The 57,671-nt window shown below is 43.7% G+C and carries 61 protein-coding genes (1 of these 61 running past the window's edge); 8 read left to right on the top strand and 53 right to left on the bottom strand.

What is annotated here, in order from left to right; genetic code table 11:
- From AB5706_RS17105 to AB5706_RS16975, 27 genes are all read right to left on the bottom strand, one after another.
- Positions 1-1,681, bottom strand: the 5' portion of a protein-coding gene (locus AB5706_RS17105) for a glycosyl hydrolase family 18 protein (RefSeq protein WP_416390010.1). The gene continues 812 nt to the left of window position 1, outside the view; 1,681 of the gene's 2,493 nt are visible here — the first part of the coding sequence; it begins with the start codon at positions 1,679-1,681; its stop codon lies off the left edge, out of view.
- Positions 1,654-2,235, bottom strand: coding sequence for a hypothetical protein (locus AB5706_RS17100; protein ID WP_155176896.1), 582 nt, complete (start codon positions 2,233-2,235; stop codon positions 1,654-1,656). The genes AB5706_RS17105 and AB5706_RS17100 overlap by 28 nt, the downstream gene beginning before the upstream one ends.
- Positions 2,236-2,237: 2 nt before the next feature.
- Positions 2,238-2,438: a hypothetical protein gene (locus AB5706_RS17095; RefSeq protein WP_135990351.1), complete on the bottom strand. Its 201-nt coding sequence runs from the start codon at positions 2,436-2,438 to the stop codon at positions 2,238-2,240.
- Between the two features lie 12 nt (positions 2,439-2,450).
- The gene (locus AB5706_RS17090) at positions 2,451-4,994 is read right to left on the bottom strand and encodes a phage tail spike protein (RefSeq protein ID WP_158420909.1); all 2,544 of its coding nucleotides are present in this window, start codon (positions 4,992-4,994) and stop codon (positions 2,451-2,453) included.
- Positions 4,994-5,767, bottom strand: coding sequence for a distal tail protein Dit (locus AB5706_RS17085; RefSeq protein WP_155176894.1), 774 nt, complete (start codon positions 5,765-5,767; stop codon positions 4,994-4,996). Before AB5706_RS17085 ends, AB5706_RS17090 begins: the two co-directional genes overlap by 1 nt.
- Before the next feature lie 14 nt (positions 5,768-5,781).
- Positions 5,782-8,409, bottom strand: coding sequence for a phage tail tape measure protein (locus tag AB5706_RS17080; RefSeq protein WP_173727941.1), 2,628 nt, complete (start codon positions 8,407-8,409; stop codon positions 5,782-5,784).
- 188 nt (positions 8,410-8,597) lie between these two features.
- A complete protein-coding gene (locus AB5706_RS17075; protein WP_021869604.1) occupies positions 8,598-9,011 on the bottom strand; it encodes a hypothetical protein in 414 nt (137 codons plus the stop codon).
- A 35-nt stretch (positions 9,012-9,046) separates the two neighbouring features.
- Positions 9,047-9,661, bottom strand: coding sequence for a major tail protein (locus AB5706_RS17070; protein ID WP_173727939.1), 615 nt, complete (start codon positions 9,659-9,661; stop codon positions 9,047-9,049).
- Positions 9,662-9,677: 16 nt separating this feature from the next.
- Positions 9,678-10,031, bottom strand: coding sequence for a hypothetical protein (locus AB5706_RS17065; protein WP_021869606.1), 354 nt, complete (start codon positions 10,029-10,031; stop codon positions 9,678-9,680).
- Positions 10,028-10,459: a hK97 gp10 family phage protein gene (locus AB5706_RS17060; RefSeq protein ID WP_021869607.1), complete on the bottom strand. Its 432-nt coding sequence runs from the start codon at positions 10,457-10,459 to the stop codon at positions 10,028-10,030. The genes AB5706_RS17065 and AB5706_RS17060 overlap by 4 nt, the downstream gene beginning before the upstream one ends.
- Positions 10,447-10,773, bottom strand: a complete 327-nt coding sequence (locus tag AB5706_RS17055; protein ID WP_021869608.1) for a phage head closure protein — start codon at positions 10,771-10,773, stop codon at positions 10,447-10,449. The genes AB5706_RS17060 and AB5706_RS17055 overlap by 13 nt, the downstream gene beginning before the upstream one ends.
- Positions 10,773-11,048 (bottom strand): head-tail connector protein, encoded by a 276-nt coding sequence (locus tag AB5706_RS17050; RefSeq protein WP_368366206.1) that lies wholly within the window; start codon positions 11,046-11,048, stop codon positions 10,773-10,775. The genes AB5706_RS17055 and AB5706_RS17050 overlap by 1 nt, the downstream gene beginning before the upstream one ends.
- 17 nt (positions 11,049-11,065) lie before the next feature.
- The gene (locus AB5706_RS17045) at positions 11,066-12,262 is read right to left on the bottom strand and encodes a phage major capsid protein (protein WP_021869610.1); all 1,197 of its coding nucleotides are present in this window, start codon (positions 12,260-12,262) and stop codon (positions 11,066-11,068) included.
- A 14-nt stretch (positions 12,263-12,276) separates the two neighbouring features.
- Positions 12,277-12,993, bottom strand: a complete 717-nt coding sequence (locus tag AB5706_RS17040; protein ID WP_155176890.1) for a head maturation protease, ClpP-related — start codon at positions 12,991-12,993, stop codon at positions 12,277-12,279.
- Positions 12,990-14,300: a phage portal protein gene (locus AB5706_RS17035; RefSeq protein ID WP_021869612.1), complete on the bottom strand. Its 1,311-nt coding sequence runs from the start codon at positions 14,298-14,300 to the stop codon at positions 12,990-12,992. Before AB5706_RS17035 ends, AB5706_RS17040 begins: the two co-directional genes overlap by 4 nt.
- Before the next feature lie 81 nt (positions 14,301-14,381).
- Entirely contained in the window at positions 14,382-15,929 is a 1,548-nt protein-coding gene (locus AB5706_RS17030) for a terminase large subunit (RefSeq protein WP_021869613.1), read from the bottom strand.
- Positions 15,929-16,408: a phage terminase small subunit P27 family gene (locus AB5706_RS17025; RefSeq protein ID WP_021869614.1), complete on the bottom strand. Its 480-nt coding sequence runs from the start codon at positions 16,406-16,408 to the stop codon at positions 15,929-15,931. Before AB5706_RS17025 ends, AB5706_RS17030 begins: the two co-directional genes overlap by 1 nt.
- Positions 16,409-16,481: 73 nt before the next feature.
- The gene (locus AB5706_RS17020) at positions 16,482-16,658 is read right to left on the bottom strand and encodes a DUF5049 domain-containing protein (protein WP_021869615.1); all 177 of its coding nucleotides are present in this window, start codon (positions 16,656-16,658) and stop codon (positions 16,482-16,484) included.
- The gene (locus tag AB5706_RS17015; protein WP_021869616.1) at positions 16,658-16,837 is read right to left on the bottom strand and encodes a hypothetical protein; all 180 of its coding nucleotides are present in this window, start codon (positions 16,835-16,837) and stop codon (positions 16,658-16,660) included. Before AB5706_RS17015 ends, AB5706_RS17020 begins: the two co-directional genes overlap by 1 nt.
- Positions 16,838-16,878: 41 nt before the next feature.
- Complete coding sequence (locus AB5706_RS17010) at positions 16,879-17,073, bottom strand: DUF4314 domain-containing protein (RefSeq protein ID WP_330603116.1); 195 nt, start codon at positions 17,071-17,073, stop codon at positions 16,879-16,881.
- Complete coding sequence (locus AB5706_RS17005; protein WP_173727935.1) at positions 17,066-17,569, bottom strand: gamma-glutamylcyclotransferase family protein; 504 nt, start codon at positions 17,567-17,569, stop codon at positions 17,066-17,068. The genes AB5706_RS17010 and AB5706_RS17005 overlap by 8 nt, the downstream gene beginning before the upstream one ends.
- 83 nt (positions 17,570-17,652) lie before the next feature.
- Complete coding sequence (locus AB5706_RS17000; protein WP_009320868.1) at positions 17,653-18,594, bottom strand: amidoligase family protein; 942 nt, start codon at positions 18,592-18,594, stop codon at positions 17,653-17,655.
- Positions 18,595-18,756: 162 nt separating this feature from the next.
- Positions 18,757-19,515, bottom strand: coding sequence for a phage terminase small subunit P27 family (locus AB5706_RS16995; RefSeq protein ID WP_173727933.1), 759 nt, complete (start codon positions 19,513-19,515; stop codon positions 18,757-18,759).
- Between the two features lie 72 nt (positions 19,516-19,587).
- Positions 19,588-20,982, bottom strand: coding sequence for a DNA cytosine methyltransferase (gene dcm, locus AB5706_RS16990; RefSeq protein ID WP_021869619.1), 1,395 nt, complete (start codon positions 20,980-20,982; stop codon positions 19,588-19,590).
- The gene (locus AB5706_RS16985; protein WP_173727931.1) at positions 20,960-22,225 is read right to left on the bottom strand and encodes a site-specific DNA-methyltransferase; all 1,266 of its coding nucleotides are present in this window, start codon (positions 22,223-22,225) and stop codon (positions 20,960-20,962) included. Before AB5706_RS16985 ends, dcm begins: the two co-directional genes overlap by 23 nt.
- A complete protein-coding gene (locus AB5706_RS16980; RefSeq protein ID WP_021869621.1) occupies positions 22,191-22,652 on the bottom strand; it encodes a helix-turn-helix domain-containing protein in 462 nt (153 codons plus the stop codon). The genes AB5706_RS16985 and AB5706_RS16980 overlap by 35 nt, the downstream gene beginning before the upstream one ends.
- 279 nt (positions 22,653-22,931) lie before the next feature.
- Positions 22,932-23,285, bottom strand: coding sequence for an HNH endonuclease (locus AB5706_RS16975; RefSeq protein WP_021869622.1), 354 nt, complete (start codon positions 23,283-23,285; stop codon positions 22,932-22,934).
- 308 nt (positions 23,286-23,593) lie between these two features.
- Here AB5706_RS16975 and AB5706_RS16970 point away from each other — a divergent pair, with 308 nt between their 5' ends.
- Positions 23,594-23,893 (top strand): hypothetical protein, encoded by a 300-nt coding sequence (locus AB5706_RS16970; RefSeq protein ID WP_021869623.1) that lies wholly within the window; start codon positions 23,594-23,596, stop codon positions 23,891-23,893.
- Positions 23,894-23,945: 52 nt separating this feature from the next.
- On the opposite strand, the gene AB5706_RS16965 is transcribed toward AB5706_RS16970, so the two are convergent.
- From AB5706_RS16965 to AB5706_RS16905, 13 genes are all read right to left on the bottom strand, one after another.
- Positions 23,946-24,308 carry a type II toxin-antitoxin system PemK/MazF family toxin gene (locus tag AB5706_RS16965; protein ID WP_021869624.1) on the bottom strand — a complete coding sequence of 121 codons (363 nt, stop codon included), beginning with the start codon at positions 24,306-24,308 and terminating at the stop codon, positions 23,946-23,948.
- Between the two features lie 4 nt (positions 24,309-24,312).
- The gene (locus AB5706_RS16960) at positions 24,313-24,783 is read right to left on the bottom strand and encodes a hypothetical protein (RefSeq protein ID WP_044929751.1); all 471 of its coding nucleotides are present in this window, start codon (positions 24,781-24,783) and stop codon (positions 24,313-24,315) included.
- Positions 24,776-26,137: an SNF2-related protein gene (locus AB5706_RS16955; RefSeq protein ID WP_021869626.1), complete on the bottom strand. Its 1,362-nt coding sequence runs from the start codon at positions 26,135-26,137 to the stop codon at positions 24,776-24,778. Before AB5706_RS16955 ends, AB5706_RS16960 begins: the two co-directional genes overlap by 8 nt.
- Complete coding sequence (locus AB5706_RS16950) at positions 26,118-26,399, bottom strand: VRR-NUC domain-containing protein (protein WP_155176913.1); 282 nt, start codon at positions 26,397-26,399, stop codon at positions 26,118-26,120. The genes AB5706_RS16955 and AB5706_RS16950 overlap by 20 nt, the downstream gene beginning before the upstream one ends.
- Positions 26,400-26,621: 222 nt before the next feature.
- A complete protein-coding gene (locus AB5706_RS16945; protein ID WP_021869628.1) occupies positions 26,622-29,015 on the bottom strand; it encodes a virulence-associated E family protein in 2,394 nt (797 codons plus the stop codon).
- 13 nt (positions 29,016-29,028) lie between these two features.
- Entirely contained in the window at positions 29,029-30,981 is a 1,953-nt protein-coding gene (locus AB5706_RS16940) for a DNA polymerase (RefSeq protein ID WP_173727929.1), read from the bottom strand.
- Positions 30,969-31,232 (bottom strand): NUMOD4 domain-containing protein, encoded by a 264-nt coding sequence (locus AB5706_RS16935; RefSeq protein WP_155176882.1) that lies wholly within the window; start codon positions 31,230-31,232, stop codon positions 30,969-30,971. Before AB5706_RS16935 ends, AB5706_RS16940 begins: the two co-directional genes overlap by 13 nt.
- A 45-nt stretch (positions 31,233-31,277) precedes the next feature.
- Positions 31,278-31,820, bottom strand: a complete 543-nt coding sequence (locus AB5706_RS16930; protein WP_021869631.1) for a DUF2815 family protein — start codon at positions 31,818-31,820, stop codon at positions 31,278-31,280.
- On the bottom strand, positions 31,821-32,951 hold the full coding sequence (locus AB5706_RS16925) for a DUF2800 domain-containing protein (protein ID WP_021869632.1): 1,131 nt from the start codon (positions 32,949-32,951) through the stop codon (positions 31,821-31,823). It lies immediately after the preceding gene.
- Positions 32,951-33,283: a hypothetical protein gene (locus tag AB5706_RS16920; protein ID WP_021869633.1), complete on the bottom strand. Its 333-nt coding sequence runs from the start codon at positions 33,281-33,283 to the stop codon at positions 32,951-32,953. Before AB5706_RS16920 ends, AB5706_RS16925 begins: the two co-directional genes overlap by 1 nt.
- Entirely contained in the window at positions 33,280-33,609 is a 330-nt protein-coding gene (locus AB5706_RS16915) for a DUF7768 domain-containing protein (RefSeq protein WP_262582695.1), read from the bottom strand. Before AB5706_RS16915 ends, AB5706_RS16920 begins: the two co-directional genes overlap by 4 nt.
- A 39-nt stretch (positions 33,610-33,648) precedes the next feature.
- A complete protein-coding gene (locus AB5706_RS16910; RefSeq protein ID WP_330382883.1) occupies positions 33,649-33,987 on the bottom strand; it encodes an HTH domain-containing protein in 339 nt (112 codons plus the stop codon).
- 212 nt (positions 33,988-34,199) lie between these two features.
- Entirely contained in the window at positions 34,200-35,081 is an 882-nt protein-coding gene (locus AB5706_RS16905; protein ID WP_244092970.1) for a DUF3825 domain-containing protein, read from the bottom strand.
- A gap of 261 nt (positions 35,082-35,342) precedes the next feature.
- On the opposite strand from AB5706_RS16905, the gene AB5706_RS16900 reads away from it, so the two are divergent.
- The 3 genes from AB5706_RS16900 to AB5706_RS16890 all read left to right on the top strand — a co-directional run bounded on the left by AB5706_RS16900 (position 35,343) and on the right by AB5706_RS16890 (position 38,066).
- Positions 35,343-35,690 carry a helix-turn-helix transcriptional regulator gene (locus AB5706_RS16900; RefSeq protein ID WP_004059104.1) on the top strand — a complete coding sequence of 116 codons (348 nt, stop codon included), beginning with the start codon at positions 35,343-35,345 and terminating at the stop codon, positions 35,688-35,690.
- A gap of 191 nt (positions 35,691-35,881) precedes the next feature.
- Positions 35,882-36,268: a BlaI/MecI/CopY family transcriptional regulator gene (locus AB5706_RS16895; RefSeq protein ID WP_155176880.1), complete on the top strand. Its 387-nt coding sequence runs from the start codon at positions 35,882-35,884 to the stop codon at positions 36,266-36,268.
- Position 36,269: 1 nt separating this feature from the next.
- Positions 36,270-38,066, top strand: coding sequence for a BlaR1 family beta-lactam sensor/signal transducer (locus tag AB5706_RS16890; protein ID WP_158420907.1), 1,797 nt, complete (start codon positions 36,270-36,272; stop codon positions 38,064-38,066).
- A gap of 43 nt (positions 38,067-38,109) precedes the next feature.
- Here the strand turns inward: AB5706_RS16890 and AB5706_RS16885 are convergent, their stop codons facing one another.
- The 10 genes from AB5706_RS16885 to AB5706_RS16840 form a co-directional block, all read right to left on the bottom strand.
- On the bottom strand, positions 38,110-39,621 hold the full coding sequence (locus AB5706_RS16885; RefSeq protein WP_117514080.1) for a WD40/YVTN/BNR-like repeat-containing protein: 1,512 nt from the start codon (positions 39,619-39,621) through the stop codon (positions 38,110-38,112).
- Positions 39,622-39,677: 56 nt separating this feature from the next.
- Positions 39,678-40,943, bottom strand: coding sequence for a DUF6070 family protein (locus AB5706_RS16880; RefSeq protein ID WP_117762062.1), 1,266 nt, complete (start codon positions 40,941-40,943; stop codon positions 39,678-39,680).
- 4 nt (positions 40,944-40,947) lie between these two features.
- The gene (locus tag AB5706_RS16875; protein ID WP_117514077.1) at positions 40,948-42,222 is read right to left on the bottom strand and encodes a DUF6070 family protein; all 1,275 of its coding nucleotides are present in this window, start codon (positions 42,220-42,222) and stop codon (positions 40,948-40,950) included.
- Entirely contained in the window at positions 42,222-43,463 is a 1,242-nt protein-coding gene (locus AB5706_RS16870; RefSeq protein WP_009320924.1) for a DUF6070 family protein, read from the bottom strand. Before AB5706_RS16870 ends, AB5706_RS16875 begins: the two co-directional genes overlap by 1 nt.
- A complete protein-coding gene (locus AB5706_RS16865; protein WP_155176876.1) occupies positions 43,411-45,534 on the bottom strand; it encodes a penicillin-binding transpeptidase domain-containing protein in 2,124 nt (707 codons plus the stop codon). Before AB5706_RS16865 ends, AB5706_RS16870 begins: the two co-directional genes overlap by 53 nt.
- Positions 45,535-46,096: 562 nt before the next feature.
- Complete coding sequence (locus AB5706_RS16860; RefSeq protein ID WP_049889967.1) at positions 46,097-46,606, bottom strand: hypothetical protein; 510 nt, start codon at positions 46,604-46,606, stop codon at positions 46,097-46,099.
- A gap of 119 nt (positions 46,607-46,725) precedes the next feature.
- Positions 46,726-48,096: a 23S rRNA (uracil(1939)-C(5))-methyltransferase RlmD gene (gene rlmD, locus AB5706_RS16855; RefSeq protein WP_368366204.1), complete on the bottom strand. Its 1,371-nt coding sequence runs from the start codon at positions 48,094-48,096 to the stop codon at positions 46,726-46,728.
- A 389-nt stretch (positions 48,097-48,485) separates the two neighbouring features.
- On the bottom strand, positions 48,486-48,716 hold the full coding sequence (locus AB5706_RS16850; RefSeq protein WP_173716615.1) for a hypothetical protein: 231 nt from the start codon (positions 48,714-48,716) through the stop codon (positions 48,486-48,488).
- 115 nt (positions 48,717-48,831) lie between these two features.
- A complete protein-coding gene (gene pcrA / locus AB5706_RS16845; protein ID WP_118578217.1) occupies positions 48,832-51,063 on the bottom strand; it encodes a DNA helicase PcrA in 2,232 nt (743 codons plus the stop codon).
- Positions 51,064-51,252: a DUF6783 domain-containing protein gene (locus AB5706_RS16840; RefSeq protein ID WP_118578216.1), complete on the bottom strand. Its 189-nt coding sequence runs from the start codon at positions 51,250-51,252 to the stop codon at positions 51,064-51,066.
- 204 nt (positions 51,253-51,456) lie between these two features.
- On the opposite strand from AB5706_RS16840, the gene AB5706_RS16835 reads away from it, so the two are divergent.
- Entirely contained in the window at positions 51,457-52,083 is a 627-nt protein-coding gene (locus tag AB5706_RS16835) for a DUF1836 domain-containing protein (protein ID WP_118578215.1), read from the top strand.
- A 92-nt stretch (positions 52,084-52,175) separates the two neighbouring features.
- Here AB5706_RS16835 and AB5706_RS16830 read toward each other — a convergent pair whose 3' ends face one another.
- Positions 52,176-52,502, bottom strand: a complete 327-nt coding sequence (locus AB5706_RS16830; RefSeq protein ID WP_118578214.1) for a YerC/YecD family TrpR-related protein — start codon at positions 52,500-52,502, stop codon at positions 52,176-52,178.
- Between the two features lie 227 nt (positions 52,503-52,729).
- Here AB5706_RS16830 and AB5706_RS16825 point away from each other — a divergent pair, with 227 nt between their 5' ends.
- From AB5706_RS16825 to AB5706_RS16815, 3 genes are all read left to right on the top strand, one after another.
- On the top strand, positions 52,730-53,425 hold the full coding sequence (locus tag AB5706_RS16825; protein WP_118578213.1) for a YesL family protein: 696 nt from the start codon (positions 52,730-52,732) through the stop codon (positions 53,423-53,425).
- Entirely contained in the window at positions 53,422-54,354 is a 933-nt protein-coding gene (gene mnmL / locus AB5706_RS16820) for a tRNA modification radical SAM protein MnmL/YtqA (RefSeq protein WP_330382818.1), read from the top strand. The genes AB5706_RS16825 and mnmL overlap by 4 nt, the downstream gene beginning before the upstream one ends.
- A 113-nt stretch (positions 54,355-54,467) precedes the next feature.
- Positions 54,468-54,980 (top strand): DUF4364 family protein, encoded by a 513-nt coding sequence (locus AB5706_RS16815; RefSeq protein WP_195991856.1) that lies wholly within the window; start codon positions 54,468-54,470, stop codon positions 54,978-54,980.
- A gap of 127 nt (positions 54,981-55,107) precedes the next feature.
- Here the strand turns inward: AB5706_RS16815 and AB5706_RS16810 are convergent, their stop codons facing one another.
- Together AB5706_RS16810 and AB5706_RS16805 are read right to left on the bottom strand one after the other, a co-directional pair.
- On the bottom strand, positions 55,108-56,430 hold the full coding sequence (locus AB5706_RS16810) for a replication-associated recombination protein A (protein WP_148461143.1): 1,323 nt from the start codon (positions 56,428-56,430) through the stop codon (positions 55,108-55,110).
- Between the two features lie 285 nt (positions 56,431-56,715).
- The gene (locus tag AB5706_RS16805; RefSeq protein WP_368366203.1) at positions 56,716-57,516 is read right to left on the bottom strand and encodes a polysaccharide deacetylase family protein; all 801 of its coding nucleotides are present in this window, start codon (positions 57,514-57,516) and stop codon (positions 56,716-56,718) included.
- Positions 57,517-57,671: the final 155 nt, after the last annotated feature.

Here is a 57,671-nt window from a genome sequence, read left to right as displayed (position 1 = left end):
CCAGTGCTAGTTTTCCACTGCCTTCCAGCTGCGAATACTTACGGACACGGTCAGAACTTTCATCCTTCCAAATCTTCCACGAACCGTCAAGCACTGTAAAATAGTTGGTAGGGATTTCTGAATAATCACAGAAATCTTCATACCATACAAGCGCACTTTCCGGCTTTCTGCGAAGTACCTCTGCAGTAACCTTAAATGCCCTATCGGGTTGTACCATTTCTCCGTTCACATCCATGAATTTTCTTGGCTTCAATCCATAGTACACTTCCCCGGCAGTCGCTTTCTGTGAAAAATCCGAACATACCCGAAAGCCATAAAAAACCACCCCAGGCACTCCACCGGACACAGTAATGGTGTGCTTTCCTGCTGACAAGCTGACTCCACTTTTTAATATCCTCCAGAATTTTTTTCTCCAATATAAGAAATACATCCTTGATTCCGACAGCATCTGACTGTCCCCATCAAGACTGATTCCGATGCTATTCTTATCCCATCTTGGATAGACTATCTCAACTGCCACATCATATGTTCCGGCTGTTGGTACTTCAAATGTGTATTTCAGCACCGCTTCTTCATCCAAAACAGACGCATATCCTTCCCCAATGACTGCATTGCCAGAATAAGAATCCGGCACACCATCTCTGTCAACGCTGATTGTTCCAAAGGATACCTCCTGCTGTTTCAGATAGGTTGTAAGATATTTTCTGCCACTATAGGTTTCTTGCTTTGTCGGCTCTGCTATTTCCCTGCTCGTATCCCATCCTTCCATGAAGTCATACACCTGAAGCAGTCCCCAAGGGACCATATCCGTCCAATCCCAATAAGAAAAGAACGGTATAAATGGTTGCGGTGGGGCATCCCCTGTATGATTATATAAGCCCTCCATCCAATATTTCGCAGCATAATAGGTAAGGCTTGTTCCCCTATAAGTCGTGCCAAGATTCTCCGTAGTATCGTATATCTGCCATCTCCATCCATATCCAGGAAGTCCCATCATGATTTTGTCCGGGTTCATTGCATTGGCAGCATAACTGTAGATGCCTTCAAGCCAGCTTCTCGGAGATACCGGTCCCGGTGCTGAACCCGCCCAACTCATACCATAACTCATGATTGCTGCTGTGTCGCAGTATGCATCCAAATCGGCATACACGCACCAATTCTCGCCGCCAACCGAACCGCCAACACTGGTCATACCCGGAAGGCAGATATTTACATGAAGGTTTGCTCCCTTTGCTTTTACAGTAGAGTAAATCCGTGAGAACAGCGCATTTGCCTTTGTTCGGTTCGCCAACTCCCCTCCACGTTCCAAATCAATATCTATCCCGGAACACCACGGATATTTGTCAATAATTCTCACGATTTCTGAAAGGAACGTATCCTGTGCGCCATTCGTATTCTCTCTGAGTGCTGTAAAAATAGATGCAGTACCATGATTCATAATGGTCAGAAGCCATTTAATATGTGGCCACTTCTTCACATAAGGAAGGATGGTACTGACCGCAGTTCCCGTCTCGCTGATTGTTCCATCTGCTGAAACCTCAAAGGTAAAAACACCAACATGAGACAGCTTATTTCCTTTTTCTCTTAACACCTGATGCATTCTCGTATTTCCCATGAATGTCCATGCCATGACATTTCGGTTACTTGCCCTTCTCACATCCGTTTTCCTCCAATCCCGTATGCCATCTCCTGAAAAGACATGCGTACAAGTGCTGACTTCCTGTCCTTTACTTTAATCTGATGTTTACTATCCCCTGCTGCCGAATAAGAATAAAATCCATCAGCCCTAATCCTGCTTCCATTCCTTGTTGCCACCCTTGCATCAGCATTAATTTCAACAACATCATCTTCCAAAAAACCACTCTGCAGAGTCAGCTTGTGACTTCCGTAATTATGAGCCACACTCATGTCTCCTGCTGCCATCGTATCTTTTGGAATGATGTGATAATTCAGCCCGGCTGATACTTCTCCGTCATTGGTAATCACTGCTGTAACACCGGAACGGACAATCCCATTAAAAAAGCGGACAGGTGTTATCTCCCCATCCACACGTTTTTTCTGCAAAAGTTCCAGATTATTTACCACATACCCGGTCAGCCATTTACCTTCCTGAAACATGATATCTGTTATATAAAAGGTTCCGGTACAATTCTCTAAAATTACATTTACGGTAGCCTTTGCCACCTTCTTTTCTTCATGTGTATTGATTGTTCCGGCAAATCGAATAAACTCCATCCTCACACCTCCTGTGCATCAAAGGTGTACCTCTGTTCTGACACATGGGAAACCCATGCGGTTGCTACCGAACCGCCCTGCAGCATAACATCCGTAAAACGCACGGTTCCTGTACAGTCCTGCACCACTACCCTTACCGTCAGTTTTTTCACTTTTTCTATTCCGGTAACACTGACCGCTCCTGCCGACCTCGTAAAATACATGGTGCATTCCTCCTAATACAACTCTACAAATCTTGTTTCTTCCGAACCATCCTCATATTCAATGATAAGTTCAATGCCAACCCTTCCATTCGCTCCCTTTTTCAGATTTTCAGTTACTATGCTTGCCGATACTGTGTAGCTGCTTCTGGTAGCCGGATATACTTCCTGTGACAGTGTTTTTGTGGTATTCAACGCTCCCACACACTTAAAACTTGCATTGCCGGAAGCACCGTTTTCTCCATCCACCTCAAAACCTGAATTCTGCCAATAGCTGAATCCATCATCTGCTCTGGAATTCAGCAGATGGTTGTTTACCACCAAATCCTTCATCTCCTGTCTGTCCAGCAAATCCGATGAGGAAAGAGTATCTGCTGCCTTCTCCCACGAAGCAGATGAATCACCCAGTTCTTTTAACTTGGTGGAAAGCTCAATGACTGTCTTCCACGGCTCTTGCACGTTATAATCCATACGAATAATTCTCGTGCTGATTCGGATTCCCAAATCCTTATCATCCACGGTTACCACATCTCCGATACCGAAACTCTCATGCTCCCACCCAGTCAGTACAGACAGATCCATTACCTGTATGACATAAGAAATACTCGGCTTAGAATAATCTGCCAGTCGCATTTCGGTATATTCAAGCATCTGATATGGATTGGTAAAAGAGGAACAATCAAGCGTTGATACCCTGATTTCTGAAGAATACTCCGTATTCTCCACATATTCCTTTCCATTATTGATACTTGCAAAGGTCATACCATCTGCACCATAAGCATAGAGTCTTGTCACAAGACTTCTGGTATCCACCACCCGCTGTATGGATTTCATATTTTTACGATAGGCAAACACAGCACCACTGTTACTTCCAGATTGTGTCAGAAGGCTGACCTGTTTATTTACATTGTCAAACTCCAAATCACCACCATAAATGGACTGAATGGTACGAAGCATGGAAAGGGCATTTTTATCCGTGGACTGCCAGGAACGTTTCGTTGATACCGTTATTTTTCCAACACTCCATCCGGTTCCCTGCAGTGCATAAGCCATCGGCTTTTCTGCGGTTTCCGCTTCATATGTCTGTTCACTTTTCTTTTCAGAATATGCAAGGTCATAAAACGCAGCTTCCGCATAAATGCTCGTTACCGTCTTTCCGTCCTCACCCTTATCATCCGTGACTGTTCGGATACGGTAAATATCCTTAGTAATCTGCAGTTTCTTTTCATTATCGAGATATGATCGCTTCCCATCTTTGAATGGAATAGAAAATTCCAAATAGTCAGAACCGTTCAATTCACTCGTAACAATAATGTCATAGGCATTTTCTAATACTGCTTCCCTGATTCCACCATCACTTAACACCACCGGCCTTGCATATCCCAATTTAGAATAGGGGGCCTTTGGTGTCTCGTATATCTGAATTGCACTCAGTTCCGGTGTCATAGACGTATCTGTTGTAGAAAGCGTCATCTGTATCTGAATGTATCTTAAATTTGGAGATTGTATCACTCCATCCGTTCCAACCGCTTCCCAATCTGAAAAAGATACATCTTCCAAAGAGTCAGATGTTCTTGTTTTGACTTCCGAAATGGATGTAATCCCTGCATCCACCGTACCGACAAGCTGTATCTTTCCCTCTCCGGCAAGACCACCTTCCCCAAGGTCTAAAATCCTTGTATAAAGGACACCGCTTTCTGCATATACACCGTCCGTCTGCTTTAAGGTCACACTGCCCGGATTTGATATGGCATCCACAGACGAGTCCACATCTGCACCATTTGCTAACAGACCGGAAAGAAAGTGTGCTTCCAAATCATCAATTGTCAGATTAGAATCCGTTTCATAAAACCAATCATCAAATCCTCCGGCAAAGTAGTAACTGTCTGCATACATTCCCATGACGATATCTGCAGTACAGGAAGGATTCAGTTCCCCGGTAAAAGAACGAATTGCTGTCTTAAACACATCCCCTGTGCTTCTGTCACAAACAAGGCTTTGTACAGTCTTTGCCTCCAAATCAATGACCGTTCCAATAAAATACGCACCATTGTTTTGCAGCACCACCCCCATCGGGTCTGGCTCGATAACGTCATAAATCAGCGTACCAGAAGCATCATAAAGCATATTTCGCAATCTTCCTGAACGAAGGGAAAGATAAAACAGAGGATTTCCCGGACCGCTTCTGGTACTGAAAATAGGTACAAATGTTGTCCCTACCGAATAAGTAGTTGGGTATATCCACCCTCCTGCCACGATTCTCTTTCCCAATTCTGTGAAGAAATCCCCTGTATTCGTTGCCCTTAGATGTGTTTTTTCCGTTGCTGGATTTACGGTATTGAACCGAAAAAATTTCCCAAGTTTTCCGGCACGGGTAGATGCTGTTGTTCCCGACCATCCATTGATGGTAAAATTTCTCGCATGACCGGACGAATCGTGTAGCGTTGTATCATCACCACTCGGTGAATCATTCATTTTCCACTGTGCCTGTGTATTGGCTGTTTTCCGAAATTCGCCTGTGAAATCTTCGGTTGCATTTACAAGCAGTTTTAATCCCATTACACCCACCTGCTCCTTCCCTGTATCGTAAGTTCCGTAAAGGTTGCACCACTTACAGAAACCAGAACCTCATTACCGCCCGGATTCAGTTCCGGGAACACCAACTCATCAAGCTGTGAAAGAGCGTTCCGCAATGTTACCCCGGTATTGGAATCCACAACTTTAGCCGTCAGCTTTGCCGTATCAAGTACAAAGGTTTCTCCTTCCGCAAGTTTTCCTTTTACACGAACCAACTCCCCATTTACTTCGATATCCACATAAGAAGAGGTGCTGTCCATAATCGCTTTTAATTCAAAAATCGGTTCAGATATAAGATTTCCCTTTTGTCTGTTTACAGTGGTCTTGCCCTCTGCTGCGATAGAAAACACCTCATCCTCTACGGCATAACCGAATGGATCAGGACAGATAAACTCCAAAGAAAACGTACCTGCTGTCCGTGATACTCTTTCCATGCTGATTTCCGTATTCAGTCTCGCCATAAAATATCTGTCCGGATATTCATCAAAAATCAATGGCTGAACCCCTCTATACGGATTCAGCCACCCATTAATTTCATCTATTCTATGTACCAGAGCAGAAAAATCCTGCTCCGGGAACACGGAACATTCCACCGGAATGATACGCTCAGAATACTCCATTCCAAAATCCAGTATCCCTGACCTTCCCGGTATGCTTTCCGTATTATTTCTAAAAGCCGGAAGCATGGGATATCCCGTAATTCTTGCTTTCAGCTTTTTTTCCTTCGAATGAATTCCCTGAAATGAAAATCCCATGCTTCTCCTCCTTCTTAGGTGATTGGTATAATTCCCTGTGCCCTCGTTCCCGACTGCATCAGGTTATACAGTCCCTGTGATACCTTTCGAATATCATCCTCACTTCGTACTACCATCTGTGCTACACTCACAAGCGGGCCGGTATAAGTAATCACCGTTCCGCCACTTCCCGAACCGGAAGTCTGTGTATTCGCTCCCACCCTTGCATCTACATCAAAGTCTGTAGGAATGGCATTGTTAATATCCTTTGACACCTTATCCATTTCATCTGTGAAGCCCTCGCCAAGACCTTTGGCCATGTTGTCACCAATTCCAGCAAACACACGGGATGGTGAATGGATACCGAGCAGGCTCTTGATACCGCCAACGATATCCCCAACAAAACTGGAAATCTTGTTCTTTACCCACGAAATCATGGAAGAAACACCACTCCAAAGTCCGGTCACGATATTCTTTCCGACACTCACAATAGAGGTCGCAGCTTTTCCAATACCGGAAATAATGGCTGTCACGATTTGAGGTAAACTTGCCACCAGCTGTGGTATCGCCTTAACCAATCCAACCGCCAGCTGAACCACCAATTTAACACCCATCTCAATAATCTTAGGCAGATTTGTGGTTATGAAATTGATGATGGACGAAATAATCTGAGGCAAAGCAGCCACCAATTTCGGCAGTGCATTCAGAAGTCCCTGGGCTAATCCGGTAATGATGGAAAAAGCGGCATCCAGAATTTTATCCATGTTGTTCAGCAAAGTAGTGCATATTAAAATCACCGCATCGACTATGGTCGGAATCAACTGTGGCAGTGCCTCTCCTATTCCGGTTGCCAGTGTGACAATCATCTGAATCGCAGCATCGACCAACTGTGGCAAATTCGCTAAAATTCCGTTGACCAGTGTAAGCACCAACTGCAAAGCGCCCTCGGTTATCTGAGGAAGGGCGGCTATCAGTGAATTCAGAATAGTCAGCACAATATTTGTCGCAGATTCAATCAAAATCGGCAGATTTTCCAGAATCGCACCTCCGATAGAGGTCACGATATTAAGTCCCAACTCAAGGAACATCGGCATCTGCTCTGTGATAATGGCTGCCACATCTCCTATGGCTGTTCCAATTGCCACACTTATCTGACTGAAATCTCCGTTTGCTTCATTGATTGCATTTCCCAGTGTGGAAAATACATCTGTTATTCCTGCGGACATCTGGCTTACCGTTGGTAGGAACACACCCTCAATGGAGCGTTTCGTTCCCTCCAATGCAGAATCCAAATCCGCATATTTTATTTCATTAATTTGTGACAGGGCATCATAGCTTGCAGCCGCCCCATCTTTCATCCCGGCAAGCACGGGAAGTACATTTGCCTGTAAATCTTCAAACTGTGTACCGAACAGTTTAACCGCAGCCGTGTTCTTTGCTATCGGGTCATCCATATTATTTAAGGTATTCACAACTTCGAAGAAGGCCTCCTCGGCACTCTCTCCTCCGGCAGCAAACCGTTTCGTCATTTCATCTGCATTCATCCCAAGTGCCTGAAATGCTTCTATAGTTGTATTGCTTCCGTCCTTTGCCCTTAAGTTAAATTCCTTAACGGCATCACCGACTTTATCAATGGAGAAAACACCTGCTTCTGCACCATTGATAAGTCCGGTAACAAACTGATCCGCTGACAATCCCAATGCGGAATACTGTGCGGAATATTCATTTAAGGTATCGAGTAAATCCCCGTTTTGGTCTGCACCATTCTGTGCGCCGACTGCAATGATGTTATATGCTTCCTCTGCTGTCACACCAAAGTTCTTCATCAGTGCATTGGCAGCACGAGCCGATTCCTGCAGATCATATCCGAAGGTATCACGCAAAGCAAAACCGGACTCTGTGGCTTTCTGTAACTCATCCCCCACAAGTCCGGTTGTTTTCTGTACAATGGATAATCCCTCTGCTACATCCTCAAGGCTGTCACCGAAATTATTGGTATAGACCTTCTGTGCGATTGCACCAAGTTCCTCTAATTCCGTGCCTGTTGCTCCTGTGGATGCGGATATCTGATTGACAGCCTTATTATATTCATCACCCAGTTTTACCAGTTCCACGCCTGCTGCCACAACGGCAGCACCAATGGCAGCTGCCGCTGCTGCGATAGCCGTACCGACTCCTGCGACAACAGAACCGACCTTTTCGAACTTACCGGATGAATCCTCTGCCACATCTCCGCTGTCTGAGAGTGATTCTGCAAAATCATCCGTCTGTTCTTCTGCTTCCTCCATCTCCTGTCCCAGTCTGTCAATGGCATCCTCATTAGCTTTCAATTCAGACTCCATTTTATTCAAATCAGCCTGTGCATTGTTCAGCTGTATCTGCCAGCTTCTGGTTCGGCTATCCGCTTCCCCAAAAGAAGAGGAAGCATTTTCAAGTGCCGCCTGTAAAGTCTGCACCTTATTTTTCTGTGCTTCTATCTCCTTCGTCAGCACACCGTTTCTTGCACTTAAGGACTGGATGGATTTATCGTTTTTATCAAATTGCGATGTGACAAGGTTCATTTCTGAACCAAGCACCTTAAAAGCGGAGTTGATTTCCTTTAGGGCATTTTTAAACTCCTTCTCGCCCTCAACTCCCATCTTGACACCGAAACTCTCAGCCATCCAAACACCTCCTTAGATGCCTTCCGGTATGATATCCTCAATGAAAACCTCCCTCTTAGGCTTTGCAATTCCAAGAAACTGTTTGTGAAGTTCCCATTGATCCATAAGTTCGCCAAGCGGTGTCAAAAGCACTTCCTCTTCCGGTTTCCGTAACTGTGTTACTCCGATATACACGAACCGGGCAAAGCTCACTTCTGGTGGCTCTGCCCGGTCTGTGCGTTTCCCTTTTCATTTTTCTCCGGCATGGATTCCACATGACGCTTCGTGCCTTTTAACATTGCTGCCATGATTGCATCCTTATATTCTGCCAGTTCATACGGATTGGTAAGAAGTTCTATTTCATCTTCTGTAAGAAGCGGTTTCGGTTCATCCCTGTGCTGTAAATTATGGATGAGGATTTCCTGATTTGCCAACAATGCAATCAGCCAAATAACCTCTCCCAACGATTCCTCCATCGTTGCATTCTTTAACAGCTTGTCACCGAGTTTCTCCAAACCGCCATACCGCTTGGTAATATCCTTTGTTGCTTTGGTGGTAAGAATCAGCTTGTGTTCCACACCACCGATTGTAATAACCTGACTTCTATCTTCTATACTGTACATACTGCTTCTCCTTTCAAATCCCGGTTACCCGGTTTCTATGCATCCTCTTCCGATACATTTGACGCTTTAGTTGTATAAGCAGGCTCGTAAACCTCTTTATACCAGCTTCCGATAGTTGTTGTATTTACACCGGAATCATCCTCACTGACCTCCGCTTTCCACGGATGTCTGCCCTTTCCGTCCACCTTATTTCTGCGCATTACCGTTCCTTCAATGCTTGGTGTCTGGAAGTTTATGGATTCTCCCTTTGTTTCCAAATTGGTAGCCGGAACCGCAAACTTCACACGGTATAACCAGAAATAACGGTATTTTCCGTTTGCCTTCTTTGCTCTGAAGCCGACTGCTACAGGCTTACCGTCGTCTTCCGATGTGGAAACCAGTACACCATTGCTGTCAATCTCTGCACCTGTCAGTTCTGATGCTGCGGAAAGTCCGATGTCATCCACACCAAGTGTCAGTGTGCCAGAATTGAATTCCTTGATGATCTGTGCAATTCCATCATCCGCATACAGCACTGCTTCTGCAAGTTCTACAGACAACTCCACAGAAATCGCTTTTGCAAGCTGCACCGGAGTACCATAGGTTTCCTCCTCGTTTTCATCCTCTGTAATAGGCGCATAAAATAATTTATCAAGACCGATGGTTGCCATTGGCAAATCCTCCTTCCTATTCGCTTATTCCCATTACTTCAAAAATGTAATGGTGGTATTTTGTTTCTTTTTCAAACTCCATATATTTTCTGGATGTAATCGTAATGTCTGCATCCAGGAGCCTTGTAGTAATCTCATCCCTCATCTTCAGATAATTTCCTTTACAGTAAAGTGCCAGTTCAACTTCCTCTGTCTCCACGATTGGTCGGTCATCTGCACATACAGGGAAATCATCCGTTCCGGGTATGATTACCAAAAAAGTATCCGGTTGTTGAGGTTTTCCTTCCTCATCATTAACCGGATACTCCGAAACTGTCACTTTCAGTTTCATAGGTTCTAATGCCTTTATGATTCGGCTGTTCAGACTCATAATTTCTCCACCTCCGAATCCAATGCTTCCTGCATCTTTTTGATGCATTCCTTCTTCGCCTTTCTGCCGGCCGGCTTCGCCCACGGCTTGGCTGGCTGATTAGAACGACCATGTTCCAAAACAGCAGCTTTCAGTGGGTTGGGTACTCCTTTTCTGTCATAACCGATACAGCCCACCTTTATGTTCCAATTCCCATCTGCAGACTGGTAAGGTTTCGTAACAGACAGAGACTCAAGCAAATCACCTGTTGATTCCGATGGTTCTTTTGTCGCCTGACCAATAACGGAAGAAAGACTCTGTTTCGCAGCATCGTACAATGGCTTTACCCCTTCTTCCAATACCGCACTTGTGACTGCATCATAATAGCTGCCCAGTGCTTCCATCTTTCGTATGGTTTCTTCCGGCAGTTTGAATGTCATCTTTGCCATCGCGCCACCTCCCTCGCCATAATGGTAAGCATTCCGCTCCGCTTATCTCCAAGCACGGACTCAATTTCAAAAATTCTGTCCCCGTGTTTTATTCTCATGGTAGATTTAATTCCTGAACGAAATCGGATGTATATTTTATTTGTGATTTCTGCAGTCTCTCTGTTGGAAGCCATATACTCTTTACCGGAAACGGGAGCGATGTCTGCCCATACCGTATGGACTGTCATCCACTCCCTTGTTTCAAACCCGTCTGCATCCTGTGTACTTTTATAATCCTGTATTTCTATGCGGTATCTCATCCTTCCGACCTGCATCAGAATTCCTCCTTCCGCACACTGTACAGCAGAAATTTAAGCATCCTAGTCAACTCCTCAAAGTCTGCCTTTTCCCTGTTTTCATATAAATAGGTCACAGCATAACGAATTCCAACTTTCACAATCTCCGGCACTTCTTCCATTTCATCAAAATCTGTTCTTACAATATCCTGGCACAGACTTTCTGCTGTCTCCAAAAGCGTCTGAATGAGGGCATCCTCTTCCGTGCCATCCAAACGCAGATATAATTTCGCTTCATCCACGGTCACAAGCATACCCTCATCCCCCTATCTTACGCAGACTTCATACTAAGCAGTTTCACAGCTTCAGGAAGAATCAGCTTTCCATCCACTCTCTGGCTTGCAAGGAAACCGACCTGTCCTGTGGTTGCATAAAGTTCATTCAGACGTTTGAAGCTTCTGCCCTCACGGTCTGCAATCCAGTAATAAGAAAAATCACCGAATGCAAGAGGTGTGGCTCCTGCTGCCACTTCCGGTGCAAATGTGGAAGTGTAATAAGGACGGTTCAAAATCATATCCGGTACACCTACAGACACAGAAGGCTGCCAGATATAATTACCGTTGGAATCCTTTAACTTACGTAGTGCCTTAACTGTGGAATCATTCAAAATCCATTTAGCCTTCTTACGGTAAGGAGCCTTTAATGAATAGAACAGATCCATGACATCATCAAATGTGATGTTGGCAGTCGTAGTTGTTACACCAACTTCTCCACCTCCGGTGGCATTGAAAATACCGACAGGTTTTCCGGCACCGTCACCAACAAAGAATGCTTCCTCTTCCTTTGTGGAGATACGTCTTGCAAACTCTTTCACGATATATGCCTGAACGTCAAATATACTATCATTTAAAAGTTCATCCGATACTTTAATCATGGTAGCAAGTTTATATGCTCCGATAGATGTCTGACCAAAGCTGTCATCAGATTCAGGGAACTGTCCGTTCTCGTCAATCCATGCTGCTTCGCCCTTACCCGTAACAATCGGAATCTTGCGGTCACCGCTGGAAGTTCTGATTACGGTTGCAAGGGAACGGAAGAAACTCTCCTCTTCCAGTCCTTCCACCAATTTTCTTTCAAACTCATCCGGCACCAGATAACCGCCCTCGGCATCTTCCCCGATGGAAAGTGCATTATTGACATCGTAATAGTTCTTCTTACGCATCGCATTCCAGAATGCAGTCTGGTATTCAGCAGATGCACGTCCGCTCCCCTTATCCCCCGGCTTCATGCCCGGCTTATCCTTGATTGGTTCGGAAGTAGCCTTTGCCAGTTCCGCATCAATGGCAGCCTGTCTCTGCAATCTCTCGATTTCTTTACCGAGTGCCACCACATCCGCTTCCATTCTTTCGTAAGTCGCATTGTCCTCTGCAGAAATCAGACCATCACTGCCCCTTCTGGAATCCAAAAATGCCTTGGCAGTTTCCCATGCTTTCTTTCTCTTTTCCATTAATTCCAATACTGTACTCATATTCATTGCCCTCCTTATGGCTTTAACAGACTGAGCCGCTTTTCAAGCTCGCTAATGTTTACCTTTTTCTCCGGCTTTCCGGGAATCAGCTTATTAAAAAAGGAATTGGTAACAGCCGACCTTGAAAACAGGATGGCTTCCAATTCCTCTTCCTTTTCTTCTTCCTTTTCTTCCGAATTTTCCTCTTTTCCCTTATCAAAGAGAACTTCATCCGCAAACCCAAGTTCCACAGCTTTCTTTGCATTGAACCAGGACTCTGCATCCATCAGATGTGAGATTTTCGTGCGGTTCAATCCGGTTTTGATTTCATAGGCATTCATAATGGATTCCTTGACTTCATCAAGCATCTCAATTGCCTTTTTCATCTCTGCTGTATCTCCAATGGCTATCGTAGCCGGGTTGTGGATCATCATCATTGCCACCGGACTCATCAGCACCTTTGTTCCTGCCATTGCAATCACGGAGGCTGCCGAAGCAGCAAGACCGTCAATCTTCACAGTCACATGACCTTTATAGTCCATCAGCATGTTGTAGATTTGGGCAGCTGCAAACACATCACCGCCCGGACTGTTTATCCATACGGTAATATCCCCTTCGCCGGATAACAGTTCGTCTTTAAATAACTTAGGGGTAACCTCATCCCCGTACCATGTTTCATCTGAGATTTCTCCATTTAAAAAGAGGGTTCTTTCCCCCTCATTTCTGACCCAGTTCCAAAACTTTCGTTTCATCGTAGACCTCCTCTGTTTCTATTGTCTGGTGGTTGCTGCGGTTCGGTTTCCTCTGACGTGCTTTTCGTTCCCTCTTTGGCAAATGCTCCTGCATCCTTCAGCTTCGTCATCGCACCGTTCACAAGATACAGATTGCCACCTTCCTCTTCCGGTAATGGATTCATATCTTCCATTTCACGGATATCGTTGGTCGACAGCCAACCATTCTGTCTGCCGATGGCGTAACCATTCATTCGGCTCTGATAATCTCCACGGAGCAGACCGTCCACATTCAACTTTATAAAAAACTCTTTTTTCTCTTCCGGCAGAAAAAGGGATTTTTTAAGTGCCTGTTCCCATCGGATTACCCACGGGTCAAGTGTGTATTTCACAAATTCCAAGGACTGCTGCTCAATATTAGAAAAACTGCTCTTTTCCAAATCACCGACCATATGTGGCGGTATCCGAAACAGCCTTGCAATTTCGTTAATCTGAAACTTTCTTGTTTCCAGGAACTGCGCCTCCTCCGGTGGGATACCTATCTGCTGGTATTTCATCCCTTCCTCAAGTACGGCAATCTTGTGGGCATTGGTCGTTCCACGATACACTGCATTCCAAGAATCCCTTACCTTTGCCGGGTCTTTCAACACACCCGGATGCTCCAACACACCACCGGGATTTGCACCATTAGCAAAAAAACTGGCACCATATTCCTCACATGCCATCGTCATACCGACAGCATTCCTTGCCATTGCAATAGGTGAGTAACCGATAAGACCATCAAATCCAAGTCCGGGAATATGAAGCACATCCTCCTGCCTTAAGATGATATCTCCCATCTTTTTCATGTTGGGATTCTCATCTGTATAACGGGAATACACATAATACAGCACTCCATTACTGTCCCTCTCCACACTCATCTTGTTTGGAAGTAGCGGATACAGAGAAAGCACCTCGCCTTTCCCATTTCGTATGATCTGTGCATATGCATTTCCCCAAATTAAAAGATGACTCATCAGCGTTTCTCTGAACACAAATGAAATCATCTCCGGGTTTGGCTCATCATGGAGCAGCGTATAAAGCGGGTGGTCACAAACCATTTCCTTCCCACCGTCTTTGTATCGATATACATGAATTGGAAGCGATGCGATTGCTTCTGACAAAATCCTCACACATGCATAAACTGCAGTAGTCTGCATGGCTGTCATTTCATTGACGCTCTTTCCGCTGGTGCTTCGTCCGAAATTGAATGTATACTCACCATTGCTGTAATTCCGTACAGGCTTATCCCTCGCCTGACCGAAACCAAACAAACTTTTTATTCCCATCTGCTATCCCTCCAATGCCTGATTGATTGCTTCCCTTATGAGAAAGAAGCCTAATATGCTGACCAAAATCATGTCATCCTCCTAAAACACCAGAATTCCTCTGGCATCGTACACACTGCCATCACTTCCCTGATTACGGATTGCACGGTCAAGTGCCATGACGGTTGCGACTGCAGCATCAATTTTCTCTGTAGATTTTTCTTTATCCATTTTGATATTTCCGGCAGGGTCTTGTCTGACATACACGTTATCCATCATCCAACGGAGAACCTTATGCCCACCGTGGGCAATTCGCTCCTCAAGTGTCAGCTTCATAAGTTCCTTCGTTGGCGGACTCATATCCTTATACCCCTGCCCGAAAGGAACAACAGTAAATCCCATACCTTCCAAATCCTGCACCATCTGCGTTGCACCCCAACGGTCAAATGCAATTTCTTTTATGTGGTACTTCGTACCAAGTTCCTCTATAAATTTCTCTATAAAACCATAATGAATGACATTTCCTTCCGTGGTTTCCAGACTCCCTTCTGCTGCCCACACATCATAAGGAACATGGTCCCTTCTGACACGGAGTCTCATGTTATCTTCCGGTATCCAGCAGTATGGTAAAATGATGTATTTTTCTTCATCATTTCTTGGTGGAAACACAAGTACAAATGCCGTGATATCCGATGTACTCGAAAGGTCTAAACCGCCATAGCAGGTTCTTCCGATAAGTTCCTCCTCATTTACGGGGAATGCACACGAATCCCATTTATCCATCTGCATCCAACGGGTAGACTGTTTTACCCATTGGTTTAATCGAAGCTGCCGGAAGATATTCTCTTCTGCAGCATTTTCCCTTGCACTGATGTAAGCATTTCGAACCTTTTCAATATCGATGGTTTCTCCAAGGGAAGGATTGGCTTTATACCATGTGGCTTCGCTCGTCCAGTCATCCTCATCGGATGCACCATAAATCACGGGATAGAATGTCGGGTCAATTTTTCTGCCCTCTATAATGTCAACAGCTTTTTGGTGCTGTTCAAAGCAAATCGAATTTCTGTCTGTTCCGGCTGTAGTAATCAGAAAATATAAAGGCTGTGTTCTGGCATCACCGGAGCCTTTTGTCATAACGTCAAAAAGTTCTCTGTTCGGCTGTGCATGAAGTTCATCAAAAATAACAGCGTGTACGTTCAGACCATGCTTGGTATATGCTTCAGCTGATAACACCTGATAGAAGCTGTTGGTCGGTTTATACACAAGCCTCTTAACCGACATCACTGGTTTAATTCTCTTTTTCAAAGCAGGACACTGATCCACCATATCCACAGCCACATCAAATACAATAGATGCCTGTTGGCGGTCGGAAGCACAGCCATACACTTCTGCTCCCCATTCCCCGTCACCGCAGGTCATATATAATGCAATGGCAGCCGCCAGTTCCGACTTTCCATTTTTCTTCGGAATCTCACAGTAGCAGGTATTGTACTGCCTGTAGCCATTTTCCTTAACCGTACCAAATAATGTGCGGATAATCTCATCCTGCCAGGAGAGAAGTTCAAACGGAACTCCCCTCCATTTCCCTTTGGTGTGCTTCAGACAATTGATAAAGTTGACCGCATGATCCGCTTTTGTCACATCATACATTATCTGCCACCTCCCTTAATCAAGAGAAGTTCCATCTCATCACTTTCTTTGTCCTCAGCTGTATCTGCAACAATTCTGCTTCTCGCAGAAGGAGTAAGTCCGAACTGTTCACAAAATTTATTCATAATCTTAAGATAGGTCTGTGCAATGGATACCTGTGGCACCTGCTGCCAATAGCCACTCGGAGTCTTCACAATCGTTCCATGCTGCGTGATAAATTCCTCTGCTTCTTTCCACCTCGCATATGCCTGACAGTATCCGGCAAAGGCAGCCATATCAATCTCCGTGAGAATCCCCAACTGCTCCAGCTGCTTGCTCATCCTCTTCCATTCTTTTTTCGCTTCATCCTCAAGCCATGACGGACAGCGTGGTGCTTTCTTTTCAGGCTTCGGTTCGGCCGTATTAAGGCTTCTCTTGCCCGGATTGCCCTCCAACACCTTTACTGCCGTAGGCTTTGGCTTACGTCCTCTCTGTGCCACTGTCCTCACCTCCGTTTCATGGCATCAAAAAAAGGACTCCCGTAGGAATCCTTTGCTGTATAAATTGGTTATATTAACACTCGCCTGTTAGTATGAATTTTGCATAATCTCCCTTGTGTTCCTCAATGAAAATCACAAGTTCATAAAACTTCATCTCGTTTGCAATTACCTGAACCATATTGGTGTCAAACATATTGGTCCGCCCCGTAGCCCTGACAGCAAGTATCTGCTCTTTTATTTTTTCTGTCATCAGTCCACCTCATCCCTGCACTCAGTCATTCCCAGACAAAGCTGTGTATATATGGTGGCACATCTCTCCTGCTCGCTTCCTTCCGAACCTGCCATCGCTTTCAGGAAGAAGGCTTGTGCCTCCTCCCTTGACTGCCATGTATCCTTTTTCCCGTAGCAAATGGTTGTTATCTGCTCCATATCTGCCTCCTAAATTTTTCTGCATCGGTCTTCCCCATAAACTACATGAAGACTGCTCCGTTATCCCATTTAACCATTATGGAACCTGTGTCATCCACACCCCTTACTGTTCCTTCCGTTCCAATTGGCGGTGCTTGCATATCATCCATCCGCTCAAGAACCACACGGCATCCTTTAGGATACTCATTCCGCACCTTCTCCACTTCTTCTCTGCTTGGAAATCTCATGCTACTCATAATAATATCCGACCTCCTTCAGTAAATGCTGTCCGACTCTTTTTCCAACGCTGTCGTAAAGAGCCTGTTCAAGAACCGTCTGTTTAAATCCAAATCGGCAGTACCCCTCAAGGCAAACATCATAATAATGCTTTGTCGGGCATCCGAGCGGTCTGTCCTCATGCATGATATAAATAATTGCTTCCGTTCCACCGTTTACCTTCTCGCCAATAAAGGGTTGTATTTCCACCCTCATCATTTTCTTGTAATAAAATGATGGGCAACCTTCGTAGCGGTCGAGGTAATGTTCATCCCTTTCACTAATCCGCCAAACCAAAACCGGAACCGTACTTCCCTTCTTTGGCTCAACCGTCAGATAACTTCCTGACTGGCTTCCTTTGAAAAGAAGCTGATAATCCTTAAGTTCTGCTGTCCCCACATATACTGCATCGGGACATCTCTGTGCCATTTGTGCCATTGACAGGTTGCTGCCATAGGCTAAATAATATTTATTCATATTCGTCCATCCTTTCTGAAGGGTTCTTCCCTTCTACCACCTTAAGACCGCCGAAGCGGTCGGTGGCCTCAAAGCTGAATCCTTCAAGCTGCTCTGCCGTGTCTGAAGGCTGTATCCCCTTCAAGGTTTTTGGTAAGGATGTCTCTTGCTGTTGCAAATTCATCTCCGATGAAGCCGAGTCTCAAAAGCCATGTTCTCATTGCGTATTTTGGATTTTCAACCTGTGGCTGTTTCGGGCTGGCACTCGCTACCGTTTTCGCCATCTGGCTGAGTGCGAGGCAAAGCTGTATGTAACTCTTAAGTTCTCCTGCGTGTAAACCGCCCTTTCTTCCGTTGCCAGCGTTGGCAAATTGGAAGCATCTGAACTCGATGGTTTTATGTGTGAAGCAAGCGTGGTAATTCAGCATTCTGTATCTTGAATCGTTGTAATGCTGATTTCTGCTGCCCCATACTCCTTCGTACCAAATGTCTGCAAGCTGTTCCATTGTCTTTGGCTTTCTTCTGTTCAGCCTTTCAAGGAAGGAAGGGTCAACCGTTCTACAGTATCTGTTGATTCGGTTTCGGTCAAGTCTCATTGCGGAAATCAAAAGGCTTTCGTGGCTTGCCATGATGTTCGCAAGGTTTCTGAGGCTCTTTGGAGTGTGGCCATTCAGTCCGATGTGAATGTGTACTCCGCACATATGGGCAGGGTCGCTTTTTGCTCCCTTATGTCTCAGCTGTCTTAAAATCTCCTGCAAATCTGGAATGTCCTCGTAGGTAAGAATCGGTGTTCCAAGTTCTGCCTTCTCGTCATCGGAAGCTGCCTGAATGCTTGAATCTCTTGTGATTTTCCATTCTCTTCCCTTATTGTCCTTGCATGCCCATGCGCTGTAGCTTCCTCCAATGTACTTTACCGTTCCTTCGGTATGAAAATACTCTGCAATCGTTCTCGCTGCCTTTTCCCTTGTGATGTTGTACATCTCCACCTCAACCCCAATGGTCTGTTTTTTCATTTCCTCAATTTGGATTCTTGTTTTTTCGTTCATTCTATGTACCTTCCTTTCGGCTGTTTGTTTTCCCTTTCGGTAGGTACATATTCGCTCTAAAAGCACATATTATCCAGTTAATTCGGAGGCATAATGTACACAAATATTTACTGCTCATATCCATATGAAATTGTGTATTTTATGGCAAAATCCACCCCTCTGCTATTCAGCAGGTTCGGTGGATTTCTTACTGTTTCGTTCTTTCCATTTTTCCTTATCTTCCTCGGTTCGGAATGCGGTATGCCCTTTCAGTCTGGAAAGAAATACCTTCCTCGTGTCCTTTCCGTCCTTACCTCCAAGACCAATTCTGACAAGCCAGACTCTCATGTAATATTTTTCATTTTCTTCGATGGTAGCCTTTGGACTTACTCGCTTTGCTTCCTTTGCCGTCTTTGCCATACAAGCTGCCAATTCAGCATAGGCTCTCGCTTCATCCTCGTTCAGCAGAAATCCGCAGAAAAATATTCTGTCCTCCCCAAAGGCAAGCCCCTCTATACTTTCTTCTTCCGCAATCTGTATCACTTGCTCAAGCGGTATGTTTTCTTCCGCATCCAGTCTCTCTACCAGCTTATCGGAAATTCTGAATACCTCTTTTCCAACTGCTTTTTCCAAAAGGTACTGTTTGCTGTGAATCATGTAAATGAGGTTTTTAATACCCTCTGCTGTGAATCCCTCTATCGGAATCCCAATGTTAAGTCTGTCTGTTTCGCCTTCAGCAAAACCTCTCGCTACTAATTCATTCTGCATGGTAAGTGCTGCCTCCTCGGATTCGTGTTCCACGTTGCCATCACGATCCACTGTATACTCCCCGACCTTGTATCCAAAAGATGGTGGTCCCTGATATTTTGCTTTTACATTAAGGATTTCCTCCATCGCTTTCACAACGTCTTTTCTGTTTTCTGCTGTTGTTTTTACCTTCATTTGCTTTTCCTCCATTCAATTTGGTACTACATATATCACTCTGAATGGAGGAAATAGCAAGTTATTTATTCACTAATTTTCCCGTGATTCCGGCAGTGACATTGCCACCGCAAATGCCACAGTAGCGGTCACCGCATTCCCTGCCTGTTTGTAAAGCTGTGCATCCGAATTAACAGATGCTGCTTTATCAAATAAAACATCCGGGAAACCTTGCAGACGGAAACACTCTCTCGGAGTGAGCCTGCGGATTCTTCCGCACTTCATAAGAGTCCCCATTTGCCCGGAGCAATCTAATGTCTGGGAACAGCCTTTTCCAACCCTTCCCCTTCTGGTATCACTCTCAGGATATGCAAGGCTGATACCATCACCAACGTGTGCTTCGTCATACCCCTGTTTTGTACCATTTCTGACACGAAGCATGGTTTCCTCATTCTGCTGCACTTTCTCACACACAAACACACCATGTCTGTCCTGTGAGGTAAGCGTAAACATCGGCTCTCCATCTTCTTTCATCCGTCTGCCATTCTGCCTTTTCTCCATACGTTCTGGTGTCAGAACCGGATGCACTTCCATAACTGCAGAATTCATTGCAGTATGATTTACCATCCCGGAAGTATACCTTGCAGTTATGCATCTGGCATTTTCCGTCAGCTTTGGAGCATGATTGCTCTGATCAATAAATATTCTCGTGCCACAGCCTTTGTTTACAGTAACCGTTGGTGCAATTCCGTCTTCATGATAGACATTTCCACCCTGACCGTGACCACTCGGATTCAGATTACCCATAAGATACAAGCCTGTCTTGGCGCCCACACCTCCAGCATTTCCAACGAGGGTAGCTGATATGCCATCCGTGCCATATACACGGTATCCCTGCATCCCACCTACAAGTTGGTTAAGAGTTGCTGCGTTTTCTCCGCAGAGAGGTAATATTTCTCGTCCACCTCGGCTTCTAAGATTTGCGATAATGAACACACGCTCCCTGTTTTGGGGGACTCCGAAGTCTTTTGAATTAAGCACCTGCCACCGACAGTCATACCCCGCTTCGTCCATTTCAGACAGAACGCTGGCAAAGTCGAAGCCTGAATTAATTGATAACAGGTTCTTAACGTTCTCAACAAGAAGGTATGTGGGCTTATCACTTTCTTCTTTGCCTTTGATGAGGTCAATAATGTTGTAATATATCCCACTTCGCTCTCCGACAAGTCCCCGCTGTTTTCCTGCAACGGAGATATCCTGGCATGGGAATCCGAAACACCAGATGTCTGCATAGGGGACATCTTCTGATTTAAGTTTTGTGACATCATCTGCTTTCCACTCTCCTTCCGTGTCGTACATTGCTTCATAGGAAGCCCTCGCAAATCTGTCATATTCACAATAACCGATACACTTATGGCCGGCAGATTCCAGACCAAGTCTGAAACCTCCTATGCCTGAACATAAATCAAGGAAGGTCAGCTGTTGCATTGGCTTCACCTTCCTTCCCTAAATCCCAATATGGAATTTTCACATTATTTCTGATAACAAAAACTTCATCCGCAGAGCCTTTCATCTCCATATAGCGGTTGACGATGACATCCACAAATTTCTCTTCCAGTTCCACACCATAGCAAATACGCCCTGTCTGTTCACAAGCCATAAGTGTCGAACCGGAACCAAGAAACGGGTCCAGAACCACACATCCCATCATGGAAGAATTCTGTACCGGGTATGCCATCAGAGCAATCGGCTTCATGGTCGGATGGTCTTTGGATGCCTTCGGACGGTCATATTCCCAAATGGTGGTCTGCTTCCTGTCGGAATACCACTGATGCTTACCGCCTTTCTTCCATCCGAACAGACACGGTTCATGCTGCCACTGATAAGGACTGCGTCCAAGCACCAGTGCATTCTTTTTCCAAATACAGCATCCCGATAATTTGAACCCGGCATCCGCAAACGCCTTTCTGAAATTCAATCCCTCGGTATCCGCATGGAATACATAGATAGAAGCATCGTCCTCCATGTTCTGTTCCATATTCACAAAGGCAGCAAAGAGGAATTTGTAAAAATCTTCATCCGCCATATTGTCATTCTTAATCTTTCCGGCAGTCTCCTCCACATCTACATTGTACGGTGGATCTGTCAGAATCAGATTTGCTTTCCTTCCATCCATAAGGATGTTGTATGTTTCCGGCAAAATAGAATCGCCACAGATAACACGGTGTTTGCCCAGGAGCCACACATCACCTGTCTGTGCCACTGTTGGTTTTTTCAATTCTGCTTCTACATTGAAATCATCTTCTTTTACCTTTTTGTCATGTACCTTTGAAAAAAGCTGTTCAATCTCCGGCGGTTCAAATCCTGTAAACCCGACATCAAAATCCGAGTCCTGCAAGTCCTGAATCAAATCTGCCAACAGTTCCTGATTCCATTCGCCTGAAATCTTATTCAACGCAATGTTGAGTGCCTTTTCCTGAGTTTTGCTGACTTCCACAATCGCACACGGTACTTCCGTATAACCAAGTGCAGCTGCTACTGTTACCCTCTGGTGACCTCCGATAATTGTCATATCGGAATTAACCACTACAGGGTCAGCAAATCCAAATTCTTCAATAGAATGCTTAATCTTTTCATACTCCTTGTCCCCCGGCTTTAATCTTTTACGGGGATTGTACTCTGCCGGATTTAAGTCCTTAATCGGCAGAACTGATAGCTTCGCTGTCTTCATCTTCTACCTCCCAAAATCTTGCTTTAATGTAGCAGTCATGACTGCAATACTTCCTTTTCCTGTTACCGTAGCTTAAGAACTCTTTACCGCAACGCACACACACCGCAGGGTACATGGCACTTTCTTTTCTGTTGATTCGTTCCGGGTGTCCTTTCCACCATTCCCGTCTGCATTTATCTGAGCAGAACTTCTTTGGTCTTCCGGTATCCAGCTGTTTCATTTCCTTACCGCAGTACAGACACGCTTTCCCAAGCATGACCTGTTCCTGTATGTTTTTTGTCAGTGCCGAACCATAACCGGAAAGCCCTCTGCTTTTACAGAAGTTCCTCACAATATCACGGGACAGCCCTACTGTAAGAGCAATGGAACGGTAACCAATCCCCTGCTCCCTCATTTCCCTTATCTGCTTTGCCTGCTGCTCCGTCATATCCTTTCACATCCTTCCATTCAAACGGGCATAAAAAATGGGTAAAAAAGCACCTCTTTTTGCGCCTTTTTACCCATTAAAAACACGGTTTTTCTATACTTTTTATCGAAACTCTCTGACGGATTCCCCTTGCATTTAAACACATTCTGCGAAAAATATCACACCACCAGACTATCCCCCCTGCTTAATTCTGCGAAAATTCACGTTTGAGGGGGCGGCGGTCAATCCTGCACAGGATTGTGGAGATTTGATACCCCCACCCTTGTGTATGATACACAATCAATATTTATATTCCTGATACCTGTCCTCGGTCATTGTCTTCACATCATGGTGGTGCTTGCAAAGCGGCTGCCAGTTCCTTTCATCCCAAAACAAAATCGGATTACCCCGATGCGGTTTGATGTGGTCAACCACAGTCGCTTTTACAAGCCTTCCTTCCCTCTGACACTGAACACAAAGAGGATGGCATTTAAGAAACCTTTCTCTTGCCTTTCTCCACTTGCTGTCATACCCTCGCACTGCTGAATCCCCTCGCTCCTGCCCATGCAGCAAAGCGTGTTCTTCACAGTACATTCCCTCCACCAGCTTCGGACAGCCGGGATGCTTACATGGTTTCTTTGGTTTCCTCGGCATAGCACCACGCTCCTTTCTTATGTACCGGGTACGGTGAAAGGATAAAGCCCGTACCCATACCAATGTAAAAGACAGAAAAAAAGACCAAACCACACAGGATTCAGTCCACCTCTAATCTTTCACGCCTACAATATACCACGAAAAATACTCCATGTCAGTACACCGGACGGTACACACTTAGTACACCTTTAGTACACCACCAAAGCAGCAAAAGGGGGTAACTTTTAAATATTCGGTAATGCTATCTTTATGGTTGATAACTTACCAATTCAGAGTTAATATGACCTCATGGTGAAAGGAGCGATTACATGGATAACAAATCCGTACTTTATCAACTGATGGATACCCGAATGGGAGAAGCATTGCACAAGATTACAAAAGAGGATACTTCGTTTATGCAGACAAAAGAAAAAGCAGATGAATATGCTGCCAAACTGGCATCTCTTAATCTGCCGGAAGAAACGATGCGTTTAATCGACCAGTATGTCAATGAACGCAGTGCCAATTGGGTACGCTATGGAGAACTTGCCTATATGCTCGGCTTTTCAGACTGCAAAGAACTGCTTCTTGGCTCCTGCCATATTCCAGAAATGAAAGATGAAGATTAACGAAACGAACTGTTGCATAATTTAAGGGTGGGACACACAATCCCACCCGGTATCAGTTATATTCTTCAAAAACCCCTATCTGTATCTGAAGGGCAACCGTGATCTGCTCCATCAGAAGATTATCATGTATTTCCCCGATTTTATCTTTTACTTTTATCTTATCTACAGTATCGACCTGTTCAGCCAATGCCATGCTCGGTCTTTTCAGTCCAATACAGCTTGAAAGCGGTATCTGCACATGGGTTGGCATTTCAGGTCTCTTATGTATGTTGCCTGTAAGCGGAACAACCGTTACTGTTGGTCCATGACCATTTCCCCGGTTATTACTCACAATCACTGCCGGCCGAATGCCACACTGTTTATGTGTCGTTTTGTCTTTTCCAAAATCCACAAAATAAACCTCGCCTCGTCTCACTGCCTCACCTCAAAATAAAACTTTCCGTCTGCCTGTCCCTCTCCTCATACAGCGCATCCAATTCCTTTATAGCTTTCTTCCGGTATTTCGCCACCATTGTATGGCTGATATGATATTTCATCATCAGTTCTTCCCAAGTGAAACGCTCCACAGCCATATCCCATACAATTTCCGGTAATTTCCCGGAAAGTCCACGTACAGCATGTTCAAAAAAATCCAGTTCCTCTTTTATCTGTCCGTACTGTCCGGCAAGATAAGATAACCATTCATCACTCATCCTGTCTGCCACCTTACGGTATGCAAGTGCTGCTCTTGCAGTCACATCCGAAACACCGCTTGTCTGTACTCTTTCCCCTTCCGGCTTAGAGAAAGTAAGGGAAGATATGACGGTGTCATAATCAATTCCCTCACATCGGCTTAACTGAAATTCCAACACCGATAGTTCCCTTTTCAAATTCGGATATTCCTTAATCATCCTTTCTGCTCGCACCGTTCACACCTCCAATCCTTGCCTTTACTGCATCTATGATAGCCGACTGCCCACAGTCCTTCTGTTCCAATGACCGCATGGCATCTTCGTCCAATGTTCCTTTGTTGATGATATGGTAAATCATTACTGTTTCCCTCTGTCCCTGTCTCCACAGTCTGGCATTGCACTGCATATACAGTTCCAAAGACCAGGTAAGTCCGAACCAAATCAGAATGTGGCCTCCGTCCTGTATGTTCAGACCATGTCCTGCCGATGCCGGATGGATTGCTGCCACCGGGATTTTTCCTTCTTTCCATTTGCGGATGTCACCTGCTGCTTTTAATGGAACAGCTTTAAACCGTTCAACAATTCTATCCAAATCATGCTGATACCAGTAAGCCACTAACACAGGCTTTCCATTCGCTGCCTCGATTAAATCCTCCAAAGCATCCAGTTTCTTATCGTGGATATGGCGGACTTTGTGGTTCTCATCATAGACTGCTCCATTTGCCATCTGCAGTAATTTCCCGGAAAGAGCAGCTGCATTGACCGCATCCACGTCCCCATCTTCAAATGGCAGAAGCATATCCTTTTCCATCTGACGGTACAGCTTCTCTTCTTTTTCATCCATCCGAACCTCCACCCGATGATAAAGGCACTCCGGCATAGAAAGGTAATCCTCGGCCTTCATGGAAATGCAGATATCAGAAATCAAATTGTAGATTGCTTCTTCCGCACCATCCCTCGGTTTATAGGAATAAATGATATTCCTGTTTCGCTTATCCGGCAGAAAGAACCTGTCACGATAAGCTCCAATATATCTTCCAAGCCTCTGCCCCATATCAAGAATTCCAATCTCAGCCCATAAATCCATAAGATTTCCCGGTGTTCCGGTCAGACCAACCACACGAATTGCCTTCGGCCGGTATCGTCTTAGTGCTTTGAACCTTTTCGCCTGATAAGATTTGAAAGAAGATAATTCATCAATCACAATCATGTCAAAATCCCAGTGATGCTTCTCACAAAGCCACACCACATTTTCACGGTTGATTACATACACGCTTGCCTTTTTTTCCAAAGCATCCAATCGTTCTTTTTCAGAACCGACTACCACTGACACCGACAGTCCTTTCAAGTGATCCCATTTTTCCAGTTCTTCCTTCCAAGTATCCCGTGCCACACGGAATGGTGCAATGACCAGAACCTTTCCTACCTCAAAGTAATCAAGTGCCAGTTCCCACAAAGCAGTAAGGGTAATAACTGTCTTTCCAAGTCCCATATCCAAAATCAAAGCACATACCGGATGCCCGATAATAAACTCCCTGGCATATTCCTGATATTTATGTGGTCTGAATTCCATGCAGCACACCTCCGATCTGTTCCAATCCATCTATCACATATACGGAAAACCCCAAGGCTTCCAGCTGATGTTTTCGTTTTTCCTGTAACGGTCGCAGCTTTTTTCCCGGTGCCTTTAATTCCACAAATGCACACTTCCCACCAGGAAGCAGAACGAGACGGTCAGGCACCCCATCGAAACCGGGAGACACGAACTTTACCGCCATGCCGCCCCTGCTCTTTGCCTCTTTTACCAGAGCCTTTTCAATTACACATTCTCGCAAAACCTCATCTCCGTTTCCCTCTGCTGTTTCCACTTTCAAAAACATCTATTCTCCCATATGCGTATATACGGGTGTATCCGTGTCCTCTTATACTTATTTTCATTTATTAAATATAAGTGGAAACATTGGAAACAGCACCGACACAGCCCTTTTGCCTGCTGACTTCATGGCTGTTTCCAACATCTGTTGCCTACCGTCTTACCAATCCCCCACGGAAACCCATCATTTGTTTCCTGCGGTTTCCTTTTTCACTCTGACAAACACCCTCTGTACACCATAACCGGGGATACGCATTTTGCCGGAGGAATTCCCTTCATACTTCTTCCAGCCACCAATTTTTTGAATAATGGATTCTAACTCATAAGAATCTGTCTTTCGGAAATTCTGACGCTCCTTCCCAAAGCATTCACACCAGACTTCCATTAAACAGAATCTCTCTCTGACTACCGTTCCGGTTCTTCCTTCTGCTTCAAACTCTCCACCACCAAGATAAGAACGTCTCTGATACAAATCCATTGTGTCCCAGTCTGCCGGAAGTAATCGCTCCAGGTAATCCTCCACAATGCCTTCTCTTTCATCAGACTCCATTGCTTCCTGCTGTGCCACATAAGCCTCTGCAGCTTCCTTTCCTTTCAGATACAACTCTTCTCCATCTTTATAAATGGAAATCGCTTCTGCCCAAATCTGGTCTACCGTCTCAGGAGTTAAATCCCATCCACGATGCTTCCCTTTTCCGGTTACATGCACAGGCCAAAAGCGTCTGTTTCCGGTAACATCACGCAGAAAGCCGCCTTCTGAGTTTGTACTTCCCACAATCACACATTCCCTCGGATGACTCTCTACCGTTGTTCCATATGACTGCCTGTATTTATCATCCGTCCGGGTAACAAAAGATTTTACGGTTTCCACATCTACCTTTTTGATACCCGCAAGCTCTCCCAATTCCAAAAGCCAATACCCCTGAAGCTTCTCCGCAGCAGTTTTTCCATCCTTCATATCAGAAATCGTAAGGGAATCCGAATACCACTCTTTTCCCAGTTTTGCAAAGAACGTAGACTTACCACACCCCTGCGGACCGTTTAAAACCAACACGGAATCAAACTTTATACCCGGCTCATAAATACGGGCTACCGCCGCTACCAGAGTTTTTCTTGTAACTGCACGGACATACGGTGTGTTTTCTGCTCCCATATAGTCAATCAGCAGACTGTCAATCCTGCTACATCCATCCCAGGATAACGTGGAAAAATACTCCTTGACCGGATGATAAAGTCTTTCGGAAGACACTACTGCAAGCAGAGCATCTTTGAATTTGGTAGGTGACCAAATCCCATACACCCTTTCAAAGTACAGCTTCGCACAGGCAATATCTGCATCACCCCATCCTTTTTTGACCTGTACCCACGGCAATTCCCCGATGACATCCAGTGCATTCTTCAGCTGATTAAATACGATAGGTTGTAGATTCTCATCGAATCGAATAATCGTTGCAATATTGGAAAGTGTGTCTTTTACTTTTCCCTGACGATCCAAGTCCAGCATGGTCTGCCATTCCCCGGTATCAGTATCGAATTCCTCACTTGCTGCCTTCTCCCTTTCCTTTGCCAGTGTCCTCTTTACCTGTTCATCCGACACCGCAAAGTCACTCATAGCCTTAAAGGATGGCAGCTTTCCTGCATCCGTTCCTTCTTCAGCCTTATCATCCTGCTCCCCAAACTTATGGATGCGGACAATGTCAAACGCATTCAGCAGCTTCCCACAAGCCGGATCAGTGGCATGGTGGGAATACGCAAACTTCCCTTCATAAATCACCACACCTGCCTGTGAATCTGCCGGAATATAATCAAATCGCTCCGGCATCATGCTTTCCTGATATACATCCGGCAGAAATATACGGATTGCCTCTTCTATCGAATAAGTCCGGCAGAATGCACCTACGATTCCTTCCTTCGACAACGGATCAGCCTGTTTCTTCATCTCCCTGCTGACAACTGCTTTTTGTCTGCTGCTGACAGGCCATGAAGAAGAATCCCTCCAATCTGCATATCTTTCCAATACAGAATCCGGATTCAAAAATGTTCCCGGAATATCACGGAAAAAGAATTCTCCATCTGCAGAGGTGGAAGGCCAATACATGAGGCGGCTTGGTTCGTAGGTTGTATCATCAAACAACTCCATACCAATATCCTCTGCCACTTTTCTTGCCACTGCTGCATATTCATCCGGCGATACCGTTCTTGACAATGGGATGATTAAGCGAAGTCTTGGTTTCTCCGGTGTGTGTTTATGGGTAGAGTAGATTAGGCATCTAAAATCAAAAAACAGCTCTATCTGCTCTGCAATATCCTCTGTGGCATAGTCCATATCCAATGTCAGACCAGAACGGAATAATACATTTGCTTTCTTTCTTCTACCGCCCTTCAGCTTTCCAAGCACAAAACCACCCACATCCTTGATGGAATCCTGCTTTGCCTTGCTCAGTTTCCGATACTGTTCCATCGTTTCACTGGTACGGACAGTATGAGAGAGACGCTCCAAAAACACACTAAACTCCATCTCCTGTCCATTCCACTTCTTTTCCATTCGGGAATTTCCTGTTGAAATATACAGTTTCATCCTGCAATCCCTCCTAATCCTTTTTATAAAATTGGCACTCGTAGCCATCAGCACGAAGCGGAAGCCCGTGTACCCAGGAAGGCTGCTCTGCCATAATCCTGCATACCTCTTCCACGGATGATTCTCCTTCCGGCACTTCCAGCACCGCTTCATCATGTACATGAAATACAATGGAGAATCCCGCTTTCTTCAATCTCATCATGGCTTCTGCCAGAATATCCCGGCTAGTACCCTGTACGATATTCTCCACCAGCTTTGGCCCGTAAGTATCCATCCTTTCCCATTTCTTGTTTTCTCCCACACCTTCATAAGTCAATCCATCCCTGCCATATTTGTTGACACCCATTCTCGGTTTCACATAGGCAAGTTTCCTTCCGGACGGGAGCATGGCAAACAAAATACCGGAAGCATACTGAAAACGAATCAGTCCGACCTGTGTTTCTTTCCTTTCACGGACTGCCCTCACGGCTGCTTCATCTACATCCCACCAAAACTGTGTAATATGCGGATTTGCATTTCTCCATGTAGATACCAGTCCCGGCAGTTCCTCTTCACTAAGTCCCATTGCCAAGGCTCCCATTGAAGTCAATGCCCCTACTGCTCCTCCGTATCCGAGAGCCAGTTCCGCAATCTTTCCCTTTTGTCGCAGTGGAGATCCTTTTGTAATTTCCTCCATCGGAACACCAAACATGGCCGATGCCGAAGCCTCATATATTTTTCCGTGTGTAGCAAATACATCCAGTCTCCACTGTTCCCCGGATAACCATGCCAGCACCCTCGCTTCAATAGCTGAAAAGTCCGCAACAATAAACCTGCATCCCTCTTTTGGAATAAATGCAGTACGGATTAATTCAGACAGTACATTTGGTGTGGATTCGTAGAATAATTCCAATTCCTCGAACTGCCCTCTTCTGACAAGACTACGTGCTAGTTCCAAGTCACTGATATGATTCTGAGGAAGATTCTGTACCTGCACCAGTCTTCCTGCCCACCGGCCGGTACGATTTGCCCCATAAAACTGCAGCAGTCCATGTACCCTTCCGTCCGAACACACTGACCGTTCAATCGCTTCATACTTCTTTACTGATGTTTTCGCCATGAGAAGCCGGAGTTTTAAAGCCTCCAGCACTTCCCCATCCGCATCCTCAATCAACTCCGCAACTGCTCCTTTGGATAGGCTGTCGATTTCCACTCCACGTTCTGAAAGCCATCCTTTCAACTGCGATACAGAATTTGGATTTTCAAGTCCCGTTACCTCATAGGCACGGTTCGTCACAATGTCTTTATGTAACAGGTCACAGGTAATCGACTGTTCTACCAATTCCCTGTCAACTAAAACTCCCCTGTCATTAATTTCCTGATCCAAACGGTAAAATGCCATCTCAGATTCCGGTATCGGAAACTTATGCAGTTTCTGCCGGATACCTTTTTCCACATCCACGTCACGGATGCAGTACGTCTTGAACTGTTCCCATTTTTCCGGTGCATGGCATGGAAGGTTCCTGCTCCTGCCACCATTTGTTTTGGTCGGTTTGCAAGGCACACAAAAATAGCGGATTAAGTCCTTACCTTCCTTCAGCTTTTGCTCAGAAAGCCCCAGAACCGCCCCAACACCCTCCAAAGAAAGCGGAAGGGCAAGCATAGCCGACTGTACTGCAGTACAAACCCACGATTCGGGAGATAAACGGACTCCCATATATTTTGAAAGACAGGTACGCTCAAAATTAGCATTGAACGCTGTCTTAATAATTCCCACATCAGACAGGGCATTTTTTATTTCTTCCGTCAGCTGTTCGCCCTGTGCCAAATCAATAATCTTTGTTTCTTCATCATCAAAGCTGTATGCAAACAGCAGGATTTCAAATGCAGGACTGTCTGCATAGGCATATACCCCGCATTTGATTAAGTCCACATCGGAAAAGGTCTCTATGTCAATTGCCAGTGTTTTATATCCTACTTCGCCCATGCGTAACTCCTTCCCGATTTAATCTTGCTGACGGTCTTTCTGGAAATCCCCATGCTGTCAGCAATATCATACACATGTTCCTTTCTTCCAAGCCTTTCCTTAACTTCCCTTACCTGACTCTGGTTCAAAGGAAGAATCTCTTCCGGCAGTCTTCTCCCCTGAATATACCGGGACAGCCTTTTGTATCTCCCCATATTACTGATCTTGTATTTCCCTTCCAGTCCGGGAATATCTGTCCATGTCTCTTTCATCAAAACAACTCCTCTATGTACGGGCGGCATACACCGCCCTTATCATTAGCCGAGGAAATCTTCATCCTCTACTGCTTCAAAATCATCCTCTGCATTGGTACGGCTGCTGAGTGCCTCTCCGTCTTTCAACTTCTGGATGTTACCAAGTCCTGCTGCCACACCACGGTTGCCATTGCTGTTGTAGCCATAGAAGTTTACACTGATTCTTCCGTAACAGCCGGAATACACTTCTGTCTGATCCAGGATTGGCTGTACCTGCTTATCAACCACCTGTGGTGCCTGTCTGCTGTTGGCATTAAAGAAATAACAGCCTTTATATGCCTCATCCTCCGGTCGGTCAATGTCACCATCACGCAAAGGAAGCTTCAGATTCGGTGGAATCTTGCCACCCCACTTTGACAAAGATTCCTGCTTTGCAGCTTCCACCGCTGCCTGAATCTTCTTAATGGTTTCCTTATCTGACTTCGGGATAATGGCAGACACGCTGTACTTCGGCTCGCCGCCATTGATTGCTTCCGGCTCCCAACAATGCAGATAAGAAAATCTGCACGGTACGATTACTTTGGTCGGTGTTTCATTCTTGCTCATTTATTCATCCTCCTTAAAATCCGCCTCAGCGGTTTCTGTTTGAATTGGTGGTCTCTTATCGGATTCCGGCACCAAGGTGATTTTGCCCTGCGGCTTATACACCAGACTACCCAGTATCTTCTGAAAATCTTTTTTGCCCATCAGCTTCTCCATTTCCGTGATACCAATCAGAGACTTCTTGTAAATGTCCTCATATCCGGCTGCTTTTGCAGCATCCGCCACTTCCTCTTCGTTGACATATTTACGGTTACTTCTGCCTTCTACCAGTTTGAATCCGTTCCATACCCTTCCGTGTGTAATCGCTTCATCCTGTGCATAGGCATAAACATCTGCAGACCACTTGGCAAGTTCATCCGCCACCTTCAAAACCTCTGCGATTTCTTCCTCTGACAAAAGTTCCGGTGGCTTAAACTCCATTTGTGCCAATCTCAAATATTCTTCTGCTCTGGCACGGCAGGTATTTTTCGCTTTACAGAAACGACACCAATCTCCAACTGCAAACTCTCCTTCGCCTTTGGCTGCCATCTCTGCCTTCGGCATCAACTCCTGCTCTGCCCATTCCATGAGGTCATGAACCGTAATTTCAAAGGTGCTGACATTTTCCAGTCTCGGCTGGTGGATGGTCATATTGACCTTTTCAATGTCATAAAGGGAACCGAACAGTTCCAATGCTCCCAAAGAATATAAAAGCATCTGTGGATTCCATTCTGCAGATACAGCAATGCCTTTTCCGTACTTCAAATCCACAATGTATAAAGTATCATCCGCTACGATGACCAAATCTCCGGTACCGAATCCTTCCGGCACCCATCTGGAAAAGTCCAGTCTCTGCTCAATCATCACTACCGGATCACTGCATGACTGTTTCGCCTTTTCAATCTGCTCCATTGCAAAGGACACATAATCATCTGTGCATTCTTCCATCTCATCACAGTCATAATCAGATACCGGACGTTTGGAACGCTTCTTAAGAAACCGTTTCAGCTTATGCTCTGCAAGAGCATGGGCAGCAGTTCCCTCCGCTGCGTAGATACTTTCCTCGTCCGCAAACTGCTTCTCCAACAATGCAGATGGGGTACAGTTCATCCATCGTTTGGAGGCAGATGCGGATAATATCGCATGCTGTCCCATTAAAGAGCCTTTGCATCACGAAGCAAATCTGCATATTTCTCCGGCTGTACCCCGGATAGCTTATCTGCCCCATACTTTTGAATCAGCGCTTTGACCTGCTGCGTTTTTCCATCCTGCGATTTGGATGCCATGACCGCACGGACCTGTTCAATGGTAACGGCATTCTCTTGTTTCTCCTGACTCTTCTCATTTCCGCTTTCTTCATCCTTCTGCCCTCGTTCTTCTTCCTGATTTTTACTACAATTACATGAATGTGCCTTTCCTGCGAGGGCACGGACTCCTTCCGAAACCGCCAAAAGACCATCTGCAATTTTCAACAATTCCTCGCTCATAAACTGCTCCTTTCCACAAATTCTCCGTTTTGCTTTGTGAAATACCGGATGGGAATTCCTGCATGGTCAGCTTCCGCAATCTCCATACACATGCCTTCACTCATTATTTCTCCAAATACCCATACTTCCCGGCACTCTTTCAACAATGAAAGTCCAAACTGAATCCCTGCCATCCGTTCCTGAACATCACTTTCCTTTAGGAACTGTGGAAAATACAGATGAGGCACTACCGGAAGACAGCCTTTTTCATAAGCAAATCTGGCATATTTTCTGGCAAGCTCCACATTCTTCTCTTCCGCTCCCCGGAACGGACTGCAGATAAACACCCTTTCCAAATCTTTTCACCTCCATCTTTCAGACAGGACTTATTTCTCTGCCCTTTTTGTCAAAGCAAATTCGGAAAGGATGCTGTTCATCGTAGCGAGGTCTTCGCCTGTTAAATTTTCTGAAAGCCGCTTCAACAGTTCCTGCTGATCTGGTTTTAAATACTTACGTCCAAGATAATAGCCATCAGCAACCCTGACGCCTCCACCATATCTGCCACGCACGGTTTCAATCGGGTGAGCAAGTGTCAATTCTTCAATATCATTCCGAATTGTACGAGTTGTAACATTGAATTCCTGTGCCAGATTTTCCATCGTTTCCTGACGGCGCACACACAGAATTTCCAATATCTTCTGCCTACGTTCATTCGCTTTCAACACTTGCCCACCTCCTTTCCTCTGCTTTGTGGCATCATCATAAGAGTTAAATAGGAAGGTTCATTTCCTATTTAAAAAACTTTTTGAGATTTTTTCAGTAGCAGAGAGGAAGCCTGTCCATCATCCTTTAAGCGAAAAACACCCGACAAGGCGCAATTCAGCTATTGCATCTTGTCGGGTGTTCCATTCAATCCATGTTTCTATGTACTGTTTTCCTATTTTACGAGTTCCGTAAGCCACGGAGCCATTGGCCTTGCAACTACTCTCGCATTCAAATATGCCATCTCCAACGTCAGACAGGTATTACCCAAATAGTACCCATCCATAACCGTCAGTGTCATGGCAAGGTCAGGTTTCTGCATATTCGTCAGATAAACCGGAAGAAGATACTGCACTCTCCCCTGATATCCCTGTGGGACCACAAGCCCCGGTTCAATTACCGACTTCCTTCTTCCAAGTTCTACTGCTGTTTCAAACAATAGCGGCAAATTCTTCACCTTCCGAATTTTAGCCGGAATACGCTCCAGGTTCTCTTCATCTCCCAATATGTGATTTACGTTTACTCTTATAGGCCACTCTGGATTAAAGTTAATGCCACTCTGCGCCATATGATAGACGGGCTTTTGTGGTAATGGCTCGATGTATCTTAACTTTGGAGACAATTCATCACAAAAACCTCTAAAATACCAATCTCTTAAAGAATCCGAAAAATTGTTTCTTTCAAAATAACCATAAATCCCCTTGTACTGAGGTGTGTATAATCCAGTATGGAAGCAGACGCATTCGTTTTCCAAATGAAAAATACTGTCTGCCTTTCTTGGATCACTTTCTGAATTAAAGTCAATAACCTGCTTGCGAAAAATTGTATGTATGTAACGTTCTAAAATGGGGGTGTCTGCATTCTTTGTTTCCCGGCTCGGCTTTCGGAACTTCCATGATTCCGGCAATGCCAATCTCTCCAGTTCCGCTAAATGTCCGTACCAATCCGGTACATATGCAAATTCAAATAAATCCGGTGCTATCATCTGTTTCCTCTTTTCCTGTGGTTTTCTGTACTCATATCTGTTTTCTGTCTTTGCTTCCATCTCTTTCATCATGAGCCTCCTTCTTGTTTTCTCTTGAAATATAAAATAGGTGTATCGCAATTCTATCGTTCCGTGAATTGCGATACACCTATCAATGCGTTTTTATCCATGAGCAAATTTCAGTAACTTCAACAAACATCGTATTCTGTGCTGTTTCCTTGCTTCCATGTGATTTCTCCTTTTATGGTGTAGTTCGTTTCATCTTATACCTGTACTCTATTGTAATTCATAATATTTACCCTGTAGTGTAAACTAGCACTGAGGTGAATTGTAATGCATGACTATGTAAAAAATCTTGCGAAGGTAGTTCGGGCTGCCAGAGAAGAAGCCCATCTATCTCAAGCAGCATTAGCTGAACAAATAGGTTGTGATGAACGTACAATACTGAATATTGAAAACGACCGTGGGAATCCCAAGTTCGAAGTATTGTGCCAGATCATCGCTTATTTACACATTCCTGCAGACCGGATTTTCCACCCTGACACTGCTACGGATGGGTTGAAAAAACAAAAACTGTTATTGATGCTACAGGAATGTGATGAGCAAGAGGCAGCCGAGATTCTTCCAGCAATTGAATACCTCTTAGCACTCATACATAAAAGAGGTAATTCAAACGAGTAAAGGAACCAGCTAATCCGTTGTGATTCTGGTTCTTTTCTTTTTGTTGCCATCTCCAAATCTTACTCTTGTAATATTTCAATTATTACACAAGTAAGATTTCAAGTCAATATGTTTTTTCTGAAATTGACAACCACATAAATAACGTCTATAATATATTTATTACAGCCGTAAGATTTAAGGAGGGATTTAAAATGAACGATTTACCACAGATTTCTGAAGCTGAATTTGAAGTTATGAAAATCGTATGGAAACATGCGCCGATCAGTACCAATGAAATAACAGATAAATTATTACAGACCACAAGCTGGAGTCCTAAGACGATACAGACTTTAATCAAACGTCTCGTAACAAAAGGCGTTCTAACTTATGAAAAACAGAGCCGAGTGTTTGTTTATACCCCAGTCGTGAAAGAAAGCGAATACATCGGCCAGGAAAGCAACTCTTTTCTGGAACGATACTATGACGGGGATATCACTGCCATGCTGTCTGCCTATATAGAAAATGACAGACTGTCTGAAACAGAAATAGACACCCTCCGTTCCCTTCTTTCCAAGAGGTCAAAAAAAGGAGGAAATTAACGTGGCTAATTTTATGATACGCTTTTTAATATGCAATGTATTTATCAGCGGTATCATCGGAATTCTTTTGATAGCCAAGCGGATATTCAAAAACAACCTGTCCAGCCGGATGCAGTATAATCTGTGGTTCCTGCTTCTTGGGTTGCTGGCAGTTCCCTTTATACCGTTCCGTCTCATCGGATTTCCACAAATCTTCTCGTGGCTTGGTAGCTTAAGAAGCTCTCCTGCTTCTGGTACCGCAACCGCTATGGGGGAAGCTGTGGGAATTCATCCGACCGGAAATACAGACTGGATGAATGATTTCGCACTTTCTGTAAATAGCGAGACACCATCCATTGCTGGATACATATTATTAGGGATATGGACTGTAGGCATTTTTGCAATGATTATATTAGTAATCAAATCCTCACTCCGCCTACGCAATTTGGAGAAATCTGCACTTCCCCTTCAGAACCCGGAGGTACGCAGACTATATCATCGATGTTTGGAGGAAATGGGAATTCACAGAAATATCCCTGTTTACAGTACTGCATTTTTGAAATCCCCGATTATTGTGGGACTTTTGAAACCATGTATTTATCTGCCGATTCATCTGATCTCTGATTACAACGAATCCGATATGCGGTATATGCTGTTGCACGAACTGCAGCACTATAAGCACAAAGATGCTGTTGCCAGTTATCTGATGAATCTTGCCGGGGTAATATATTGGTTCAATCCTCTTGTCTGGTATGCACTGAAAGAAATGCGTAATGACAGAGAGGTTGCCTGTGACACTTCCGTTTTGAAAATGCTTGAAGAGGATGCTTACGAAGATTATGGTAATACACTGATTAACTTTGCAGAGAAGGTTTCACTTACTCCTTTTCCGTTTGCCGCCGGCCTTGGTGGAAACATGGAGCAGATGAAACGAAGAATTATCAACATTGCCTCTTATGAGAAGCCGACATTTATGAAAAGAATAAAAGGTATGACTGCATTCATGTTGACTGCTGTTCTTCTCCTTGGATTCGCACCTTTTATTTCTACATACGCAGCAGACGGAAGCCACTACCAATGGGATTCCTCTTCTGAGAATGTTTCCTATGTAGACCTCTCCACATACTTCGGAGAATACGAAGGCAGCTTTGTTTTATACGATTTGGAAAATGATGCATGGAGCATACACGACAAGGAGCATGCCACCCTGCGAGTTGCACCAAACTCCACCTACAAGATATACGATGCCCTGTTCGGATTGGAAGAAGATATCATTACACCGGAAAATTCGTTCATTGCATGGAATGGAGAAACCTATCCATTTGAAGCATGGAATGCAGACCAGACCTTACAGTCAGCAATGAATTCCTCTGTGAATTGGTATTTTGAATCTGTGGACGAACAGCTTGGAGCCGCTAACATTTCCAACTATATTCAGGAAATTGGATATGGAAACGAAAATATAAGTGGTGATTTCTCCACCTATTGGATGGAGTCTTCCTTGAAAATTTCTCCAATAGAGCAAGTCGAACTTTTAACCCAGCTGCAGAATAACAACTTTGGATTTGCTCCTGAAAACATCAATGCAGTAAAAGATTCCATCTGCCTTTCTTCTTCCGATGCCGGAACATTCTACGGAAAGACCGGAACCGGACGTGTGGATGGCCAGGATGTGAACGGATGGTTTATCGGTTATATCGAAACTGCAGATAATACATACTTTTTTGCTACCAACATTGGTGCAGACAGCGATGCTACCGGAGGCAACGCAACTGAAATAACCATGTCTATCTTGTCTGACATGAATATCTGGAAATAAAGAATCGGGTAAAGGTCAATCTCTGACTTTTACCCGATTTTTCTTAATTCGCTATCTGAACAAGCCCTTTGTATTCCCATGTCGCTCCATAATCAGTTGACTGAAATACAATCCCATCTTTCTCCGCTGCATCTGTGGTAACCGTTATCGTCAATGTGTCGTCCTCTTTTTCAGGCATATTCAGGTAATCAAAATCCTCCACCGTAAATCCGCAATCGATAGCGATTTGTGGTAATTCTGAAACAAGATCCATTGGAAGTTTCATTTCTTCAAAGGTCCTTCCGCCATCGCGAGTGACATATAAGCGGGAATAGGACTGGGATGCGCCTGTAATTCCTGCAACCCCAAAGTTCTCATCATAAAATATTAAACCTTCTGCAACTCCCAATTGTCCACTGAACGGATCATCATTTATGCATTCCCAAGTAGAACCACCATCCATTGTCTTTTCCATTACATAAAATCTGCTTCCGGCAGCTGCATCCGTTATCACCAAACGCCATCCATTATTTTCATCTAAAAAGAAATACATAGTTCCATCACTTTGATCCACAGTCCAACTTTCTGTATCTTTAGCATCCTCCACCTGCTGCATCGTATTCTCCTGCTTCAATTCTTGTTGACTGACGTACTCAGGCTCCATAATATATCGAACAGGTGTGACACTATTTAAATCAGGAATATGCAAAGATACCTCAAACCCAACGATTTCTCCACCGCTTCTAAGCTGAGTAAAATTGCCGGTTCCTGTTTCAGTTCCATCACCATCTGCATCTCCCGAAATATATTGTAAGCCTTCCTCTGAACTAAAAGATCTTCGCCCCATATAGAGTATTTCATAAATCTGCTGCTCTTCAAATGTTTCAGCCCACGCCTCTACCTGACTCGTCCAGTCTGAATTGTTCAAAATTTCAATCATTGGAGACAAACGCATATCGTCACTATATTCTCCATTCACATTACCATCTATCCAAACAGTCATATCATTACTGCTGTCTGCGTCATAATCAATAAGATACGTTTTTTTCTCTCCAGCCTCATTTTTTCCATATATGAATGCATAAATCCTTTGAATCGTTCCGTTTTCATCAAATGACACCTGATATTTATTTGCAATATAGAGTTCTTCCGGCAGTTGCAATGCTTCATCCAAATCCATCAGAATCCCTTCTACACCATCCTCAAAAAGATTATTATGCTCCAGTTCTACTTCTTTTTTACGCATCCACTCATCAAGTTTCCAAGACAGTGCCCCGTGATACGGAACTGCAGAATAAACGATACGTCCACCAAAGAATAAAGTTGCTGCTATAAGGAGTATCATTTCCGTATAGAAAAGTTTCTTATTTCCATTATCTCCTGAATTAACTTCTTGATTATGCCTTTTCGAAATCAGCCAGAGAACCACTGTGCCAACCAATCCTATTATACCTAACGCCAACATCGGTATATGCCTTCTCAAGCCACCATATTGACATAGATGCCAGAATTGATACAACATAAATATATATAGTATTAAACTTACTTTTCCCGTGATTTTATAAATATATTTCATGTAAGTCTCCTTTCTTCATATCTGTAAAAATACCATAAAACACCAGTATTATCAAATCATTCTTTAATACGGTATTGGTAATCTGGTATATGCATAATTCCGTCATTTAGGATTTCATTCCCCAAATACTGAAAACTGCCATCCTCTGCAAACCTTACCGTAAGTTCATGGGTTATGACTGCATCATCGCAAATGACCATGTCACAGACCGCCTCAACTGTTAATGTGACTGTTCCATCTTGATTTTCTTTGATGTCGACAACCTCCGGCAGAGAAGTTCCAAAGAAGGTAGGCGCATAATTGAAGCACCCAAGTCTCGCCCAAAGATAGGTCTGGTTTTCCTCATCAAATACTGCGTACTCTCGTATCTGCTCCGCTGTTATGGGAAGATACTCCATAATCAGACTTTCGAACTCTTCTTTAGGAATGCCATTTGGATAATCTTCAGAATTGAACTTTTCTCCATATTTCATTCCATACAGATATTCAAACATTCCGTTATAATCCAACTCACTCATATTTTCTACATTCCAGTTGGAACACAAAAGGTTCTGTCCCTGATATCCAAGCCCCCGAACACAACGTTCAGACATTTCACACTGTTCCTCTGTCATAGGTTTTATTCTGATCAGGCAGCTTCCATCCATAATTTCACTAACCTCTGGCGGCTCTGGCACACACAGCTCATAGCAGAACCATCCTTTTTCCGTGTATTTCCATTCTTTGAGTCTCGTATAAGAAATGTACGAAATTCCCGGCTTGTTGTCAGCATTCCAGATTCCTCTTGTACTCACAACATACATATCCGTTCCATCAAAAATGAATTTCATTCTGCCCAGTCCACCATCATTGTGGATTTCATAAATCACCACAGAGCCTCTTTTCCCTTCCATACATTCTTTCAGAAAACTGTCAACACTTTCATAATTCTCCATGTTAGAATACGTTACCATCGTAGCAATTGGATATCCTGCGTCCTTTACCTTCTTCTGAATTTCAAGAACCGTTTGATCATCCAAAACAACATTAGATGCTATCCCTTTATCTGCTGTTTCATAAATGTCAAGATAAAGTTCCATCAGCTTTTTACAGTCAGTCTCAGCTTCTTCCCTTTCCTGTTCATCTACCGGAAGATCGTAGCCCTTTTCCCATTGTACTGCAGCCTCTTCCTCAGTATTTTTTGTTTCCTCCGTGGAAGATACTTCTTCCGTATCTTCCACAAGAGATTCTCCCGCAACACTATCTTCTTTTCCACAGGCACACACGAAACCCCCAATCAGAAATACCATGATCAGTAGAATGCTCTTTTTCCTTAATACCATAAAATCATCCTTTCGTTCTTGCTATTGGCGGCAGTTCCAATTCAATTTGTTCTATAGAATTGGAAAGATACCTGAAAGTTCCGTCTTCAAATGGCTGGACCACAACCGTATTCCGAAAAGCGAGATCAGAATTATAATCCGGCCATACTCCATCCACGATAAGTGTAATCGTTCCATCCGCATTTTTTGTATAGTCAACTACTTCTCCAAAAGGTGGGTATGGGCTGGCATAAATCATCTCATATTCATAGCTGTTACTCCCTTCATCATACCCACAATACTCTCTTAACTGTTCTATCGATACTGGAAAATAGGTGGTCATTATCCTTTCATATTCCTCTGCCGGAATCTTCCAATCCTCAGTTTTCAGATTTTCACCCGTGGAAATTCGGTAAATATCTTCATACATGCAAGGCATCAAAATATCCTTTACATTGCTACTGTTCCAGTTTGTGACAAGCACATTGTAATTCACATAACTTAGTCCTGATATGTATTTCTCCGTCAGTTCCTGGCAGTCTTCCGGAAGCGGTTCTATTCTCCAATACTGTCTCAAACTTGCATGTGCAATCACATATTCATATGCGTAGATAAAATACCCTTTTTCCGTAAGTTTGATTTCAGCCACATTACTTACCGAAGTTCCCTGTATTTCAGGCACTCCACCTTCCTTCCAACGAACACCTATATAATAAGTCTGCAACTCACCTTTCCGGTAAATAAAAGTAACTGCTCCAATCAGTCCATCTCTATGTACTTCGAATACCGTAACCATTGAGTCCCGTCCATCCAAGTAATCTGCATAAAATGTTTCGACTGCTTCATGGTTTTGCATGGCAGTATCTTCTTCAACACTTACCAGACCGCTTCTGCCCAATTGCTCCACCACAGTTTTCCTCTGCTCGTTGGTAAATTCGCTAATGCCGGAAGAATAACTTGGTGCATCTGCAATTACAATATCCTTATAGATTTCTGCTACCGAATCTGCCGCTGACAAAACCATACTCTGCAATTGTTCCTTTTCCTCATCTGAGATAAGACAATCACTGGCTTGCGGAATAAACCAATATGCTGACTCTGTGGAAGTTTCCGCATTCTCGGCTTCTTCTGTTTCTGCTTCGCTATTTTCGATTTCTACAGGTGGCTCCCATACTTCTTCTGCCACCTTTTGTTCTTCTTCATGCATTTTCCCCCAACAGATTACCCCAACTATCACGAAAATCAACAGCAGTAAAATTAGAAGTCCACATTTTCTAAGCAGCCATTTCACATCCTCCATTATTCTCCTCCGTACAATTCTTCCCATTCTTCTAACGTCAACCGTGGCGTATGCCAAGTTTCTCTGTAGTTGTCTTCGGATGGTATAATTCGATTAGATACATATTGTACCCGTCCATTCTCTAAAGGGCGAACCACAACCTCGTGAGCATATACCTTGGAATCACCCGCATAAGGGAATACTACATTGGCTGTAAGTGTAATTGTCCCATCATTGTTTTCTGTAAAACCTACTACCTCTGAATATGGATATTCGGGGTACTCTACTTCTTCAAAGCCTCTCGGCTTATATTCATAAGTCAAATTCTCCGAATCATAGATGGTTTTTGATTGTAGCGTTTCACTATCAATGTTGAAATATTTCATAATAACACTTTCAAATTCTTCTTTTGGAATCTGATAAACTGCACTGACTGATAAGTTGTCATCAGCAACATAGGGAGCATATTGACCATTCACTTTTGGATAAAGAATGTCATACATATCATAGAAATTCAAATCCCCGAAATCCTCCTCACTCCAATCCACAATGAACATATTATTCCGTTCAAAGCTGATTGGGTTGAGATATTTCCGACTCAACTCCCTATATGTTTCATCCAATGGCTGTACCCGTAATGCGGTATGTTCCTCTGCTCCACTCAATGTAAGAACATATAATTCTTCTGAAAACCAAACACCGGAAAACATCAGGTAACCTTCTTCTGTATAATTCCAATACTCCGCTTGATAGTTTCCTATAACCTCTCTTTTCATATTTCCATTTTCATACTTGTAATAGCTTCTGACCACATCCACATTTCCGCCTTTTGTGTGCAAATCGTATTTTACAAATCCGCCCAAATAACTGATTTCAAGAATCGTTATTTCTGCTTCCTCCTGTGCATCCACCTTTTCGCAGAATTCCACTACCTTCTCTGGTTCCGTCATGTTAATTTGATTTCTGCTGTCAACTGCCGAATAACCATTTTCTCCAAGACGATTTACAATACTACGGATTGTTTCCAAATCCGCTAATTTATTTTCTTCTTCTGCTTTCTCATAAAGATCAATGCAGACGCTTATAATTTCATCTGCATCCTCCTCTGATTCTTCCTGAATAGCCTGAACATCTATTACCGTTTCCGAAACTGTATTTTCTTCCGGGGGTGCATCACTGCACCCCGAAATACTAAGTATTAATACAAAGCTAATTGCTGCCAAACCACTCTTCCAGAACCAGGTTGTCTTTCTTAACAACATATCCGCTTCCTCCTCTTCCTTTCACATCTTCTACCATGCTAATAATCAATATAGGACGTTCTACCGTATCTTCTGCTGTAAAAATTGCAAACCATCCTAATTCCGTACCCGAAGTATCATCCTTCGATGCCTTGATTTCTGCCGTACCTGTTTTTCCTGCTAAAAGAATGTCATCCCGATGGGCTGCATATCCAGTTCCATTAGAATCATTCACAACCTTTTTTGTTCCTTCCAATACACGGCTTGCTGTCTCATTAGAAAAGGCTCCCGGAATCCAATACTCAGCTACTGCGTCTTTCTGATATACTAAATACGGCTTTATAACATTTCCCTCGTTACAGAAAGCAGAATAGATACATGCCATATGTAATGGATTCACCAAAACCTGCCCTTGACCGTAACCGCTGTCTGCTAACTGTATTTCTGTTTCAATTCCCTCTGAATTAGAATACTGCGACTCTGCCATCTTAATCTCAAATGGCAGTTCCTCATTAAAACCAAGTCCAGTCAAAGAACTCTCCATCTCTTCTGAGCCAATCTTTAATGCTGCCTTTGCGAAATAAATATTGTCGGAATATATTAGGGCATTCTCTAAAATGACTGGTTCATATGCATGGAGTGTTGTTACATGATAGGAACCCCACGATGCATCCTTTTGCCAACTTAAGCCTACGTTGCCGTAATCTTCCATTGGATCGATTGCTCCTGATTCCAAGCCGACCGCTGCGGTAATTGGCTTGAATGTAGACCCCGGACACCACACTTGCCGGAAGCGATTATACATTGGCTTATTCTCATCCTCGTTAAGTACAGTCCACTGCTCACTCGACAATCCCATAATAAAATCGTTATTGTCATAGGCCGGTGTGCTGACCAAAGCCAATACTTCTCCGATATAAGGATTCATGGCTACCGAGCAGCTTTTATCTTCCTTAAACTGCTCATGCAAGGAAACCTGTAAATCAGTATCTATCGTAAGCTGGATGTCCTGCCCATGCTGTACCAGGATACAAGCAAGTTCCTCCTTCTCTTTGCCTTCCGAGTTTTCAATGTAAATCCTGCAACCGTTCTGGCCTTTCAGTTCACTCTCGAACAAGCTCTCCATTCCGCTTCTGCCGATTACACTATTGGCTGTATAGCCTTCTCCTGCATGCTCCTCTAAATCTTCCGCAGTAACACTTTGAACATATCCGACCAAATGTGCCGCTGCTTCTCCTAATGGGTATTCACGCACTTCAACATCAGATATCATCACTCCGGGAATCTCCAGCAACTTTTCATGCCTTTCTTTCTCCTTTAGGACTTCTTCATCTGGACTGATAGACATTAACTCAATTTCTTCCACTCTTGGAATTGTTTTAATGGGAACAAAAGAATCATCCTTTACCCACTTTGCAGACAGTTTCTTTTCTATCGCTTCCGGTGTGATTTCCACTAGTTCTGCAATCTGTGCGATTGCTTCCTCTCTGTTTTCCAACTTGCCCGGAACGATTCCAACCGAAGATGCTGTACCTTTTCCTGCAAGGACACGTCCGTTCCTATCCAGAATTTCTCCTCGTTCTGCCTGTGTAGTGGAAACTCTTACTTTATCTGTAGATGCCAGATTCGGAAAAATCAGGGAATCATCCCAAACTAACTGATATCCTTCTTCGTCCTTTAGGAAAAGTGCTTTATTCTCAAAGCTGATAGTTCCTGCAACTGTATCGAAAGAAGTCTGGTAGGTTACCGTCATTTGCTCCTCGTCATATGCAATAATCTGGACAGCTATATTCTGGACTTCTATACCTTCATAAATAGCTGAATTTCGAGTTACAAAATCCTCCTGACTGACATTTCCCGATGCCTCAATATGTAGCATTGCATACATTTCTTCATACTCCTGTTTTGGAATATGATCCATGTACTCCACCAGAAGTTCTTCCGGTGTCTTCCAGGCATTTTCCTTTGTTGCCAACATTCCTGCCACACATACTGCAGAAATTACCGCAGCTATTCCTATAACAGCAATCGCAATCCATAGGAGCCTGCTTCTTGTTTTCTTTCGCTTGTTTCTGCTTTTTCCTTTCTTCATATTGACCTCCATTCATTTTGCTTTGCTGATATGGTCATATTCTATTTTCAATGTACGCTATATCTTCAAAATATTACACTCGTAAGATTTTGAAGTAAAAAAATTTCTCTTTGCTGGGTATATCGTACTATGCATTCCTCCTTCCTTTTATTACATGCGTAAGATTTCGCAACAAAAAAATTTCGTCCGCAATCCTACTGCACTTGTGTAAATATTACATCAGTAAGATTTAGAAGTCAAGTTATCTTTATATAAAAAGGCTTCTGCCAGGAAGTATCATACATTTTCACAAAAGTGATACCTTTTAGCAAAAGCCTATTATTCAGCAGAGTTTCAAAACACCCCACTGCTGCGATATTCAAATGGTTCATTCATAAGGCTACAAAACACATATCCATTTTCGTTCCTTAATATCCCACAAACCGCAGAAAATCAAGGTTTCTTTGAAAGCAGACATACGGTTTCAATAATCCCCTGAACATTTATTTTATGCTGCATAGCGAAAGTATGCAATAGGTTTTCAAAGTGGGGTAATGGTTTTATCCCCATAAAAAGTGGTTGACTAAATGTATTTTAGAATTTTTCTATATAAATCCCACAGCCTCGGTCCACAAAAACCACCCAAAGCACTCAACCCACGATGCTCATGAACATCTCTATCTTCAACCTCAAAGAGCCTATGGAAATCATCTCCCTCACCTACATAAACTGATTTGTCATAATTAAGAAAAGTAGACTTGCCACTAAATTGGTCACCTGTGATATCTATAATAATATATTTGTCTACCATCAGCCATGCATGAGATTGTCCGTTTCCATCCGGTTTACCCCAATATGTTCCACAGACATAATCTGTTTTGATACCTTTATCCAATAAATACTGAGCTAACAAATCACTCGTATCTCCGCAGCAAGCACGTGGAAATCTGCGATATATGCTGTCGTTATCAAACTCCCCTGCTTCCAAAGCCAAGTCAATCGCTCTTCGAAATTGGGTTGCGAACTGTTCAATTTCCTTCATCATACGCTCCTTTAACAAAACCGCTTTTGCGAAAAAGTATTCTTTCGCCAAAATGTATATTTCCCGTTCTCCAAAGCCTATCCCCTGGGGTAAACCTCCTGATATATCATCACTCTGCGGAAACAGAAACACACATCTATTTTATTCCCAAAATGGCGAAATCCTTTGATTTATTGGGCTTTTCTTGACAAAAGGCAGACTGTTTCCACATGCACCGTCTCACAAAACTGATCCACGCTGCAGCTGCGCTGAACCTCATAACCAGCTGCCAGAAATGCTGGTAAATCTCTTGCAAGACTTGTTGGTTTGCAGGAGATATAGACGATGTTCTCTACTCCATATGCCAGGATCTTCGGCAGCGCTTTGGGGTGGATTCCATCGCGAGGGGGATCCAGAATGATCATATCTGGTTTTTCAGTAAGATTGTCTAGGACTTTCAGGACGTCACCTGCGATGAAACGGCAATTGGTGAGACCATTTAAGGCGGCATTTACTTTTGCAGCTTCCACAGCTTCCTCAACAATTTCCACGCCGATAACCTCTTTCGCAACAGAAGCAAGAAGCTGGGCAATAGTTCCAGTACCGCTGTAGAGGTCAAATACTTCTTTATCCTTGGTGTCACCAATGTAATCACGCACAATGGAGTACAATACTTCGGCTGCCAGTGAGTTTGGCTGGAAGAAGGAAAATGTACTAATCTTAAACCGCAGACCCAGCAACGTTTCATAGAAGTAATCCTGTCCATAAAGTAATCTGGTTTCATCGCTCTGCACCACATCAGACAGAGAATCATTGATAATGTGCATAATTCCCACGATTTTTCCTTCCAGCGGAAGAGCCAGAAGCCTTGATACCAGCGGCGCATAGTCGTACTCTGCCTGGCTTGTGGTGATCACATGTACCAGAATTTCACCAGAGGTCACACCGCGGCGCAGAAGCAAGTGGCGCAGATAACCAGTATGCTGCATTTTCTTATAATGCACAGCCCCAAGCTCTGTAAAAAAATCCAGCACACGGGAAAGGATTGCCGTCATATCCGGATGCACCAGCTTGCAGTCAGACGCTGTCAGTACGTCGTAAGTGCTGCCTTTCTTGTGCAAACCAAGAGAAAGAGGACCATCTTTATATTCATCTCCAAAGGAAAATTCCATCTTATTACGGTAACCAAATTCAATAGGACTTCCGTGGATTCCTTCCCAGTGAAGGTCTGTACCAATACCTACTGCCTCCTGGAGAAGTCCTTTCACCTGAGTTTCCTTCATTTTTAACTGTTCTTCGTAGGACATTGTCTGGTACATGCAGCCACCGCATGCTGGAAAAATCTTACATACAGGCTCTCTTACCTCAAGGGTAGAATTCTCCAGAATCTCCAAAAGCCTGCCTTCTGCCCTGCCCGAACGCTTCTTATTGATCATAAAGCGAACTTTCTGACCTGGAATTCCATTTTTTACAATTACTTTTTCTCCATCTATGTTCACATATCCCTTGTTAGGGAAATCAACTTTCTCGATAATTCCTTCGTAAATCTCTCCTTTTTTCATAAATCCTCCATAAAATAATTGTATATAGATCGTAACTATTCCGCAGCTGTCTTTTATATATAATACTGTCGCCAATAGATTACTGTTCACTGGTAACGTTCCGCGAGGTGTTTTTTGTGAACAAAGTTCACAGAAAACCCGAAAATTGCGGCGCGAAATCATGCGAATGCATGATTTCTGTGCAGCGCGAAGCGTATTACTATGAAGATACTGAACAGTTACCTTAAATCAAAAATAAGGTATACGGGGGAGCATAACTGCTATATGCCCGTATACCTTTTCATTTAATATGCACTCACTTATAAAAAATCCCCGAAATTATCCACATCCAAACCAGATTTGTATTCCAAAAATTGTGGACGACCGTGGATATCCGCTAAACGCCTTACTTATTTCTCCTCATCCTCGAAATAATCGTCATAATCATCATCAAAATCTTCCTCGAAGTCTTCAAGATAATCCGGTGCGAAGAAGCGATATACTGCAAATGCAATTCCTGCAACAGCAGCTACAGCGCCAATGATAGCCAGTACCCAGAGGACTGTATTCTTCTGCTTCTCATCTTCTTTTTTCTTAAGTAATGATAATAATTCCTCGAGCTTATCCATTTTAATGTTCATGTGATACCATCCTCTCTTTCAAAGTACTCATTAGGTTTATTTATTATACCACTTTTGCAATTATTTTACCATAGTTAATATATTAATTTTAAATTTTTCCAAACCCAATTTCCAATCAAATTTTCTTCAGCTTGGCAAAGCTTGCGAACATCTTCTTCACACCAACCTTATCAAACTCTACTGTAACCTCATAATCACGGCCGCCTTCCACGATTTCCTTCACAATTCCAACGCCAAATTTAATATGGCGTACCGTATCTCCCACCTCATAATCCAGCGAATTAGCTTTTGTTACTTTAAATTCTCTTGGCTTATAATTTCTGCCCTGGAGAATCTCTTTCATCTTGGAGTATTTCGCCGGTGTTGGGATTAGTTCCTCCACTTTCGGCTTCTTCTCCTGAATAGTGTGTCCCAGATCTACCAGTTCTCTTGGAATCTCTCTCACAAACCTGGAAACCCTGTTATACTGAGTCTCTCCACGGATCATCCTCTGCTGGGCGCAAGTCAAAGTAAGGTCTTTCATTGCACGGGTAATTCCCACGTAACAAAGTCTTCTCTCTTCTTCCATCTCCCCGTCATCGCCATAGCTGATGGTCATATGACTAGGGAAAATGCCGTCTTCCATTCCTACCATAAACACCTTCGGAAACTCCAGACCCTTGGCACTATGTAAAGTCATAAGGAGCACATAATCCTGATCCGGATCTACAGTATCAATATCTGCTACCAGAGCCACCTCTTCCAGAAAGCCTGAAAGCGTAGCCGACTGATTCTGCTCCTCCATAGCCTCCTGATAAGCTACAGTCTTGGAAATCAACTCATCAATATTCTCAATTCTTGCTCTCGATTCTTCTGTATCCTCAGCTTCCAGCTCTGCCACATAACCTGTGGAATCAATTACCTCCTGCAGGATTTCCTCCACAGTCATCACATCTGCCTTGCTTTTCAGCATCTGTATAAAAGTTACAAAGCCATCGATCTTTGACAAGCTTCTTCCAATAGAAGGAACCTCTTCAGCCACGCGCAATGCCTCATACAGACTGATTCCCATATTGTCCGCATAATCCTGAACACGTCCAAGTGTCGTTGCACCGATTCCACGCTTTGGCACATTTATGATTCTCTGCACAGCAAGATCATCTCTGGCATTATTAATCGTTTTCAGATAACAGAGAAGATCCTTGATTTCCTTACGTGCATAGAAATTAACGCCTCCTACCAGTTTATATGGAATATTGGCTGCAATAAATTTCTCCTCGAAAATACGGGACTGGGCATTGGTACGATAAAGAATAGCGCAATCACGGTAGTTCCCAAGACCGTTTCTTTTTAACTTGCCGATTTCCCCTGCCACATACTCTGCTTCCTCATAAGCATTCAAAAACTGGCGAAAATGCACCTTGCTGCCTTCTTCGTTCTCTGTCCACAGGGTTTTTGCCTTACGTTCTGTATTATTCGCGATCACCTGGTTCGCTGCATTCAGGATATTCCTTGTAGAGCGGTAGTTCTGCTCCAGACGGATTACCCTGGCATCTGGAAAAACATGCTCAAATCCAAGAATATTTCCAATATTAGCCCCACGGAATTTATAAATGGACTGGTCATCATCACCTACCACACAAAGATTCTGATACCGCTGGGCCAGAAGACTGATAAACTTAAACTGTGCAGTATTGGTATCCTGATACTCATCCACCATAATGTATTTAAACCGCTCCTGATAGTACTCTAGCACTGCACCGCATTTTTCAAAAAGCTCCACCGTCTTTACGATCAGATCATCAAAGTCCAGTGCATTATTCTTGCGAAGAGCAGCCTGGTATTCACGGTAAACAGAAGCCACTTTCTTCATATTGTAATCTCCGGCAGCTTTCATCTCCATATCATCTGGTGTAAGCAGCTCGTCCTTGGCATGGGAAATCTGGGCAAGAAGGGAACGCTCTTTATAAATCTTGGTGTCAATGTTCATCTTCCTGCACACATCTTTCATAAGAGACTTCTGGTCATCTGTATCATAGATTGTAAAATTCGTGTCATATCCCAGATTATCAATATGTCTCCGAAGGATTCTTACGCAGGCTGAGTGGAAAGTAGACACCCAGATACTCTCAGAACCAAAGCCCACCAGCTTATCCACACGCTCTCTCATCTCCTGAGCAGCCTTATTGGTAAAAGTAATAGCCAGAATATTCCACGGATTTACTCCCTTTTCATCCATCAGATAGGCAATCCTGTGTGTCAGCACTCTTGTCTTGCCGGAACCAGCTCCCGCCAGGATCAGGACTGGTCCCTCTGTCTGTGCTACCGCCTCGCGCTGAGGGGGATTTAATGTATCATATATGCTCATTTATGTTCTCCTTTTTTCGCTAACGCATGTTTGAAAAAAGCTTTCTGCAGGATGTGCGCCACAATTTGTAGGAGCTTCCGCCCTGATGAGGGCGTCACAGCGGACTGCGACAACTGAATTCGGACGAAATATACCGTCAAATGGGGCATGCAGATTGCGGGAATGATTTTTCAAATAGTTAAATCTCATTATACATGAAATCCTTATCTCCCACAACCCCGAACGTGCAGAAAATCCAAACATAGATTCGGGTTTTTACTGTTTACCAGTAACATTCCGTGAGGTGTTTTTTGTAAACAAAGTTCTGGTTTTTTTCTGTTTTTCACAAGATCTGAAAAAAACAGTTTACAAGTAGTTTTAAAAACTATATAATAAGGAGCAGAGGTGATAAAAATGACAGCTGATGATAAATCCATATTAAAGAGCATTCTGGAGCACATTTCCGGAATGGATTATATAAAACCAGAAGATCTTCCAAACATCGACCTGTACATGGATCAGGTCACCACGTTTATGGAGGATCAGCTTGCGTCCACAAAGCGTCACGATGATGACAAGATCCTGACAAAGACCATGATCAATAACTACGCCAAGAATAACCTGCTCCCTTCCCCTGAGAAGAAGCGCTATTCCAAAGATCATCTGCTCATGCTGATCTTCATTTATTATTTTAAGAATATTCTGTCCATCACAGACATCCAGAAGCTTCTCGGTCCCATCACAGCGAAATACTTTAAAGGTGAGCCAGGCAAGGACATGACCTATGTATATAATGAAGTTTTTGGAATGGAGAACCGCAAGATTGACCAGTTGATCAAGAATCTTCTGAAGGATTACCGTTTCTCCAGCGCCACTTTCCAGGATGCAGATGAGGAAGATCAGGAATTTCTGAAGCGATTCAGTTTTATCTGTCTCATGAGCTTTGATGTCTACATTAAGAAGATGATCATTGAGAAAATGATCGATGACATTTCCCCATCTGAGCCCAGGGACAAACATAAGAAGAATAAAGACAAATAACAGTACAAAACCCGCGAAATTATCTCATAGCACAATTTCGCGGGTTTTCTTTCGTATATTTTATTCTATTTCGGATTCAGATCCTCTGACGCTTATTCGTCCTTCTGATCCAGAGAACGGTTCTGCTCTTTTTTCTCTTCCATTCTCTTAAATACCATATCATAACCGTCATTGCCATAATTCAGAGAACGGTTTACACGGCTGATCGTGGCTGTGGAAGCACCGGTCTTCTCAGAAATGTCAAGGTAAGTTCTCTTATCCATCAACATCTTGGCCACTTCAAATCTCTGAGATAAAGAAAGAAGTTCGTTAATGGTACACACATCCTCAAAGAAAGTGTAGCACTCTTCCTTATCCTTCAGACAAAGTATGGCCTCAAAAAGATGGTCAACTGCCTCAGTTCTGATATTTTTACTCATTTCGCTACTCCTTTTTCTATATTTAATGTTTATTATTCTCTTTTCAATGATTACTATTTTAACACTCTGACGTGTGATAAGCAAGGACTTTCTATAAATATTTTTGTGAAGATTATATAGTTTTTATGTTCTTTTTTATTTTCAAATTGCTTTTTTTTCACAGATTCGTTATACTATGTGATAAGCTCATTAATGCTATATACAAAATAGAAAAGAGGAATTTTTGAATGGATCGTTTTTTCAACATGGATAACAAATTTTTCACCTTCATGAGCAGGGTGGCAGATCTTATCATTCTGAATCTGCTTTGCATTGTCTGCTGCATTCCGGTGGTGACCATTGGACCTTCCATTGCCGCCATGTTCTACGTCACTTTGAAAATGGTTCGTAATGAAGAGTCTTATATCGTCCGCGGATTTTTTAAATCCTTTAAACAGAATCTGAAACAGGGTATTGTGATCAATCTGATCATGCTTGCGGCTGCCCTTTTGCTGTACTTTGACATTAGCATCTGCCGCAGCACACCTGGCACCATCGGTAAGGTTCTTATGGTATTATTTATGATGATCCTGGTCGTTTACCTGATGATCTTCCTGTACATCTACCCGGTTCTTGCGAAATTTTACAATACCATCAAGAATACTTTTACCAACGCATTTTTGATGTCCATCCGCCATCTTCCATATACAGCACTTATGATCCTTGTCACTGCTGCCCCGGTTCTTGTATTTTTTATTCCAAGTGCCCAGGTACAGTCCATGGTCATCCTGCTGCTGGTGCTCATTGGATTTTCCGGAATTGCATACATCAATTCCCATTTCTTTGTGAAAATTTTTGACAAATATATTCCGGAAGAAACCTCTGAGCCGAATCCTGACAGTGTAGTAGACCACAGTCTTGATTCCGACAATAAGAATTTATGATCACCAGCTGGAATGGAAAGCCCTATCACTCCCTTGACTATATGCTAAAGGAGCGCTTCGGGGAAAAGGTTTATAAAGTCACCTTAAACGGCGGCATGAGCTGTCCCAACCGCGATGGTACAATAGGACACGGCGGCTGCATCTTCTGCAGCGAAGGTGGCAGCGGTGATTTTGCCGCCAGTGCAGCCCTCTCTATCCATGAACAGATAGACAGCCAAATTGCCATGCTTTCCGCCAAAAGACCTATTCACGAATACATCGCCTATTTTCAGGCTTACACCAATACTTATGCTCCTGTGCCTTATCTGGAAAAAATTTTTCAGGAAGCTATTTCCCATCCGGGGATTGTGGCACTTTCTATTGGTACAAGGCCGGATTGCCTGGAGGACGATGTAGTAGAACTTCTTTCCCGGCTAAACATGGTTAAACCAGTCTGGGTAGAACTGGGACTTCAAACCATTCATGAATCTACCGCAGCTTATATCAGGCGAGGTTACCCTCTATCCTGCTTTGAAGACTCCCTTAAGAGACTCCGCACAGCTGGTCTGGAAGTAGTAGTTCATACCATTCTCGGGCTTCCCGGCGAATCCAGGGAAGATATGCTGGCTACTATGGATTATTTAAATGCCCGGGATATTCAGGGAATCAAGCTTCAGCTGCTCCACGTTCTGAAAGGCACTGACCTTGCATATGATTATCTTGCCGGGAAATTTAAAGTGCTGGAACGCACCGAATATATTGATCTTGTAGCAGACTGCCTGGAACATCTGGATCCATCCATTGTGATCCACCGGGTTACCGGCGACGGGCCGAAAGATCTGCTGATCGCCCCTCTATGGGCCAGCAGAAAAAGAGAAGTGCTGAATCTGCTCCACCACCGTTTGAAAGAGCGTCAGAGTTTTCAGGGCAAAGCATTAGAGTCTGTTTGAAATATTATTCCCGCAATCTCCCGCAAAGTGTAATACACATCTTGCAGAAAGCTTTTTCAAACACACTCGAATTTAGAACTTATGCAATATTTCACCAGAAGGGAGGCTGGAAAATGGCTACACCATTTACTGTTTACAAACTGATCATCCTATATATGCTTCGGAATTCTTCGTCCCCCATCACTAATTCAGAAATTTCAGAATTTATTCTGGACCGTGAGTACACGAATTATTTCCATTTGCAACAGGCCCTTTCCGAGCTTGAGGAAACAGAACTGATTGAGAAGCGTACCATTTCCAATACTTCCTACTATTATCTTACTGAAGATGGAAAAAACACACTCACCTATTTCGAGAATGATATTTCCCAGGACATCCGTACTGAAGTGCTCCAGTACCTGGCAGCCAGAGGTGCCTCCACAAAGAATCAGGTGAAAGCTCCAGCCGATTATTACATTAATAATCAGGGAGAATATGTGGTTCACCTTCAGCTTTTGCAGAAGGGTGCTTCTGTGATTGATCTTTCGCTTGCAGCGCCATCTCTTTCCGCTGCCAAGGCCATTTGCAGGCAGTGGCCCAAGAAATATGAAGAAATTTATGCAAAAATAATGGAGGGGCTTTTATAAAGCTCCTCCACTTTTTATTTCAGATATTGTAATTGTTCAGTACCTTCACAGCTGCACGCTTCGCAAAATAGCACCTGCTGATAATTACTCAATATTTATTCCAAAGCGTGTTCAAAAAATCATTCCTTCAATCTGCATGCTCTTTTATAAATTTCATATGTTCCTTCAGTTTCTTCTCATATCCCATATCTGACAGCTCATAGAATTTCTCTCCCTGGATCTCATCTGGCAGATACTGCTGCTTTACATAATGATTTGGATAATCGTGGGCATACTTGTAGCCGATTCCATGTCCCAGCTTCTCATGCCCTCCATAATGGGCATCCTGAAGATGAGCCGGAACAGTCGTCCTGGTACGCTTCACACTGTCCATTGCTGCAAAAATAGCATTCACCGCAGCATTGCTCTTAGGTGCACATGCCATATATGCGGCAGCCTGGGAAAGAATGATCTGGGATTCCGGCATTCCTACCCGCTCAACTGCCTGGGCTGCTGCTGTTGCCACTACCAGAGCCTGGGGATCTGCATTTCCAATATCTTCAGAAGCAAGGATCATCATACGTCTTGCAATAAATTTCACATCTTCACCTGCATACAGCATCTTCGCCAGGTAATAAACTGCAGCATCCGGATCGGAGCCGCGCATACTCTTGATAAATGCAGAAATAATATCATAATGGTTATCTCCATCCTTATCATAGCGCACCACACGCTTCTGGATACACTCAGAAGCCACATCCAGAGTAATATGGATCTTGCCGTCTGAAGCTCTTGGCGTAGTAAGAATGCCAAGCTCTATGGCATTCAGAGCGCTTCTGGCATCTCCTCCTGCCATATCTGCCAGAAACTCCAGGGCATCTTCATCCAGAACCGCATTATAGCTTCCCATGCCCTTTTCCTTATCGTTCACTGCCCGCAGGAGCAGTTCTTTAATCTCCGGAATCTCCAGCGCCTTCAACTCAAATACAATAGAACGTGAAAGGAGAGCACCGTTTACCTCAAAATAGGGATTCTCTGTAGTGGCTCCAATAAGGATGATGGTTCCGTCCTCCACAAAAGGCAAAAGATAATCCTGCTGTCCTTTATTAAAGCGATGAATCTCGTCAATAAATAAAATCGTCTTTCGCCCATACATTCCAAGGGCATTCTGAGCCTGTTTTACCACTTCTTCCATATCTTTCTTGCCAGCTACGGTGGCATTGATCTGGGTAAAATCTGCGCTTGTAGTATTGGCAATGACTTTAGCCAGGGTGGTCTTTCCAGTTCCTGGAGGACCGTAAAAAATAACGGAAGTCAGCTTATCTGCCTTGATGGCTCTGTAAAGTAATTTATCTTTTCCCACAATGTGCTGCTGTCCCACTACTTCCTCCAGTTTCGTTGGGCGAAGACGGGAGGCAAGTGGGGATTCATTCTCCATTGTCCTGGATTTCGCATATTCAAATAAATCCATGTATTTCTCTCCAATTCAAAAGTAATTTTCCGTACATTTGTTCTAATTATAATCTATATTTCTCATTTAGGCAAGTTTATAAAGCTATTTTTTAACTGTTTGCGGAACGTTAGAGTTACTGTTCACTGGTAACGTTCCGCGAGGTGTTTTTTGTGAACAAAGTTCACAGAAAACCCGAGAATCTCAGCGCGAAATCATGCGAATGCATGATTTCTGTGCATCGCGAAGCGTGTTACTGGTCACGGAGTGAACAGTAACAACGTTACCGTTACCAGTGGATATCTTTTACGGTAATATTAATTCCTCTACAGTCACAAATTCATATTCTTCTGCCATCAGAAGATCCACAATCTGAAGCGCTGCATCTACTGAGCTTTGGTAAGCATCATGCATCAGGATCACTGCCCCATCTGACACTTCCGACCGCACAATTTTCATAATCGAATCTACATTTTTACTCTTCCAGTCCAAAGTATCCACATCCCAGAGTACAGGAAACATCTCCACATAAAAATCCAGATTTTTTCGCCACTCCCCATAGGGCGGTCTTAACCATGCCGGGTACACACCTGTGATTTCAAAGATTTTCTGGTTGGTTGTCTCAATTTCTTCTTTTGCTACCTCCTTTGAAATCTTATCCAGCTGTACATGATTGTATGTATGATTCCCGATCAGATGACCTTCCTCCTGTATTTGCTTCACCAAGGCCTCTTTTCCCTCAATATTCTTCCCCATGAGAAAAAAAGTAGCATGAACCCCTCTCTCATTCAGCCCTTTCAGAAGCAACGGCGTATATTGGCTGTTGGGACCATCATCAAAAGTCAGAGCTACTTTTTTCTTTTCCGTCACATTCTCTTCCAGCTTCTTTTCCAACCTGCTATTTCCAGCCCCGATCACCTTGTCACTGACAGCTTTCTCCTCTCTTTTTCCGTAACCATTCTGTGCACCTTCCTGTTTCCTTCCGACACAGGTATATTCATGCACTGCTTTTGTATTCTCCCGGATCCTCACAATTTCCAGCCTTGCCAGCAGCACCGCCAACACGATAAATTCTACCCACATCACCAGATGTCTTTTTTCTTTCATATCCCGCCGCCTGACATCTGTCCTTCCTGATAATATATGTTTATGAAATGTAAAAAAGAATCCTGCTTGCAGGATTCTCAGACTGTAGACAAACTTGGTGTTGGGTGTTATGCCCAGCACCATTTTTCTTTTAAAACTTCTTTTCTTTTTATTTT

The organism is Ruminococcus sp. RTP21484sp1_RTP21277st1_D2_RTP21277_210401, assembly GCF_040924225.1.
In the GTDB taxonomy this organism is placed as follows: domain Bacteria; phylum Bacillota; class Clostridia; order Lachnospirales; family Lachnospiraceae; genus Blautia_A; species Blautia_A faecis.
This window is presented reverse-complemented; position numbering and strand designations above follow the sequence as displayed.

Excerpts from the sequence above, each read along its gene's own strand:
- AB5706_RS17030 (WP_021869613.1), bottom strand. The coding sequence starts at position 15,929 with ATGTATGATGTGACAAAAGCGGATCATGCGGTCAACTTTATCAATTGT.
- AB5706_RS17000 (WP_009320868.1), bottom strand. The coding sequence starts at position 18,594 with ATGAACGAAAAAACAAGAATCCAAATTGAGGAAATGAAAAAACAGACC.
- AB5706_RS17070 (WP_173727939.1), bottom strand. The coding sequence starts at position 9,661 with ATGGCAACCATCGGTCTTGATAAATTATTTTATGCGCCTATTACAGAG.
- AB5706_RS17005 (WP_173727935.1), bottom strand. The coding sequence starts at position 17,569 with ATGAATAAATATTATTTAGCCTATGGCAGCAACCTGTCAATGGCACAA.
- pcrA (WP_118578217.1), bottom strand. The coding sequence starts at position 51,063 with ATGAGCATATATGATACATTAAATCCCCCTCAGCGCGAGGCGGTAGCA.
- AB5706_RS17095 (WP_135990351.1), bottom strand. The coding sequence starts at position 2,438 with ATGTATTTTACGAGGTCGGCAGGAGCGGTCAGTGTTACCGGAATAGAA.
- AB5706_RS17065 (WP_021869606.1), bottom strand. The coding sequence starts at position 10,031 with ATGAGTCTGAACAGCCGAATCATAAAGGCATTAGAACCTATGAAACTG.
- AB5706_RS16945 (WP_021869628.1), bottom strand. The coding sequence starts at position 29,015 with ATGAAACTGTATATTTCAACAGGAAATTCCCGAATGGAAAAGAAGTGG.
- AB5706_RS17045 (WP_021869610.1), bottom strand. The coding sequence starts at position 12,262 with ATGAGTACAGTATTGGAATTAATGGAAAAGAGAAAGAAAGCATGGGAA.
- AB5706_RS16895 (WP_155176880.1), top strand. The coding sequence starts at position 35,882 with ATGAACGATTTACCACAGATTTCTGAAGCTGAATTTGAAGTTATGAAA.
- AB5706_RS16940 (WP_173727929.1), bottom strand. The coding sequence starts at position 30,981 with ATGGGCGAAGTAGGATATAAAACACTGGCAATTGACATAGAGACCTTT.
- AB5706_RS17060 (WP_021869607.1), bottom strand. The coding sequence starts at position 10,459 with ATGGCAAAGATGACATTCAAACTGCCGGAAGAAACCATACGAAAGATG.
- AB5706_RS17080 (WP_173727941.1), bottom strand. The coding sequence starts at position 8,409 with ATGGCTGAGAGTTTCGGTGTCAAGATGGGAGTTGAGGGCGAGAAGGAG.
- AB5706_RS16810 (WP_148461143.1), bottom strand. The coding sequence starts at position 56,430 with ATGGATTTATTTGAATATGCGAAATCCAGGACAATGGAGAATGAATCC.
- AB5706_RS16835 (WP_118578215.1), top strand. The coding sequence starts at position 51,457 with ATGACAGCTGATGATAAATCCATATTAAAGAGCATTCTGGAGCACATT.
- AB5706_RS16995 (WP_173727933.1), bottom strand. The coding sequence starts at position 19,515 with ATGAAGGTAAAAACAACAGCAGAAAACAGAAAAGACGTTGTGAAAGCG.
- AB5706_RS16900 (WP_004059104.1), top strand. The coding sequence starts at position 35,343 with ATGCATGACTATGTAAAAAATCTTGCGAAGGTAGTTCGGGCTGCCAGA.
- dcm (WP_021869619.1), bottom strand. The coding sequence starts at position 20,982 with ATGCAACAGCTGACCTTCCTTGATTTATGTTCAGGCATAGGAGGTTTC.
- AB5706_RS16870 (WP_009320924.1), bottom strand. The coding sequence starts at position 43,463 with ATGTTGTTAAGAAAGACAACCTGGTTCTGGAAGAGTGGTTTGGCAGCA.
- AB5706_RS16830 (WP_118578214.1), bottom strand. The coding sequence starts at position 52,502 with ATGAGTAAAAATATCAGAACTGAGGCAGTTGACCATCTTTTTGAGGCC.
- AB5706_RS16865 (WP_155176876.1), bottom strand. The coding sequence starts at position 45,534 with ATGAAGAAAGGAAAAAGCAGAAACAAGCGAAAGAAAACAAGAAGCAGG.
- mnmL (WP_330382818.1), top strand. The coding sequence starts at position 53,422 with ATGATCACCAGCTGGAATGGAAAGCCCTATCACTCCCTTGACTATATG.
- AB5706_RS16905 (WP_244092970.1), bottom strand. The coding sequence starts at position 35,081 with ATGATGAAAGAGATGGAAGCAAAGACAGAAAACAGATATGAGTACAGA.
- AB5706_RS16875 (WP_117514077.1), bottom strand. The coding sequence starts at position 42,222 with ATGGAGGATGTGAAATGGCTGCTTAGAAAATGTGGACTTCTAATTTTA.
- AB5706_RS17090 (WP_158420909.1), bottom strand. The coding sequence starts at position 4,994 with ATGGGATTAAAACTGCTTGTAAATGCAACCGAAGATTTCACAGGCGAA.
- AB5706_RS17050 (WP_368366206.1), bottom strand. The coding sequence starts at position 11,048 with ATGCTTGTGACCGTGGATGAAGCGAAATTATATCTGCGTTTGGATGGC.
- AB5706_RS16880 (WP_117762062.1), bottom strand. The coding sequence starts at position 40,943 with ATGGTATTAAGGAAAAAGAGCATTCTACTGATCATGGTATTTCTGATT.
- AB5706_RS16920 (WP_021869633.1), bottom strand. The coding sequence starts at position 33,283 with ATGAGCGAGGAATTGTTGAAAATTGCAGATGGTCTTTTGGCGGTTTCG.
- AB5706_RS17035 (WP_021869612.1), bottom strand. The coding sequence starts at position 14,300 with ATGGGAATAAAAAGTTTGTTTGGTTTCGGTCAGGCGAGGGATAAGCCT.
- AB5706_RS16935 (WP_155176882.1), bottom strand. The coding sequence starts at position 31,232 with ATGAAAGAGACATGGACAGATATTCCCGGACTGGAAGGGAAATACAAG.
- AB5706_RS16925 (WP_021869632.1), bottom strand. The coding sequence starts at position 32,951 with ATGGGACAGCATGCGATATTATCCGCATCTGCCTCCAAACGATGGATG.
- AB5706_RS17100 (WP_155176896.1), bottom strand. The coding sequence starts at position 2,235 with ATGGAGTTTATTCGATTTGCCGGAACAATCAATACACATGAAGAAAAG.
- AB5706_RS17055 (WP_021869608.1), bottom strand. The coding sequence starts at position 10,773 with ATGCAGGTCGGAAGGATGAGATACCGCATAGAAATACAGGATTATAAA.
- rlmD (WP_368366204.1), bottom strand. The coding sequence starts at position 48,096 with ATGAAAAAAGGAGAGATTTACGAAGGAATTATCGAGAAAGTTGATTTC.
- AB5706_RS16970 (WP_021869623.1), top strand. The coding sequence starts at position 23,594 with ATGGATAACAAATCCGTACTTTATCAACTGATGGATACCCGAATGGGA.
- AB5706_RS16825 (WP_118578213.1), top strand. The coding sequence starts at position 52,730 with ATGGATCGTTTTTTCAACATGGATAACAAATTTTTCACCTTCATGAGC.
- AB5706_RS16815 (WP_195991856.1), top strand. The coding sequence starts at position 54,468 with ATGGCTACACCATTTACTGTTTACAAACTGATCATCCTATATATGCTT.
- AB5706_RS17085 (WP_155176894.1), bottom strand. The coding sequence starts at position 5,767 with ATGGGATTTTCATTTCAGGGAATTCATTCGAAGGAAAAAAAGCTGAAA.
- AB5706_RS17040 (WP_155176890.1), bottom strand. The coding sequence starts at position 12,993 with ATGAAACGAAAGTTTTGGAACTGGGTCAGAAATGAGGGGGAAAGAACC.
- AB5706_RS17020 (WP_021869615.1), bottom strand. The coding sequence starts at position 16,658 with ATGACAGAAAAAATAAAAGAGCAGATACTTGCTGTCAGGGCTACGGGG.
- AB5706_RS17015 (WP_021869616.1), bottom strand. The coding sequence starts at position 16,837 with ATGGAGCAGATAACAACCATTTGCTACGGGAAAAAGGATACATGGCAG.
- AB5706_RS16985 (WP_173727931.1), bottom strand. The coding sequence starts at position 22,225 with ATGAAGACAGCGAAGCTATCAGTTCTGCCGATTAAGGACTTAAATCCG.
- AB5706_RS16930 (WP_021869631.1), bottom strand. The coding sequence starts at position 31,820 with ATGAGCAAGAATGAAACACCGACCAAAGTAATCGTACCGTGCAGATTT.
- AB5706_RS16975 (WP_021869622.1), bottom strand. The coding sequence starts at position 23,285 with ATGCCGAGGAAACCAAAGAAACCATGTAAGCATCCCGGCTGTCCGAAG.
- AB5706_RS16850 (WP_173716615.1), bottom strand. The coding sequence starts at position 48,716 with ATGAACATTAAAATGGATAAGCTCGAGGAATTATTATCATTACTTAAG.
- AB5706_RS16960 (WP_044929751.1), bottom strand. The coding sequence starts at position 24,783 with ATGATTAAGGAATATCCGAATTTGAAAAGGGAACTATCGGTGTTGGAA.
- AB5706_RS16980 (WP_021869621.1), bottom strand. The coding sequence starts at position 22,652 with ATGACGGAGCAGCAGGCAAAGCAGATAAGGGAAATGAGGGAGCAGGGG.
- AB5706_RS17075 (WP_021869604.1), bottom strand. The coding sequence starts at position 9,011 with ATGTACAGTATAGAAGATAGAAGTCAGGTTATTACAATCGGTGGTGTG.
- AB5706_RS16805 (WP_368366203.1), bottom strand. The coding sequence starts at position 57,516 with ATGAAAGAAAAAAGACATCTGGTGATGTGGGTAGAATTTATCGTGTTG.
- AB5706_RS17010 (WP_330603116.1), bottom strand. The coding sequence starts at position 17,073 with ATGAGTAGCATGAGATTTCCAAGCAGAGAAGAAGTGGAGAAGGTGCGG.
- AB5706_RS16955 (WP_021869626.1), bottom strand. The coding sequence starts at position 26,137 with ATGGAATTCAGACCACATAAATATCAGGAATATGCCAGGGAGTTTATT.
- AB5706_RS16885 (WP_117514080.1), bottom strand. The coding sequence starts at position 39,621 with ATGAAATATATTTATAAAATCACGGGAAAAGTAAGTTTAATACTATAT.
- AB5706_RS16840 (WP_118578216.1), bottom strand. The coding sequence starts at position 51,252 with ATGAGATTTAACTATTTGAAAAATCATTCCCGCAATCTGCATGCCCCA.